Genomic DNA, 56,727 nt, shown 5'->3' on the forward strand with positions numbered 1-56,727 from the left:
GCCGCTGCGACGATGGTCGGGCTGGTAATCCTGCTGCTGCCGGCGCGCCACCCGCGCGACAACGCCGTCACCGATCCCCTGCCGGCGATCAGGCCGGCCGAGACCGCAGCCGTCCCGCGTGGCCTTGCCGCGACCTTCCTGCCCACCAGCCCGCACAACACCGGCGCCCGCACCGGACGAACCTGAGCGGCGACCCTGCGCCAGGCCCCATGGCCGCCCGCGTCCGCGCCGAAAGGCGAATGTCCCTTCCCCTCACCGGTCGTTAGGTTACCCTCCTGGAACGCCGTACCTGTCGTCAGGCGCGGCGGGGAGTTCGCGGAATCCGGTGCGGCGGCAGCGCACCAGCACGAGGCGCAACGGGGAGGAACGACCATGGCCAGCCGCTATCACGAGGTCTACGACGCCAGCCGAAGCGACCCGGAGAAATTCTGGCTCGACGCGGCCGGCAAGCTGGTCTGGACGAAGAAGCCGACCCGCGCCCTCGACCCCGATGCCGGCGTTTATGGCCGCTGGTTTCCCGACGGCGAATGCAACACCTGTTTCAACGCCATCGACCGTCATGTCGAGGCCGGACGCGGCGACCAGGTCGCGATCATCCACGATTCCCCCGTCACCGGCGGCAAGCGCAAGCTGACCTATGGCGAATTGCTGGTCGAGGTGAAGGCGCTGGCCGCCAATCTCACCGATCTCGGCGTCGGCCGGGGCGACCGGGTCATCATCTACATGCCGATGGTGCCGGAAACGATGATCGGCATGCTGGCCTGCGCCCGCATCGGCGCGATCCATTCGGTGGTGTTCGGCGGCTTTGCCGCCCGCGAGTTGGCCGCGCGCATCGACGACGCGGCGCCCAAGCTGATCCTCTCGGCCTCCTGCGGCATCGAGCCGACCCGCAAGGTCGAATACAAGCCGCTGCTCGACAAGGCGATCGAACTGGCCACCCACAAGCCGGCCGCCAGCATCGTGCTGCGCCGCCCCGAACTCGACTGCGAACTGATCGAGGGCCGCGACCACGACTGGGACGAACTGCGCCACAATGCGATGGCCGCCATTGCCGCCGGGCGCGAGGTGCCCTGCGCGTCCATGAAGGCCACCGACCCGCTCTACATCCTCTATACGTCGGGCACGACCGGCAAGCCGAAGGGCGTCGTGCGCGACACCGGCGGCCACATGGTGGTGCTGCACTGGTCGATGCAGGCGATCTTCGGCACCGACCAGGGCGAGGTGTTCTTCTGCGCCTCCGACGTCGGCTGGGTCGTCGGCCATTCCTACATCGTCTACGCGCCGCTGCTGCGCGGCTGCACCACGGTCCTGTTCGAGGGCAAGCCCATCGGCACGCCGGACGCCGGCACCTTCTGGCGCGTCGCCGCCGAACACGGGGTCAAGGTGCTCTTTACCGCCCCGACGGCGATCCGCGGCATTCGCAAGGAGGACCCCGACGGCAAGCTGCCGGGCGACTACGATCTGTCGCAGTTCGAGGCGCTGTTCCTGGCCGGCGAGCGTGCCGATCCGGAAACCCTGATCTGGGCCGAGAAGGCCCTGCAGCGGCCCGTCATCGACCATTGGTGGCAGACCGAATCCGGCTGGCCGATCGCCGCCAATCCGCTCGGGCTCGGCCTCCTGCCGATCAAGCGCGGCAGCCCCGGCGTCGCCATGCCCGGCTTCGACGTGCAGGTGCTGAATGCCATGGGCGAACAGGCGCCGCCCAACGAGATGGGCGCCATCGCCATCAAGCTGCCGCTGCCGCCGGGCGCCCTGCCGACCCTCTGGAACGCCGACGACCGTTTCAAGGACGCCTATCTGACGGCCTTCCCCGGCTATTACTCCACCTCCGATGCCGGCTTCATCGACGAGGAGGGTTATGTCTACGTCATGGGCCGCACCGACGACGTCATCAACGTCGCCGGCCACCGCCTGTCGACGGGCGAGATGGAGGAGGCCGTGGCCGGCCATCCGGCGGTGGCCGAATGCGCCGTCATCGGCATGCGCGATGCGCTGAAGGGCGAGTTGCCCTGCGGCTTCGTCGTCCTGAAGAACACCAGCCAGCTGGATCGCGGTCAGATCGAGGCGGAGCTGATCACGCTGGTGCGCGAACGCATCGGGCCGGTCGCCGCCTTCAAGCGCGTGCTCGTGGTCGACAAGCTGCCCAAGACCCGCTCCGGCAAGGTCCTGCGGCGCACCATGAAGGCGATCGTTGACCGGGACGATTACGAGACCCCCGCGACCATCGAGGACGCGACCGCCCTCGACGACATCCGCCGCGCCGTCTCCGGCGACTGAGCCGCGCCGGTCAGTCGGTGCGGATACGCCCCTCGATGGTGACGTCGCCGTCTTCGCCGAGGGCGATCACCACGATTTCTCCTGAGGCCGGGTAGATACCGGTCAGCGCGGTGATGTTGACCTGATGGCTGACCAGCGCCGCCTTCCGGCCGGCCGCATCGAGCTCCGCGAGCCGCGCTTTCAGCGCATCGGTCTGCGCCGCGCCCTTGCCGCGATCGGCGAAGAAGGAGTTCAGCTCCGGCGCGGCCATGACGGGACCGAAACCCAGGAGCTCGGCGGTTTCACTGGACCGGCACCATTGGCTTGCCAGAACCACGTCGATGGCGACGCCGGCCTCGCGCAGCCGGTCGCCGATGCGCCGCGCCTGCGCCCGCCCCTCCTCGGACAGATTGCGCTGGGTCGAACAGTCGCCGAGCCTGAAGGCGGCCGGATCGCCCGTGCCCGGCGCGATCGCATGGCGCATGAGGATGTGGCTGTCCGCGGCGCGCGCCGCATCGAGGGCATCCTGTGCCGACGTGCTCTGGGCGGCGCCCAGAAGCATCAGAGAGACAAGGCAGGCGGTCACGGCATTTCGCATGGCGGGCAGCGCTCCGGTCTGTTGGGGAACGCGCGGAATTTCGGGCATCGGGTCGGATCCGACAGGGCGCAGCGCCCCACGATCGCGTGAGGCGGACGACATGCCGCAGCGCCCAATGCACACGACCGGCCACCATTTCTGTGCCGCCCGGCAGTTTCTCTTGTCGCCAATTCCGGCTAGAAGCCGCCCGCGACGCATCAGCACGGGGTCCGGAGACCGCCCATGAACCATTCCGATCCGCAGCCGGACACCGGCGAGACCCAGGCCCGCCTCCTCGCCGAGGCGCTGCCGTTCATGCAGGCCTACGAGAACAAGACTGTCGTGGTGAAATATGGCGGCCACGCCATGGGCAATGCCGATCTCGGCCAGGCCTTCGCCCGCGACATCGCCCTGCTCAAGCAGTCCGGCGTTAATCCGATCGTCGTGCATGGCGGCGGCCCGCAGATCGGCCGCATGCTGTCCCAGATGGGCATCGAATCGCGCTTCGAGGGCGGGCTCAGGGTCACCGACGAGGAGACGGTGAAGATCGTCGAGATGGTCCTCGCCGGTTCGATCAACAAGGAAATCGTCGCGCTGATCAATGCCGAGGGCGAATGGGCCATCGGCCTGTGCGGCAAGGACGGCAACATGGTCTTCGCCGAGAAGGCCCGCAAGACGGTCGTCGATCCTGATTCCAACATCGAGCGGGTGCTCGATCTCGGTTTCGTCGGCGAACCGGTCGAGGTGGACCGCACTCTCCTCGACCTTCTCGCCCGCTCCGAGATGATCCCGGTGATCGCCCCGGTCGCGCCTGGCCGCGACGGCGCCACCTACAACATCAATGCCGATACCTTCGCCGGCGCCATCGCCGGCGCGCTGGAAGCCTCGCGCCTCCTGTTCCTGACCGACGTGCCGGGTGTCCTCGACAAGTCCGGCGAGCTGATCAAGGAGCTCTCCGTCGCCGAGGCCCGCACCCTGATCCGCGACGGCACGATCTCCGGCGGCATGATCCCCAAGGTCGAGACCTGCATCGAGGCGATCGAGAATGGCGTCGAGGGCGTCGTGATCCTCAACGGCAAGAAGCGCCACGCGGTGCTTCTGGAACTCCTGACCGAGCATGGCGCCGGCACGCTGATCGTCCCCTAGGCGCTGCGACGGCGCATGGCCCCGCCGCCAGCGCCCGCCTCGCGCGGCCAGCGTTCGCGGATCATCCGCGGCAGGATGCCCGCCGCCGTGACCGCGGCGATGCCGGCAGCGCCCAGGAACATCGCTTCCGGGCCGAAGGCGCTCGAGGCGAAACCGGCGACGAGCGGACCGACGACGCTGCCGACGGCCACCGCCAGCAGGGCCTCGGTGAAGCTCAGCGACGGCATGGAGGGAAACAGTTCCTCCGACCAGAAGGCCATCACCGCGCTCATCATCATCACATAGGCGCCCTGCAGCCCGGCCGAGACGACCACGCCGGTCCAGGAATTCGGAGCCAGGGCGATCAACGCCAGCGCGGCGGCCGCGGCGACATGCAGAAGCCGCAGGAGCCAGGGCAGCCCGATCAGCGTCTTGAGCCGCCCCGTCGTCAGGCCGACGAGCCCGAAGATGCCATAGGACAGGAAGACGATGGCCGGCGCCGCGCCTTCCGGAATGCCGGGCAGTCCGCCGGCCTGCTGGATCCGGTCGGCGGCGAAGGAGATGTAGATCGTCGTGGTGATGCCGAAGGACAGGGCGATCCACAGGAGCGGCCGCGCCGGCTCGGCGATCAGCGATTTCCAGCTTCCTTTCCCAGGAGGGCCGGGATCGCCGGCCAGCTCGCGCAGCGCCCCGATATTGCCGGCCAGTGCCAGGGCTGCGACCACCGCGAACCCAGCCCAGCCGTAGCGCCAGGACAATTCGCCATAGCTGACCATCAGGGCCGTCGCGCCGGCAGCCGCGACGCCGAGGCTGGTTCCGGTGCTGACCATGGAGAGCGTCGCCGGGCGCCGGGCCTCGTCGACCAGCCGATGCACCGCGTTGTTGAACGGCGCCCAGGAGAAACCGGCGCTGGAGGTGGCGAGGAACACGCCGGCGGCCAGTACCCAGGCATTCGGCGCCGCTGCCACGATCGCCATGCCGACCAATGCCGCGAACAGGCCGGACACCACCGGCATGCGCGGCCCGGATCGCGCGGTCATCGCGTAACTGATCAGGAGCCCCAGGAAGAAGCCGAAAAAGCCGATCCCCGAGATCACGCCGGCCATGCCGGTCGACAGGGAGAAGGTCGACTTGAACTCGGCCAGGAACAGGCCGAACCCCATGCGGGCGGGCCCGAAGGTGATGGCGGTCGCCGCGAAGCCTGCCGCGGACAGCTTGATGAATGGCGTCATGACCTCGCTCCGATCCGGCGAGGAAAAGATCGTGGCCCCGTCACGGTTCCCTTGCGGCCGCCCCGGTTTGCTTCGCTGCGACTTGAACTGCCGCGGCGCTGGCCCGGCGCGAACGCGCTGTCAGGTGGCGGTGCCCAGCAATGTCAGGATGCCGGCGACGATCAGCAGGCAACCGGCCAACTCGAGCCGGGCGATCTTCTCGCGGAACCAGAACACCGACGAGGCGAAGGTGAAGATCAGTTCGATCTGGCCGAGCGCGCGGACATAGGCGACCTTTTCCAGCGTCATGGCGGTGAACCAGCAGGCCGAGGCCGAGACGCCGACGAGGCCAACCAGCAGCGCCGGCCGCCAGGCCCTGGCGACGGCGACGAGTTCGGCCCGGTCCTTCAGCGCCATCCAGACGAGCATCACGGCGGTCTGGATGCCGGTCGCCCAGACGAGCGTTGTCGCCGCCCGCGCGAGTACGCCGCCCTCCTCCAGCGACAGCGACGCGCCGCGGAAGCAGACGGCCGAGATGCCGAAGAAGGCGCCCGAGGCGATGCCGATCCCCGCCTCGCGCGAGAAGAGCGCCCGGCGCAGGCTGGTGCCGCCCTTGCGCCCGGCGATCGAGATCAGCCCGACGCCGAAGGCGCCCGCCAGGATCGCGCCGAAGGCGAGCCAGGAGATCGTCTCGCCGAGGATGATCAGGCCGAAGATCGCCGCCTGCACCGGCTCGGTCTTGGAATAGGCCGTGCCGACCATGAAATTGCGGAAGCCGAACAGATAGACCAGCAGGAAGGTCGCGAGGATCTGGGCGATGCCGCCCGCCGCCACGGCGACGAGAAAGGTCGCGTTCACCCCCGGCAGGGTGGCGCCGCCGAGGATGTCGAGCGCCACGATGTAGAGCACGGCGAAGGGAAAGCCGAAGCCGAAGCGCGCGAAGGTCGCGCCGGTCGAGCCCATCCGGCCCTTCAGCTGTCGCTGCAGCGACGAGCGGAGGTTTTGCAGGAAGGCGGCGGTGATGGTAATCGGAATCCAGAGCGGCACGGGCGATCCGTCAGTTTGTCTTACCGCCCTCGCTCCCCTATTCGGCGACGCTTGGCAAGGCGCCCGACGCTCGAACCTTCCGGACCCCATGACCGCTCACTCGCCGATCCGCCAGACCGCCGATGCCCGCCCGCAGGATTTCGCCCATGTGACGGAGTGGGTCTTCGATCTCGACAACACTCTGTATCCGCGCCACACCAACCTGTTCTCGCAGATCGACCAGCGGATGACGGCCTTCGTCTCGGACTTCCTGACGCTGCCGAAGGACGAGGCGCGGGTGGTGCAGAAGGATTTCTACCGGCGCTACGGCACGACCCTGCGCGGGCTGATGCAGGAGCATGACGTCGATCCCGACGCCTTCCTGCAATATGTCCACGACATCGACTATTCCTGGCTCGCGCCCGACACCGCCCTGGGCGACGAGATCCGCGCCCTGCCGGGCCGCAAGTTCATCTTCACCAATGGCGATCGCGGCCATGCCGAACGCGCCGCGCGTCAGCTCGGCATTCTCGACCATTTCGAGGATATCTTCGACCTCGTCGCGGCCGGGCTGGTGCCCAAGCCCGCCTCCCAGACCTACGACAAGTTCCTTGGCCTGCACCGGGTCGATGCGGAGCGCGCCGTGATGTTCGAGGACCTGGCGCGCAATCTGGAAGTGCCCAAGGCGCTGGGCATGCGCACGGTGCTGATCGTGCCGCGCAACCTGGAAGAGAGCTTCGGCGACGTGTGGGAGCACGAAGGCCGCGACGGCGAGCATATCGACTTCGTCACCGACGACCTGACGACCTTCCTGCGCTCCATCCGCTAGGCGCGATGCAAAAGGGCGACCGGATGAGATCCGATCGCCCTGCCTGCTCGTCGCGTGTCATCGATGTCAGTCGCCGAGAAGCGACCGGTTCGGGCGCGCCAGCCCTGCCTGCCCGTCGGTCGCCGCATCGGCAATCAGGTCGGATTCGGCTTTCCCGCTCTTGGGGCCCTTCTGGTTGGCCTCGAAGATCGCTTCCATCTGTTCGGTGCCGTTGGGCGCCGTGCCGCCCTTCGCCTGCTCGCGCTCGGCCTTGCTCTGCGCATCGAGATCGCTGCGCTCCGCCGGGTGCTTCTCGCCGTCCTTGGCCATGTGCTGGGGCGTGTCGCGATCCTGCTGGTCGCGCATCATCTGAGAGTCGGTGTCGGTCTTCGTCATTGCGTTCTCCTGTCCCGGGTCACGGCGCATCGCGCCGGTGATCTTGCGGAAGCAACGCCGCGTCCGCGACGCGGGTTCCGGAACGGGCGATCAGCACGCCCCAACGCAAAATGCCGCCGCCGGCAGAGAACCGGCGACGGCATTCTTCATGGATTGCGCGGGAGATGCCGCGAATTCAGCGACCGACGCAGATGATCGGCAGAACCGAATCCTTCACCGCCGCGGTGGCGTCGGGGACGCTTTCCAGCGGCAGCGAGGCGTCGGCGGTCTCATAGGCGACGGCGTTGCGGTCGAGGAAGGCGACGGCCGCATCGGGGCGGACGGCGAAATTGATCGACTGCGGGATGTCGCCCGTCGCATCGGCGACCGCCACCGCGTTCAGCTTGGCGGTGACCACGCCGACGACACGTCCTGCCAGATCGACGAGGGGGCCGCCGGAATTGCCCGGCTGCACCGGCGCCGAGATCTGCAGATAGCGCTCATCATTGGCCAGACCCAGGAGCGACGAGACGTTGCCGCGGGTCACGTTGAGGGAATCGGCCAGGATCGAACGCAGCGGGTAGCCGAGCGCAAGGACGTCCTCGCCCAGACGCGGCTTCGACACGGACATCGCCAGCGGCTCGCCGACCACACCGTCGACCTTGACCAGCGCCAGGTCGTTGTCGGTGTCGAGGATCGTCTTCGTGGCGACCTGCTGCTCGCCGACGAGCACGCTGGTGCAGGCCCGCACGACATGGGCGTTGGTCAGGAGCCAGCCATCGCTCGAGACGACGAAGCCGCTGCCGGCCATGTCGAATTCCGGCTTCTGCGGAACCGGGGCCGGCGCGGCCTTGGCCGGGGCCGGGGACGGCATCTCGAAGAGATTCGGCTGCTTCGGGTCGACCGAGGCCATCGCATAGCGGGATTCGAAGGCGCCATTGGTGTGGCTGCGAGCTAGCAGCGCCGAGAAGGCGTTCGGCTCGCGCGAGGCGACCAGCGGCGCCTGCGGCTCGCCGGCGAAGGGCTCGAACAGATTGCCGGCCACAGCCACATAGGGCCGCATCACCTTGGCCCGGTCCTTGGCGTAAGACACCGAGAAGCCGCGCAGATCGCCACCCTTTGCCGAGAAGCGCATGACATAATGGTGGTCGCCGGCATTGCCGTCGAGGGTGAACCACTCGCCACCGAACTCGGCATTGGCAACGCTGCGGTCGGGGGTCGGCGTGCTGAGAACGTCGAACAGGCCGCGCAGGGTCTGGCCGGTGCCGGCGATGCGGACGGTCTCGATCTCGACTGTCTTGTCGGCGGCGCGCCACAGATGGCCGACATCCGTCGGACCCAGATCCTCGACGAGACGCATCGGCAGCGGCACGCGCTGGCCGGTGACCGCATCATCGATCAGCGCCATGCCGGTCGCCGCTTCGGCGCCGTCAGACTTCTGGATCAGGAGACGCAGCATCGCCTCGTCGATAACGCCGTCCGCGACCATGCCGTGCCGGGCCTGGAAATCGCGAATGGCGCGCAGCGAGGATGCCGCGATGTGGCCGTCGAAGGCACCGGCGTAGTCGCCGGTCCAGGACAGGCGGATCTGCAGGCCCTTGCGGAAATCGAGATCGGTCTGGTCGTTGTAGGCGACGGCCAGTTGCGAGCCCTGCGCGCCGAAAGACGGCGTCGCCATGGGCATGGTGCCCAGAGCCAGTACCGTCATCAAAACCCGCGCCGAGCGCCGCATGTCATCCCCCATCATCAACCGGTGACAGACAAGCAACGTAGGATGCGCGAAATCGATCCACGAGTCCTTTACTTTTTCTTAATATGGTTGCGAATGCAATTCTTCCTGCGACTGACGAAAGTTCCGCCAGTAGACATCCGGCCTGTTGCTGTCCGCTTCAGACCGCGGTCAGACGGTGCCCGGCGCCGTGCGTGTCACCGGCCCGGTGGCCGTTCCGTCATCGCCGAGTTCCGCCGCCTCGATCCGCTCGCCGCGCCGCATCAGCTTGTCGGTCGACACCAGGATCTGGTCGATGTCGCGGCCCGCCTGTCCGAAATGCGTACGCAGCGCCGACACCCGCGCGTCGAGCCGGACGAGGTCCTCGCCCAGAAGCCGGACCTCCTTCTGGATACGCCCAGCCTCGGCCCGCATCCGGGCATCCTTGAGGATCGCCTGCACCACCTGGATCGACAGGAGCAGCAGCGATGGCGAGACGATCACCACCCGCGCCCGGTAGGCCTTCTGGACGATATCCTCGAAACGCTCGTGCAGTTCGGCGAACACCGCCTCGGACGGCACGAACAGGAAGGCCGTGTCCTGGGTCTCGCCGGGGATCAGATATTTGTCGGCGATGGCCCGCACATGCACGTCCATGTCGCGGCGCATCCGGCTGGCGGCGAAGGTCCGCGCCTCGTCGCTCTCGGCCTCGCGCAGGGCGGTGAAGGCCTCCAGCGGAAACTTCGCGTCGATCGCCAGCGACGGCGCGCCGTTCGGCATGCGGATCAGACAGTCCGGCCGCTTGCCGTTCGACAGGGTCGCCTGGAAGGAATAGGCGGCCGAGGGCAGCGCGTCGGCGACGATCGCCTGCATCCGCCCCTCGCCGAAGGCGCCACGGCTCTGCTTGTTGGACAGGATGTCCTGCAGCCGGACGACCTCGCCGGCGAGCCCGCGGATCTCGCCCTGCGCCCGGTCGATCACCGCCAGCCGTTCGGTCAGGGCGGTCAGCGAGGCGCTGGTCGCCGTGCCGGTCTCGCGGATCGACTGACCGACGCGGGTGGACAGACCGTCGAGCCGCTCGGCCAGCGTCCGGGTCAGGTCCGCCTGCCGCGAACCGATGATCTCGGCCATGGTCTGCATGCGGCCGGTGATCTCGGCCTGGGAGCGCAGCACCGCGTCGAGCCGCTCCGATGCCTCGCTGTCGCTGCGGTCGGCATGGTCGCCCGCCTCCCGCGCGGCGCGGCTGGCCCGCCGCCACAAGATGAAGAACAGGGCTGCCAACCCCGCCAGCAACGCTTCGGCCAGCGTCAGCGGATGATCGCCGAGAAAGATGACGGGAGCCGAGAAGGCTGCGGCGAAGGCGGCGCTGTCCATGACCGAACTCTAGCGGGCGACCCTTAACGAATCGGGACCAAAACGCGAACATAGACCATCCCGCCCCGCCTGACGACGGCGGGGCCATCATCCGGACCGGCGGAAAGCCGGCCGCGGCCTTCATCCGAGATTGACCGGCTTCGTGCCAGCCATTACCTGAACGCCATGACGATCAAGCCCCTCATCATCCTGCCAGACCCGGTTCTGCGCCAGACCTCCAAGCCTGTCGAAACGGTCGACGACCAGGTGCGTCGCCTCGCCGACGACATGCTGGAGACGATGTACGATGCCCCCGGCATCGGCCTTGCCGCGATCCAGATCGGCGAGCCGCTGCGCATGATGGTGATCGACGTCTCCAAGGAAGAGGAGGAGAACGCGCCGCGCATCTTCCTCAATCCGGAGATCCTGACAACCTCCGACGCGGTCAGCGTCTACGAGGAAGGCTGCCTGTCGATCCCGGACTATTACGCCGAGGTCGAACGGCCGGCCGAGGTCACGGTGCGCTATCTCGGCCTCGACGGGAAGATGCACGAGGAAACCGCTGACGGCATTCTGGCGACCTGCGTGCAGCACGAGCTCGACCATTTGAACGGCGTCCTGTTCATCGATCACATCTCCAAGCTGAAGCGCGACATGGTGGTGAAGAAGTTCACCAAGGCCGCCCGCAGGACCGCCTGAGCGACGCGGAGGGGACCATGGCGCTGCGCGTCGTCTTCATGGGAACGCCGGCCTTCTCGGTGCCGACGCTCGCCGCCCTGGCGGCGGCTGGTCACGACATCGCCGCCGTCTACACCCAGCCGCCGCGCAAGGCCGGCCGCCGCGGCCTGACGCTGACGCCCTCGCCGGTTCAGCGCGAGGCCGAACGGCTCGGCCTGCCGGTGCGCGCGCCGCTGAACTTCAAGGATCCGGCCGATCGCGAAGCCTTCGCCGCCCTCGACTGCGACGTCGCGGTAGTGGTCGCCTACGGGCTGCTGCTGCCCCAGGCAGTGCTCGACATGCCCCGCCAGGGCTGTCTCAACGGCCACGGCTCGCTGCTGCCGCGCTGGCGCGGTGCCGCGCCGATCCAGCGCGCCATCGAGGCGGGCGATGCCGAAACCGGCATGATGGTCATGCGGATGGAAGCCGGCCTCGACACCGGCCCGGTTGCGCTGACCGCCGAAACCCCGATCGCCGCGACCGACACGACCGCCGAGCTGCACGACCGGCTGGCGGAGATCTGCGCGACGCTGATGGTCGAAGCGCTCGACAAGCTCGAAGCCGGCACCCTGACCTTCGAGGATCAGGACTCGATCGCCGCCCGCACCGGCCGCGCGCCGGTCTATGCCGCCAAGATCGACAAGGCCGAGGCGGCGCTCGACTTCGCCGGCGACGCGTCCGGCATTGCCCGCAGGATCAACGCCTTTTCGCCCTTCCCCGGCGCCTGGACGATGATGAACTTCGGCAGCGCGCCCGAACGGGTGAAGTTCCTGCGCGCTGCGGCCGAGACTGGCGACGGCGCGCCCGGCACGCTTCTCGACGACCGGCTGCTGATCGCCTGCGGCACGGGCGCGCTTCGCGTCCTCGAGTTGCAGCGGGCTGGCGGACGCCGCATGAGCGCCGAAGAGCTTCTCAAGGGAACGCCGGTTCCGGCGGGCGGCCGCGCCGGCGCGGCCTGATGCCCCGTTTCAAGCTGACCATCGAATATGACGGCACGCCCTATTGCGGCTGGCAGCGTCAGAAGACCGATTTGTCGGCGCAGGAGGTGATCGAGACGGCGGTGGCAGGCTTCACCGGCGAAGCCGCGACGCTGTTCGCGGCCGGACGCACCGATGCCGGCGTCCATGCGAGCGGCCAGGTCGCCCATGTCGATCTGCAGCGCGACTGGGAGCCAGACACGGTGCGCGACGCGCTCAACGCGCATCTGCGTGACGCGCCCATCGCGATCCTCTCGGCCGAGCGGGTGGCCGACGATTTCGACGCCCGCTTCTCGGCCCGCAAGCGCTTCTATCTCTACCGCATCTTCAACCGACGGGCGCCGACGGCACTGCTGATCGGCCGTGTCTGGTGGGTGTCGAAGCCGCTCGATGTCGATGCCATGCACGCGGCAGCCCAGCGCCTTGTCGGCACCCACGATTTCGATACCTTCCGCTCCGCCCATTGCCAGGCGAAGAACCCGATCCGCACGCTGGAGCAGCTGGATGTCGTCCGCGGCCCGGGCGAGGAGATCCACATCCACGCCATGGCGCAGTCCTTCCTGCACAACCAGATCCGCTCATTCGCCGGATCGCTGAAGCTGGTCGGCGAAGGCCGCTGGAGCGAGGCGGACCTCGTTGCCGCGCTGGAAGCCCGCGACCGCAAGCGCTGCGGCCCGGTGGCGCCGCCGGACGGGCTGTATCTGACCCGGGTGGAATACGGCACCGCGCCGAAGCGCACCCTGCCGCCCTATCCGGGCTGAACGCGCGTCAGATCAGCCGGATGCCGGTCAGGTCCATCACCGCGCCATAGCTGACCAGCGAGATGACGATCATGCCGATGGTGATGATCGCCGCCCCGGCCATGTCCTTGCCGGTGGCCATGTAGATCAGCCGCACGGTGAGCGCGATGGAGGCGATGGTCACCAGGAGGCCGAGCGCCGAGAGGCCGTTGCCGGGCCCGAAGGCGAGCATCAGCAGCCAGTAGGGTGCGAACACCCAGGCCAGCAGCGCCCCGCCCCAGTTCGTCGCCACCACCAAGGGCACGATCTTGCGCGAATAGCCGACCCGCTTGGCGACCAGCATCAGGATCAGGATCGGCAGCGTCCAGGCGAGGAAATCCGCCAGCGCATGGGCGCCATAGACCGGCACCGCGCCGTAGCCGGCCGCCGTGCCGGTGCGCGGCGCCGACGTCTCGAACTCGATCCAGGACAGGGCCACGGGCGGCAGCGCCACGAGCATGGCCGAAAACGACTGCCAGAAGCCGTCCGCCGACAGGTCGAGGCGCTTCAGCCCTTCGGCGCGCCCGGCCATCAGGAGGGCGACGCCGGAAAAGAAGTTCAGGACGTGGTCGAGACTCGGCACCAGATCAGGCGTGGGCGGCAAACCAGCGGGCGATGAAGGTTTCATAGATCCTCGTCAGCGTCTCGAGATCTTCGACGGGCACCCGTTCATTGGACATGTGCATCGTCTTGCCGACAAGCCCGAATTCCACAACCGGGCAAAAGTCCTTGATGAACCGGGCGTCCGACGTGCCGCCGGAGGTCGACAATTGCGGCTGGCGGCCGGTGACCGCCTCCACCGCGCCGGCCAGCGCCTGCGTCAACGCGTCGTCCCGCGTCAGGAAGGAGTCCGATGGCCGTGCCCGCCAGACGATCTCGACATTGGCGGCATCCCGGCCTTCCCGGAACCGCCCCGAAGCGGCCGCCGCCTCGACGCGCCGGGTCAGTTCGGCCTTGAGGCTGTCCGGCGTCCAGCGGTCGCTGAACCGCACGTTGAAGAACAGGCGCGCGCGTGCCGGAATGACATTGACCGACCCGTTGCCCGTGTCGATGGAGGTGATCTCCAGATTGGAGGCCGGAAATTCCGCCGATCCCGCGTCCAGCGGTTCGTCCATCAGCGCCTCGGCAATGGCCGTGAGGGAGCGCAGCGGATTGTCGGCGAGGTGCGGATAGGCGACATGGCCCTGAACGCCCGTGATGCGCACCTCGGCCGACAGCGACCCGCGCCGGCCGATCTTGATCATGTCGCCCATCGCCGCCGGATTGGTCGGCTCGCCGACGACGCAGGCGTCGAAGCGTTCACCGCGCGCCGTCGCCCAGTCGAGGAGCTTCACCGTGCCGTTGACTGCCGGGCCCTCCTCGTCGCCGGTGATCAGCAGCGAGACCTGCCCGGCCGGACGCGCGACCCGCTTCACATGGCGCGCATAGGCCGCGACGAAGGCGGCAATGCCGCCCTTCATGTCGACGGCGCCCCGGCCATAGAGCTCGCCACCGACGATCGCCGCCGAGAACGGCCCTTCGCGCCAGTCGCTCTCGTCGCCCGGCGGCACCACGTCCGTGTGTCCGGCAAAGACCAGATGCGGCCCGGCCGCTCCGGCGCGGGCGAACAGATTCTCGACGTCGGGCGTGTCGGTGTCGGAAAACACCGGGCGTTCGACGGCAAAGCCCAGCGGCGCCAGCATCTCTTCCAGCGCGGCAAGCGCCCCGCCTTCGGCGGGCGTCACGGAGGGGCAGCGGATCAGCCGCGTGAGGAGCGCGACCGGGTCGGTCGCATCATCGTTGCGGGCGGTGGAAACGGGCGAGGAAACAGTGTCGGTCATGGCCCACCGGGATAGATCAGATGATGCCGCAACGCCACCAGTGGCGGCCGTCTTCCCCGATCCGGCTCCGTGCCACGTTTCCGCCGCCTTCGGGACGGACAGGCAGCACAGGGGACATTGCGCGAGGGAACTTCCATGACACTGCCGAGGACCGCCATTGCCGGCTCTGCGTGCGTCACACGGGCCGCATTGTTCGGCATGATCGCGTCGCTGGCGGCCCTTGCCGGCTGCATCGCCGACGGCCCGGGCGGATCGCCCATGGGGATTGCCGTCGCCGGCAAGGAAACGGCGGACGCGGCCGACGATGCGGACGCACCGGCGGAAGCCGATGTCGCCGTCGCCGCCAGAGAGGCGAAGGCCGCGGCCGAGACCGGCACGATCTCCGGCAGCGCCTCCCTCGACAGGCTGATCGAACGCCATGCCGCCGAGGCCGGTGTTCCCGCCCCCCTCGCCTATGCGGTCGTGCGGGTGGAAAGCCGCTACAATCCCAAGGCGCGCGGCAACGGGGTCTACGGCCTCAGCCAGATCAAGCCGGCCACGGCCCGGTCGCTGGGCTTTTCCGGCCCGACCAGCGCCCTCTTCGACGCCGACACCAACCTCACCTACGGCATGAAATATCTGAAGGGCGCCTGGGAAAAGGGCGGCCACGACGTCTGCCAGGCGTCGATGAAGTACAAGGGCGGCCACCGCGCCACCCGCATGAGCGCCTCGGCCCAGCGCTATTGCTCCGCCGTCAAGGCGCACATGGCCGAAGTGTCGAAGCGCCGCCGGACACCCGGAACGGTCGCCGAGCCCGAATCCGAACCGGGCCTGATGGGCACGCTCGTCGCCGCCGTGACGCCGGCCCCCGAAAAGCCCGCTGCAACGCCGGCCAAGGCCGCACGGCCTGCCGCAGCCGCGCCGACAACGGCCACCGAGGTCGCGACCGCTGCGCCGGCCAGTGAACCGGCCGCAGCGCAACGCGGCGACACGCCCGTGGTCGCAGCCGCCTATGTCGCGGCACCGAAGCCTGCGGCGATCCCGCGGCCCGTTGCGCGTACCGAAGCAGGCGAGACGGCCGCATCAGCGCCCCAGCCTGCGGCGGCCCCGGCTCCTGAAAACGGCAAGGGCGGCCGCCTTGCCTCGCGCCCGGCCAGCGCACCCGCCGATGCCGATTCCCTCGCCGCCCGCATGGCCGGCACGGGCGATCCGGCGACGGAACTGCGCGGCAGCGCAGCGGACTGAGCGCCGGCTTCGCCTAGAGCCGGTCCGCGGGCCGCTAGTCCGTCTTGTCGGAAACCACCAGCATCGGCCCCAGCCGGTCGCGGCGATAGTCGATGCCGCCGTCAGGATAGGACAGGCTCGATACCTTGCCGTCCAAGAACAGCGCGTCGCGGCAGCCGAGCCGGTCGCGGAAGAAGACGGCGAAATCCCAGAAATTGACCGGGCTGCGCGACAGGACGAGACGCACGGTCCGCCCGTCCGCGCTGGCGCAGACGCCGTTGCGCACATGCCGGCTGTCGGAACCGTCGATGAAGCGCGGATGCAGCTTGCCGTCGATGAGCAGCATCGGTCCCGACTGCGTCGCGAGCGTCGGCTGGCGTGGCGCGGCGAGATAGGCGTCGGTGGTCAGGACCGCGGCGCGGCCATTCTCGACGAAGAATACGCCATTCGGCTGCATCGAGTAATTGCCGCTGCCGGTGCCGCGCACCAGCGGGCTGACCTCGACGCCGTCCTGCACCGCGAGGCCGACCGGACGGCGATCCTCGTGATACATGCCGGCATTCATGATCAGGCGGACGCGGCCATCGACGCTCGCCGCGGCGCGCTCGAAGGTCCGGTAGGGCGCATTGCTCGCGTCGACGGCGCGCAGTGCCAGATCGGTGCGATCCAGCGGCACGTCGCAGACCAGATACTCCACCCCCGCCGCAACTTCGCTGCGGCAAAGGCCGTCATGGCCGGCCGGCAGCGACGGCACACCCTGCAGCCAGCCGAACAGGCCGCTCGCCGCGATCAGCGAGAGAGGCCAGAAGGTTCGCAGTCGCGCCATCGCGGATCGGCCTTGGGAGCAAGGGTCGCGGCTTGGGGCCGCGACGCCGGGTCAGTTGCGCAGGAGCTCGTTGATCGAGGTCTTGGAGCGGGTGCGCTCGTCGACGCGCTTGACGATGACGGCGCAGTAGAGGCTCGGCCCCGGCTCGCCATTGCCCATCGGCTTGCCCGGCATCGAGCCCGCGACGACCACCGAATAGGGCGGCACTTCGCCATAGGAGATCGTGCCGGTGGTGCGGTCGACGATCTTGGTCGACTGGCCGAGGAAGACGCCCATGCCGAGCACCGAACCTTCGCGCACGATGCAGCCCTCGACGACCTCGGAACGGGCGCCGATGAAGCAGCCGTCCTCGATGATCGTCGGACCGGCCTGCATCGGCTCCAGCACGCCGCCGATGCCGACGCCGCCCGACAGATGCACGTTCTTGCCGATCTGCGCGCAGGAACCGACCGTCGCCCAGGTATCGACCATCGTGCCCTCGTCGACGAAGGCGCCGAGATTGACGAAGGACGGCATCAGGACGACGCCCTTGCCGATATGGGCCGAGCGGCGCACCACCGCGTTCGGCACGGCGCGGAAGCCCATCTCGCGGAAGCGGTCGGCGTTCCAGCCCTCGAACTTCGACGGGACCTTGTCCCACCAGGTCGCCCCGCCCGGGCCGCCTTCGATGACGGTCATGTCGTTAAGGCGGAAGGACAGGAGCACCGCCTTCTTCAGCCACTGGTGCACGGTCCAGCTGCCGTCGGCCTCGCGGCTGGCGACGCGCGCCTCGCCGCGGTCGAGCATGTCGAGCGACGCCTCGACGGCATCGCGGACTTCGCCGGTCGTCGATGCCGAGATCGAGTCCCGGTCCTCGAAGGCACGTTCAATGGTGGTTTCGAGGGCGGCGCGATCCGGCGCGGTCATCGGCGAACTCCTGCAGAATGGGGAAAATGCGGGCGCTGCGCACCCTGACCAAGTCGGCGCGGACCCTAGTTGAAGGCCCTGAGGCGGTCAATCGACGGCCCATGCAGGCGACGAGGCAGACACGATGAACGACACACCCCGCAACCAGAACGGCTGGGACCCCTTTCCGAGCTCGCGGCGGGACAAGGAAGAGACGGCAGTACAGGTCGATACCCCGCAGACCCGCTCCCCCACCTATGCGCTGGCCTATGCCGACGACGACTTCCTGACCCGGGAGGAGACCCGCGGCATCCGCCTTCAGCTGGAACTGATGAAACCCGAACTGGCGCTGAACGAGGCAGGCATCCTGTCCACCGTCGTGCTGTTCGGCGGCGCCCGCATTCCCGAGCCGGGCACCGAGGCCTGGGCGGCGCGCAACGAGACCCAGCGCCGCAATCTCGAGGCCAATTCGAAATTCTACGAGGAGGCCCGCCGCTTCGCCGCCATCGCCTCGCAGCATTCGGCCAACAGCCATGGCGGCAAGGAATATGTCATCGTCACCGGCGGCGGTCCCGGCGTCATGGAAGCCGGCAATCGCGGCGCGGCCGATGTCGACGCCCTGTCGATCTCGCTCAACATCACCCTGCCCCACGAACAGGCGCCGAACCGCTTCGCTACACCGGAACTGTGCTTCAATTTCCACTATTTCGCCGTCCGCAAGATGCACTTCCTGCTACGGGCGAAGGCGATGGCGATCTTCCCCGGCGGCTTCGGCACCATGGACGAATTGTTCGAGGCGCTGACGCTGATCCAGACCCGGCGAATGCAGCGCATTCCGGTGCTTCTGTTCGGAGAGAGCTTCTGGCGCCGCGTGATCAACCTGGAGGCGCTCGCGGAGGAAGGCACGATCGCGCCGGAAGACCTCGATCTCGTGACCTATGTCGACACGGCCGAGGACGGCTGGGCGGCGATCCGGAAATTCTACGATTTCTGAGGATGCATCGGCGGGACGTCCGAGATCACCGCACCGCCCCCTGACGCCCGTCGTCTTATGGGCTCTACCCGAGGATCCACGCCTCTGCGCTTAGCGACCATTCCGTCGGAGATCAGCGACGCGTCACCGGGTACGGCATGGGTCCTCGGGTCAAGCCCGAGGATGACGACCTTGTTGGAAGGAGTGGTCTTCCGCTGAGGTTGGGCTCGAAGCCCCGGCAGGCGGAACCTGCGGTGGGCGGACTTACTGGTCCGCCTGCCCCATCCGGGCGCGGAGCGCCTCGCAGGGGTCGGCAATGTCGTTGCGCGGCGTGAAGATCGTGTAGTCGTAGGGCGCCGGCGCATCGCTCGACAGGCCGTAATCGGCGGCCTCGGCCTCGCCATCGCTGACCTCGACCATCTGCACCGCGACCGTGGCCGCATCCGGATCGCGCTCCGCGAGGATGTTCGGTACACCGCGATCCTTGCGGACATGGCCGGAGCCGGCGATCAGCACGGCGCTGCCGCTCTCTTTCGCCGCATCGACCAGCGCGTCGGCCAGTGCGCCGTCGCGGGCCCGCTGGACCGTGGCCATGGCGCCGATGGCGCCCTCCGGCATCAGCCCGCAATGAGCGGTTCTGATGGTTTCGGCCAGCGCGTCCGCCTGTTCCGCCGGCACTTCGAGGCGCAGCGACAGGCGTTCGATCTCGGCTTCGCTCAGGGCATCGAGACCGTTTTCGCCGATCGCACGGATCGTCTGGCGGTCGAGATCGCCGGCACGAAGCGTCAGGTCCTCGGCGACGGCCGCCTCGAAGACCGGCTGGTAGATCGAAAAGGCCGGCCAGCCGCGGTCGGACCATTGCAGATGCTCGGAGAGCGACGCGACATCGCGGTCACCGGTCTCGGCAAACTCTTCCAGAACGTCGGCAAAGCTTTCCGGGATCATCTCGAAGACCACGGCCGGCTCGCTGCCCAGCTTGGCCAGCCCGCCGATAATGTCGGCCTGCAGCTGGTGATGATCGGGATTGTCGTGGATTTCGCCGAGAAGCAGATAGCGGGCGCCGCTGGCGGCCCCCATCAGCGTGTCGCGGCTGGAACGCGCACCGCGCGCATCGAAGACTTCGCCGACCAGCGGATTGTCGCGGAAATGCTCCGACTGCCAGGCGGTCGCCATCGTCGGTAGGTTGGCGGTCGAAGCACTTGTCGAACTGCCGGTCGTCGCCGCCACCTTCAGCGACAGCGTGCGCGAACTGCCGGCCTGCGCGAGTTCGGCGAGCTTGGCCGATGCGGATGTCGCGACGGGCTTCGACACGGCCGGCTGGGCCAGTTCCCGGACGTCCGGCGTGCCGTCACCATCGGCGTCGAACGGCTCGACGGTCGCGACCGCGATTTCGGAAAAGGCGTTGTCGGCCGGGCGGACGAGGGAAACGTCGAGGGACAGATCGGATTTCGGCGCGACGAACTCGGCGACATCGGTGCCGGCGTCCATCTGCGGCATGACGAGGTCGGCCGTCTTGCCGACGGCGTAACCGAGCCCCGCAAGGAGCATGATGCTGGAAGGTATCCAGATCCGTCGTTTCAATCGGTTTCCCCAAAAACGATTGCAAAGCCCGGAGCGCGAATCGTGCGAGCCGATCCGCAATCTATTGGCTCAGGATGTGGCGAAACTATTGCAGCGACGGACGAAGGTCACGCAAGCCCTGAAAGGGGTGCAGGTTCGGGCAAGGGCCAGTCACGGGCCGGATGGATAGGGCGGACGGTTCGAAGACCTGCTTCGAACCGTCCGCGTCGCCTCCCCAGGCAACTCCCGCCGCTTGGCAGGCGATCGTGCCGCCTGCTCTCCTCGGGTTCCGTCATCTTGGGTACAAGCCACGTCCCGCCGGCGAAAGGTCGTGGCCGCAACAGGGGAAAGGTTTTGGCAGGGATCGTGTACGAGAGGTTAAATCAACTGTGGATAGCATCACAGCGCGCCGGCGAGTGCCCTTGTCGGCCAGCACGTCTCGCCCATTCCGGCCTTGAGCTGGAACGCCCCGATCGAGCGCCGCGTCTTGAAGCCCGCAAGCCCGTCCGCCCCGCCGACATCGTAGCCGCGCGCCTCCAGCTTCTGCTGCATGCGTGCGACGTCGCCCCGCGTCAGCCGGTCGGTGGCCTTCCAGTCTCCCGCCAGCGGTCCCGCCCCGAGCATCCGGTCGGCGACATGACCGACGAACAGGGCGTAGAGGTCGGAGTTGTTATAGGCCTTGATGACGTAGAAATTCGGGGTGGCGATGAAGGCCGGGCCGAAGCGGCCGGCCGGCATCATCAGGTGGCCTCGTGCCGCCAGTTCGTGACCCGGAAACGGCCGGCCCGAGACGCGCGTCACGCCGGCGGCGACGAATTCCGAGATCGGACGACCGAGATCAGGTCCTTCATTGGCGCAGGAGACGGCGGCCGGCACCCGCGCTTCGAAGCCCCAGTCGCGGCCCGGCTGCCAGCCGGCCTGCTGCAGGTAATGGGCGATCGAGGCCAGCGTGTCGGGCACCGAGTTCCAGATGTCCTTTCGCCCGTCGCCGTCGAAATCCACGGCCAGCGCCAGGAACTTCGACGGCATGAATTGCGGCTGGCCGAGCGCGCCGGCCCAGGACGACTTCATCTCCGAGGTCTTCAGATGGCCGTCGGCGACGATCTGCAGGGCGGCGAGCAGTTCCTCGCGAAACATCGCCTTGCGGCGTGAGAGATAGGCCTTGGTCCCCAGCACCTCGAAGGCGTCATGGGGGATATTCGCCGCGCCGAAGGCCGATTCCCGCCCCCAGATGGCGACGATGATCGGGGCCGGCACGCCGTAGCGCGCCTCGATCCGGTCGAGAACGGCGCGGTATTTCGCGATCAGGGCGCGCCCCTGGCGGGCATTGCCGGCCACCGCGCCTTCCGACAGATAGGCCGCGCCGCTCTTAAACTCGGCCTGGAAGTTCGTCTCCGCGACGGTCGCCTTCGCGCCGGGAAGCTGCAGGTCGGGCAGCTTAAGATTGGGCGACACGCCCTTGAACGCCGCGTCGAACACCGGCCGCGGCACCCCGCGCGCTCTGGCGGCGGGCCAGATGTCGGCCTCGAGGAAATTGCGGAAACCGGCCGTCAGGTTCTGCGCGCTGGCCGGCGCGAACGTCGCGGCACACAGGAGAACGACGGCGATGAGGAAACGAAGCGATAGCTGCATCGCCTGAGGGTAGCCGGCTCTGCGGAGCGCGCCAAGACCGGCGATGGATGGACGGCGGGCGCGCGCCCGGCCTAGCCTTCGTGCCGCCAAACCGATGAAACCGACGCGGAGGATGCGGCATGGAGCAATATACCGGCGGCTGCCTGTGCGGCGACGTGCGCTTCGTGGCGACGGGCCGGCCCGATCGTGTCGGCCTTTGCCATTGCCTCGACTGCCGCAAGCATCACGGCGCCCTGTTCTACGCCGCCGCTGTTTTTCACCACGACGCCGTGACGGTCTCCGGCGAAACGCGTGCCTATGCGGGGCGGCATTTCTGCCCGCGCTGCGGCGCGTCCGTCTTCGCCTGCACCGGTGACGAGACCGAACTGCATCTCGGCGCGCTGGACGCCCCGGACCAGCTGACGCCCACCTATGAATGCTGGACGATCCGCCGCGAAGCCTGGCTGCCGCCCTTCCCGGTCGCGGCACGATACGCCCGCGATCGCGACGCCGCGGATGGCGACGAGCCATAGATTACCAGTGCGAGTATGAAGCCGCCCTCAGAGCCCGGTGCGCGAGCGCATGGCGGCCGAGAGCGTGCCTTCGTCGAGATAGTCGAGCTCGCCGCCGACGGGGACGCCATGGGCGAGACGCGTGACCCGCACCTCGAAGCCTTCGAGCTGGTCCATCAGGTAATGCGCCGTCGTCTGGCCCTCGACCGTGGCGTTCACGGCGAGGATCAACTCCTTCACCCCACCCTTGTGGACGCGCTCGACGAGTTGCCGGATGGTGAGGTCGTCGGGGCCGATCCCGTCGAGCGGCGACAGGACGCCGCCAAGCACGTGATAGGCCGCGTTCAGCGCCTTGGCCCGCTCCAGCGCCCAGAGGTCCGAGACGTCTTCCACGACGATCACGATCGACTGGTCGCGCGAACCGTCGGTGCAGATCGTGCAGGGATCGAAGGTGTCGATATTGCCGCAGACCGAGCAGATCGTCACCTTGTCCAGCGCCTCGCCCATGGCGGCCGACAGGGGCGCCAGAAGCTGCTCGCGCCGCTTGACGAGATGAAGCGCCGCGCGGCGCGCCGAACGGGGACCAAGGCCTGGGAGCTTGGCAAGCAGCTGGATCAGCCGCTCGATCTCCGGGCCTGCAATGGGTTTGGCCATGAGGGTCTAGATGCCGCCGGGACGCCTCAGAACGGCAGGCTCATGCCGGGGGGCAGCTGCAGGCCGGCGGTCAGTTCCTGGGTCTTTTCCTGGATGGCCGCATCGAGCTTGCCCTTGGCGTCGTTATGCGCCGCCATGACGAGATCCTCGACGATGTCCTTCTCGTCTTCCTTCAGCAGCGAGGGATCGATCGCGATGCCCTGCATCTCGCCCTTGCCGGTCAGCGTGACCGACACGACGCCGCCGCCGGCCTGGCCGGTCACGGTGATGGAAGCGATCTCTTCCTGGAGGCCGGCCATCTTGGCCTGCATCTCCTTGGCCTGCTTCATCATGCCCATCAGGTCTTTCATCGCGATCTCCTAGATGTCGTCGTCGTCGGACAGCTCCGACGGATCGACCAGAATGTCGTCCTCGACCACGTCCGAAACAAGCGCTGCCTCCTCGGCCGCCGCCTCGGCGTCGCCGCGCAGCCGCACATCGACGACCTTGGCGCCGGGAAACGAGGCGAGGATCGCCGCGACTTCCGGGTCGGATTCGGCGTCGAGCAACAGCGTGTTGCGGCGTGCGGTCGCGACCTCGTCGAGGGTCGGCTTCGCCTCGCCGTTGGAAATGGTCACCACCCAGCGGCGCCCGGTCCAGTCGTGCAGCTTGCGGGTGAGATCGGTAATCAGCGTGCGCGGCGCCTCCGGCGTCAGCGCGACCTCGAGCCGCCCCGGCACCAGCTTCACCAGCCGCAGATAGCGCTGGATCGACACGGTCATCAGCGAATCGCGCTTGGATTCGGCCAGCGCGACGAGCTGTTCCAGCGTGGCGATCTGGATCTCGGGCTGTCCCTCCTGCACGACCGGACGGGTCTGCGGCCGCGAGCTCTGCCCGCCGCTCATGCGGGCGCTCATCATCCCGGAGGATTGCGGGCCGCCCGCCTGTGCCGCGGCGCCTTGTGCCGACGGCGCGGCGATGGCCTGCGTCGGCGCAGGAGCCGAACCGCCGGAGCCGGACGCTGCCGCCCCGTTGCCGCTGCCCTGCCCGTGCCCGGCCGCGCCGTTGCCGCCGGCCGGTGTCGGGGCCGGGGCCGGCAGATTGCCGAGCTCGCCGCTGCGGATCAGCCGCACCAGATCGTCGGGCGACGGCAGGTCGGCGGCATGGGCGATGCGGATCAACGCCATTTCGGCAGCCTGGCGCGGCGCATTGGCGTTGCGCGTCTCCTCCAGCGCCTTCAGCAGCATCTGCCAGACCTGACCGAGAGTGCGGATCGACAGGCTCTTGGAAAATTCCAGGCCGCGCTCGGCCTCCATCGGCGACAGCGCCGCGTCCTCGGCCGCATCGGGCACGAAGCGCAGCGTCGTCACGAGATGGGTGAAATCGGCAAGGTCGGCGAGAACCACGGCCGGATCGGCGCCGACGACATACTGGTCGCGCAGTTCCTTCAGCGCCGCCGCGGCGTCGCCCTTCATCAGATATTCGAACAGATCGATGATCCGGACCCGGTCGGCGAGGCCCAGCATGTCGCGCACCGCCTGCGCGGTCACAGCGCCCGCCCCGTGGGCGATCGCCTGGTCGGTCAGGGACAGGGCGTCGCGCACCGAGCCTTCGGCGGCGCGGGCGATCAGCCGCAGCGCGTCCTCGTCGACCTCGACATGTTCGGCCGCCGCGATCTTCGTCAGATGCGCCATCAGCGTTGCCGATTCGACGCGCCGCAGGTCGAAGCGCTGGCAGCGCGACAGGACAGTGACCGGCACCTTGCGGATCTCGGTCGTCGCGAAGACGAACTTCACATGCTCCGGCGGCTCCTCAAGCGTCTTCAGCAGGCCGTTGAAGGCCTGCGTCGACAGCATGTGGACCTCGTCGATGATGTAGACCTTGTAGCGCGCCGAGACCGGGCGGTAGCGCACCTGCGCGATGATCTCGCGCACGTCGTCGATGCCGGTATGGGACGCCGCATCCATCTCGACCACGTCGACATGCCGGCCTTCCATGATCGCCTGGCAGTGGATGCCCGGCTCGCCCATGTGGATCGTCGGCTGGTCGATCTCGTCGGTCTGGTAGTTCAGCGCCCGCGCCAGGATGCGCGCCGTGGTGGTCTTGCCGACACCGCGCACGCCGGTCAGCATCCAGGCCTGGGCGATGCGGCCGGTCTCGAAGGCGTTGGTCAGGGTGCGGACCATCGGCTCCTGGCCGATCAGATCGTCGAAGGAGCGCGGGCGATACTTGCGCGCCAGCACCCGATAGGGCGCGGCGTCGCCGGCCTCGGATGAAATCGCAGTGCCGCTTTCGATATCGCTCATCGCGCCCTGGGTCCGGAAATTCGCGTCGCGGGATGGCGGTCGCCTGCCACCTGTCGGCCGGCGCGGCGGCCCCGTGACCGATGCCGCGCTCGCGTCCGGTTCTGAAGCGAATGGGCGGGGGACGCAAGTCCTGCGTGGCCGATGGACACCCGCCGTGATTTCGCCTTGCATGGCGCCGATAGGCCAAGGGAAGAGCGCGCAGGACGCGCCGGCTTCAGTCACGAACGGTCGCGCAAACGGAGCGGAACGATGGCACTGACGCAGTATCAGGAGCGGCGCAGGCTGGCGCTGTTCGTCCTGTTGATCGCCGCCTTCCTGGCGCTGCTCTTCGTCGGCTCGGCCTGGAGCGAGGAGGTCCACGAGACCATCGAGGTCGCCGGCCTTGCCCTCATCGTCGTCGGGATCGCCGGCCGGATCTGGTGCACGCTCTATATCGGCGGCCGCAAGGCTTCGGAAATCGTCGCCAGCGGGCCGTATTCGATCTCGCGCAATCCGCTCTACGTCTTTTCCAGCATCGCGGCGGGCGGCGCCGGCGCGGCCACCGGCAGCCTGCTGCTCGGCGCGATCTTCATGCTCGGCTGCGCCGTGGCCTTCCGGGTCGTGATCCTGCGCGAGGAGCGCTATCTGCGCGATGCCTTCGGGGCCGATTTCGACAGCTACGTCGCCCGCGTCCCGCGCTTCCTGCCCAATCCGGCGCTCTACCAGGACATTCGCCGCGTCACCGTCGACACGCGACTGGTCTATCGCACGCTCACGGACGGGCTGGTGTTCTTCCTCGCCCTGCCGTTCTTCGAGACGGTCGAGCTCCTGCAGGGCAGCGGCTATCTGCCGGTGCTCCTGCGTCTCTACTGAGAAACGCGACGCGTCACGGGCGCGGCCTGAAAGCGGCACGCTCGCGCGCGGTCATGTCCTGAAAAGGGGAATGGGTGGGAGGCTGGCACGATGACCCGTGCCGGAGCTCGTTGGGGCTGCTTCCTTCCGGACCTGACCCGGTTGGCGAGTGGCGCGTCCACCACCAACCTCCCGCGCTCCATATCTGCGATCGCTGCCCTAATTGCAACCCGGGCACCCCAGATCGAGGACAGGAATTGATGCCAGCCTTCCAACTCGACCCCTGCCTTGCCAGGGACACGACGTCGATCAGCCGGCTCGGCCTCTGCGACCTGCGCCTGATGAATGACAGCCGCTGGCCGTGGCTCATCCTCGTGCCGCAGCGCAATGCCATTACCGAGTTTCACGAGCTGACGCCGCTCGACCAGACCATGCTGACCTTCGAGATGGGCCTCGTCTCCAAGGCCCTGCAGACGGCGGTGAAGGCCGACAAGATGAATATCGGCGCCCTCGGCAATATCGTGCCGATGTTCCACCTGCATGTGGTGGCACGGCACAAGGGCGACCCCAACTGGCCCGGCCCGATTTGGGGACATGGCACCCCGGTGCCCTATGATGCCGGCGAGGCAGCGCGATTCGCCGACGAGATACGGCGCGCCATCCTGCCGGCCTGACCCTGCGGACAAGCGAAAGAACGACCCTTGAAGGATGACAACCAGCGCGCCGCGATCGCCGATCTGGCGGAGGTGAGCGCCCGCACCGGCTTTGCCGGCAACACGCTGTGGCGCGACGGCGAACGGCGCAGCGACGACAGCCTCGCCGAGGCGCTGAGCCATGACAGGGCGCGGATCTTCCTGGCGACGCCGGGCGGTCGATGGCTGTACCGCACCGGCGGCGCGGCCCTCGATGTCGGCTTCGCCCGCGCCGACGCCGAGGCGCTGGGAGCGGATTTTGCCACCTGCATCCTCCTCGGCTTCGAGCCGGACGGCCGCCCGGTGCTGGCCGCCAGCGCCCCGACGGTGACGCTGCCGGCCGAAGGGCTGGAGGACAACGATCTGCGCTCGCTCGCCATGCGGGCGAGTTTCGACCCCGACACCGAAGGCCAGCTCGGCCAGGCCGCCCATCTCCTCGGCTGGCATGCGCGCAACGGTTTCTGCGCCCGCTGCGGCGGGGAGACCCGGTCCGAAGCGGCCGGCTATCGCCGCCGCTGCACGCGCTGCGACGACGTGGTCTTTCCGCGCACCGATCCGGTGACCATCATGCTCGTCCATGACGGCAACGGCCGCTGCGTGCTGGGGCGCCAGCCGCATTTCCCGGAGAATTTCTGGTCCTGCCTCGCGGGCTTCGTGGAGGCCGGCGAGACGGTCGAAGCCGCGGTACGCCGCGAGACGCTGGAGGAATCGGGGCTCGCCGTCGCGTCCGTGCGCTATCTGGCGTCGCAGCCCTGGCCGTTCCCCGGCAGCCTGATGATCGGCTGCATCGCGCGAGCCAGCAGCTTCGAGATCGATTTCGACAGCGACGAACTGGAAGCCTGCCGCTGGTTCGACCGCGCGGAAGTGCAGGCGATGCTGGCCGAGGCCCATCCGGAGGGCCTCGCCCTGCCCCGGCGCTTCGCCATCGCCCATCACCTGATCAAGGCGTTCGCCGACGGCGAGGTCTGACGCGGCGCGGCGGGTCCCGGCGGGCTATTCGCCGGCCGGGCGGCCCATGCCGGCGTTCAGCCGATCGGGCGCGGCCTCGTAGACACCGAGGATTGTCACCTTGCGGGTGAAGAAGGCCAGTTCCTCCAGTGCCAGCCGGACAGAATCGTCGTTCGGATGGCCTTCGACATCGGCATAGAACTGCGTGGCGATGAACTGGCCGCCGAGCTGGTAGCTCTCCAGCTTGGTCATGTTGACGCCATTGGTCGCGAACCCGCCCATCGCCTTGTAGAGCGCGGCCGGCAGGTTGCGGACCTCGAAGACGAAGGTGGTGACCGTATTGCGGCCGACCGGGGCCCACAAATCGGTCGGCTGGGCGCCGGGTCGCGACAGGACGACGAAACGGGTGACGTTGTTGGCCGAATCCTCGACGTCGCGCTCGATGATGTCGAGCCCGTAATGCGAGGCCGCCAGCTCCGGCGCGAGTGCCGCGCGGCTGCGGTCTCCGGCCTGCGAGACCTCCCGCGCCGCGCCCGCCGTGTCGCCGGCCACCACCGGCTTCCAGCCATTGCCGCGAATGTAGCGGCGGCACTGGCCGAGCGCGTGGATGTGGCTCTGCACGGTGCGGATCTCGTCGCGGGCGACGCCCGGCAGCACCATCAGCTGGAAATGGATCGGCATGAAATATTCGCCGACGATCTGCAGCCCGGAATCGGGCATCAGATGGTGGATGTCGGCCACCCGGCCGGCCAGCGTGTTCTCGATCGGGATCATCGCCAGCGCCGCCTCGCCGGACCGCACCGCGTCGAAGGCGTCGTCGAAGGACGGGCACGGCATCGGCTCGTGGTCCGGCCGCACCGCCTGGCAGGCCATGTCGGAATTGGCACCGGGCTCGCCCTGGAAGGCGATCTTGGGTCGGATGTCGCTCATGGCTCGACCCCGTACATGATTCGCGCCCGTTCCAGGTCGGCGGGGCCGTCGACGCCGAGCGGCACGGTGTCGATGATCTCGGCGTCGATGCGCATGCCGTCTTCCAGTGCCCGCAGCTGCTCCAGCTTCTCGCGATTTTCCAGCGTCGAGGGCCCGAGCGTCACGAAACGTTCGAGGCTCGCCCGCCGATAGGCGTAGAGGCCGACATGATGAAACAGCGGCCCTTCGCCCCAGGGGGCCGTGGCGCGGGTGAAGTAGAGCGCCCGCAGTCGCGACGGGCCGTTGGGCGAGCCGACGATCTTCACCACGTTGGGGTTGGTCTTCTCCTCCGCGTCGGTGATCGCCACGCCGAGCGTCGCGATGTCGCAGCGCGGATCCTCGAAGGGGGCCAGCACCTGGCGGATCGCCTCCGGCTCGATGGTCGGCAGATCGCCCTGCACATTGACGATGGTCTCGACCGCACCGTCGGGATCAAGTCCTTGCAGCGCCTCGAAGATCCGGTCCGAGCCCGACTGGTGCTCGACCGAGGTCATCACCGCCTCGTAGCCCGCCGAGACCACCGCATCGAGGATCTCCTGCGAATCCGTGGCGATCACGACGCGGCCGATATCGGCCGCCGTGGCGCGCTCGGCGACGCGCACGATCATCGGCCGTCCGGCGATGTCGGCAAGGGCCTTCTGGGGCAGGCGCGTGGAGGCCAGCCGTGCGGGAATGAGAACGAGGATCGACATGAGCGGGCGAGGAACCGGAAATTGAAGCCGCAAAACGCTTGTCTGTAGCGGCGCGGGATGACAAAAGGCGCGGTGGAACCGCCTCTTACAGATATTGCCTTGAAACCGCAAAAGACCTAGGTTCCGCGCGTTTTTGTCAGACAGAAAGCGGCGGCGCCTGGTGCCCCTGCTTGCAGAGGGAGCCCTCCCGCCCATGAATTCGTTCGAGGCCAACAAGATCTTCGGAGCCGTGCTCGGGACCATCTTCGTCCTGTTCGGCGGCAGTCTGCTGGCGGAAGCGCTGTTCCATGCCGAAGCGCCGGAGCAGCCGGGCTACGTGATCGTGGCCGCCGAGCCGGGTGAAGGCGGAGACGCCGCCCCTGCAGCCGCGGAAGATCCGCCGGTCGCCGCGCTGCTGCAGACGGCCGACGTCGAGGCCGGCGCCTCGCAGTTCAAGAAGTGCGCCGCCTGCCACAGCATCGAGAAGGGCGGCCCGAACAAGGTCGGCCCGCATCTGTGGGACGCCGTCATGCGGCCGATCGCATCGGTCCCCGACTTCGGCTACTCGACCGCCATGCAGGAATTTTCCGAGGGCGGCGAGGTCAAGTGGGACTATGAGCACCTCTACGGCTTCCTGAAGAACCCCAAGGGCTACATCCCGGGCACCGCGATGGGCTTCGCCGGCCTGAAGAAGCCGGAAGACCGCGCAAACCTGATCGCCTATATGCGCGAGCAGGCCGACAGCCCGGCGCCCCTGCCGGAAGCCCCGGCCGAGGCACCGGCTGAAGAGGCCGCTGCCGAAGAGGCGACCGACGCGGCCACGACGACGCAGGGCGATCCGGCCGCAGGCGGCCAATCCGCTGCCCAGGCCGGCGGCACGGCCGATGCCGAGCCGGCACCCCAGCCGGGCGCCGAACAGGCTCCGACCATGAGCGAGGAAGAGCGCCCGACGCCGCCTGCCGCCGACGCGCCGCAGGATGCCGGCGCAGCGCAGGCCGAGGACCAGCAGCGCGCCGGGACCGGCACCGAGGCGGCTCCAGACGCCGAGGAGAACGTTCCGGGCGAAGAGAACGCCGCGGACGAGGAAGCTGCGGCAGCACCGGCCGAAGGTGCGGCTGGCGAGACCCAGGTCGCAGCTGCCGAGCCGGCCGCCGTGTCCGGCGATCCGGAAGCCGGCAAGAAGGTCTTCCGCAAGTGCCAGGCCTGCCACGCCGTCGGCGAAGGCGCGAAGAACAAGGTCGGCCCCGAGCTGAACGGCATCGTCGGCGAGGCCATCGCCGCGGTCGAGGGCTACAGCTTCTCGCCGGCGCTGGTCGCCTATGCCGAGGAGCACCCGACCTGGAACGTCGAGGAGCTGTCCGCTTGGCTGGCCGATCCGCGCGGTCTGGTGAAGGGCACCAAGATGGTTTTCCCCGGCCTGAAGAAGCCCGAGGATGTCGCCAACGTCATCGCCTATCTCGCCACCTTCGACGAGAACGGCGCGACCACCGGCAACTGAGCCGGCACGTCACCGACATCGAGAAACATCTGCAAAGCCCCGGCCCTTGCCGGGGCTTTGTTCGTTTCGGCCTGTCGTTGCTCACGTCAGCCGCTGCCCGAAGCCCTGTCCGGCCTCGATTACGCTTTCGTCACGTGACTTTACCCGCCCCCCTTCCCTAGATTGGGTCAAGACCCGATCGCGGGACCATCGCCCGCCTATTTGCATGGAGGCCGCCCTTGTCGTTGCCGAACCGTCTCGTCCGTCTTGCCGTCGCGAGCAGCCTCGCCTTCGGCGTCATCGGCGCTCCGGCCCTTGCGCAGGACAAAGCGACCAGCCAGCCGGACCAGCAGGTGGAAACCGGAACGGCAGAGGCCGAGAACGCGGCGGCCGCCGCCCCGAAGGCCGAGGGCGCCGGGGAATGGCATGAATCCTCGTCGCTGATCGAGGGCTCGAAATATCCGGACGACTTCGCCCATTACGACTACGTCAATCCCGATGCGCCCAAGGGCGGGACGCTGAACCAGATCGCCATCGGCTCCTTCGACAGCTTCAACCCCTTTATCGTGCGCGGTACGCCGGCGGCGGGCCTTGCCACCTTCGGCGGCGGCCTCCTCTACGACACGCTGATGGACCAGTCGCCGGACGAGCCGGGCACGGCCCATGCGCTGATCGCCGAAGCCGTCCGCTACCCGGCGGACTTCTCCTCGGTGACCTACCGCCTCAACCCGGAGGCGCGCTGGCACGACGGCGAGCCGGTGACGGTCGAGGACGTGATCTGGAGCTTCGAGACGCTGACCGAGCTGCACCCGCAATGGTCGGCCTATTACAAGAACATCGTCGCGGCGGAGCAGACCGGCGACGGCGAAGTGACCTTCACCTTCGACCAGACCGGCAACCGCGAACTGCCCAACATCGTCGGCGACCTGACGATCCTGCCGAAGCACTGGTGGGAGGGCACCGACGCCAGCGGCAACAAGCGCGACATCACCCAGCCCACCTCCGAGGTGCCGCTGGGCTCCGGCCCCTACCGCATCAAGTCCTACGATATCGGCCAGTCCATCACCTGGGAGCGCGTCGCCGACTATTGGGGCCTCGACAACCCGACCCGGGTCGGTCGCTACAATTACGGCGAGATCCGCTACGTTTATCTGCGCGACACCAACGCGGCCTGGGAGGCGTTCAAGAAGGGCGGCCTCGACGACTGGCGGCTGGAGAACATGTCGCGGCGCTGGGCCGAGGGCTACGACTTCCCCGCCGTGAAGGACGGCCGGGTCATCCGCAAGACCATCGACAGCGGTCAGGTCCAGTCGATGCAGGCCTATGTGCTCAACAACCGGCTGGAGAAGTTCCAGGACCGGCGGGTGCGCAAGGCGCTGACGCTCGCCTACAATTTCGAGGAGATGAACCGCACGCTGTTCTTCGGCCTCTACGAGCGCATGCACTCCTATTTCGAGAACAGCGAACTGGCCGCCAAGGGGCTGCCGGACGAGCGCGAGCTCGCCTATCTGGAGCCGCTGCGCGGCCAGATCCCCGACGAGGTCTTCACCGAGGAGTTCGCGCTGCCGGCCTATAACGATCCCGGCGCGGCCCGAAACTATCTGCGCGAGGCGCTCGGCCTCCTGAAGGAAGCCGGCTACGAGCTGCGCGGCACGACGCTCGTGAACGCGCAGACCGGCGAGCCCTTCACCATCGAGTTCCTCGGCAACGATCCGATGGACAACCGCACCCTCGAGCCCTTCGCCCGCCAGCTCCAGCGTCTCGGCATCCAGACCGAGGTGCGGATCGTCGACACCAACCAGTATATCGAGCGCATGAACGGCTTCGAGTTCGAGGTGGTCGGGCTGCGCTATCCGGGCCAGTCGCTCTCCCCCGGCAACGAGCAGCGCGACTTCTGGAGCACCACCGCCGCCGACGCCCCAGGCAGCCGCAACTATTCCGGCATCAAGAACCCAGCGATCGACCAGCTCATCGACGACATCGTCTATGCGCCGGACCGCGAGAGCCTCGTCGCCGCCACGCGGGCCCTCGATCGCGTGCTGCTGTGGGAGTATTACGTCGTCCCGCAATGGTACAAGTCGGAAGACTGGCTGGCCTATTGGGACAAGCTGCAGATGCCGGAAAAAGGCCCGGCCTATAACGGCATCGATCCCTTCTCCTGGTGGACGAAGTCTGCCGAGGCCGAGAAGGCTACAGCGAACTGATGGCGACGGCGCTCGGTCATTTCACCCGCCGCCATTTCGGTCAGATGATCCTGGGTGCCGGCATGGCGGCGATCCTGCCGGGGCGGCCCTTCGCACAGGTGGCGACGGATCAGCCGCTGCACGGCCTGTCGGCCTTCGGCGAACTGAAATATCCGCCGGATTTCGACCATTTCGACTATGCGACGCCCGACGCGCCGGCAGGCGGCCAGATGAACCTGGCCGTCGCCTACTGGGCCCTCAACCAGTCGCCCCTGACCTTCGACACGCTGAACAGCTTCGTCCTGCAGGGCAACGCCCCGCCGCGCATCGAGAAGCTCTACGATTCCCTCGTCGTCGCCGCGATGGACGAGCCCGACGCGATCTATTGCGCCCTCGCCGAAACCGTCACCCTTTCGGCCGACCGCAACAGCTTCACGTTCAAACTGCGGCCGCAGGCGCGGTTCTCCACCGGCGATCCGGTAACCGCCGACGACGTGGTCTTCTCCTACGAGACGTTGAAGGAGTTCGGCCATCCGAGCCTGCAGGTGGCGCTCCGCAACGTCGCCGAGGCCGTGGCCGAGGACGCGGCGACCGTCCGCATCACCTTCTCCGGCGCCCAGAGCTACCAGGACGCCCTCGACGCCCTCGGCATGCCGATCCTGCCGCGCGCATTCTTTGCGGACCGGGACTTTGCCACCGTCAGCACCGAAGCGATCCCCGGCAGCGGCGCCTATGCCATCGGGCGCTACGAGTTCGGCCGCTATATCGAATATATCAAGCGCCCTGATTATTGGGCGAAGGACGTGAACTTCGCCCGCGGTCTGGGTCATTTCGACACGCTGCGGATCGATTTCTTCCGCGATCGCCAGCCCGCGCTGGAAGCCTTCAAGAAGGGATTGATCACCTTTCGTGAGGAATTCACTACCAAGGACTGGGCGACCGAATACGACTTCCCCGCGGTCCAGCGCGGCGAGGTCATCAAGCGAGAATTTGCCGCCGAGAAGCGCCCCCGCTTCCAGTGCTGGGCGCTCAACCAGCGTCGCGAACGTTTCGCCGATGCGCGGGTCCGGCGCGCGATCAACATGTGCTTCGACTTCGAATGGACCAACGCCAACTTGCTGTTCGGCCAGCGCGTCCATTCCAACTCGCCGTTCCAGGGCTCCGAATTCGTCGCCACCGGCAAGCCGTCCGAAGCCGAGCTCGCTCTGCTGGAGCCCCTGCGCGGCACGATCCCCGACGAGGTGTTCGGCGAAGTCTGGGTCCAGCCGGTCAGCGACGGCTCGGGCCGCGACCGCCGGCTGCTGCGCGAAGCCTCGCAACTCTTCGCCGAGGCCGGCTGGCGCCGCGACGGCAACCGTCTGGTCAACGCCGCCGGCGAGCCGTTCCGGCTGGAATATCTGACCTATGGCCAGGAGCAGAAGCGGGTCTACGCCAAGTTCGTCGACACGCTGCGCACCCTGGGCGTCGACGCCACCATGCGGCTGGTCGATCCGGCCCAGTACCAGGAGCGGATCAACCGCTACGATTTCGACATGGTGCTGGCCGCCTTCAGCCTCGGCGCCACGCCGACGCGCGAGGGCCTGTCGCTGTTCTTCGGCAGCGATGCGGTCGACCGTCCGGGCGCCTACAATTATCCCGGCATGGCCAGCGAGGCCGTCGACACGCTGATCGGCCACGCCGCCCGCGCGACGAGCCGGGCGGAACTGGTGACGGCGCTCCTGGCCCTTGACCGGGTGTTGCGCTGGCGGCTCGACTGGCTGCCCAACATCACGGCCGACGGCCACCGCGCCGCCTTCTGGGATATTTTCGGCTTTCGCGAGGACAAGCCGGACTATTCGTGGCCCGTCGAGACTCTATGGTGGTACGAAGCGGAGAAGGCCAAGGCGCTGGGTCGCGGCTGATCCGCGGCCGGGCACCACGCTGAAAACGGGACGGGTCGCGGCCGCGCTTTTGCGATCGCGCCACGCCCGCGTTATCACCGCAATCGGCCGGTAATGCCGGCTGCCGGTTCGCCGGCGCAATCTGCATCTCGGAGACGATCACCCGCCCATGGGCTCCTATATCCTCCGCCGCATCCTGCTGATGATCCCGACCCTCGTCGGCATCATGGCGATCTCGTTCCTGGTGATTCAGTTCGCGCCCGGCGGGCCGATCGAACAGGTCATCGCCAGCCTGCAGGGCGAAGCCGGCGGCGCCATGGACCGGGTGTCCGGTGGCGGCGGCGATTTCGGCTCAGGCTCGAGCGGCGGCAGCGACAATTCCGGCTATCGCGGCGCGCAGGGGCTCGACCCGGCCTTCATCGAGCGGCTCGAAAAGCAGTTCGGCTTCGACAAGCCGCCGCTGGAGCGCTTCGGCATGATGCTGTGGAACTATGTCCGCTTCGATTTCGGCGACAGCTATTTCCGCTCGGTCTCCGTCTGGGACCTGATCCTCGAAAAGATGCCGGTGTCGATCTCGCTCGGCTTGTGGATTACGCTGCTGTCCTATCTGATCTCGATCCCGCTCGGCATCCGCAAGGCGCTGACCGACGGCTCGCGCTTTGACGTGTGGACCTCCGGCGTCGTCATCGTCGCCTATGCGATCCCCGGCTTCCTCTTCGCCATCATTCTCATCGTGCTGTTTGCCGGCGGATCCTTCTATGACTGGTTCCCGCTGCGCGGCCTCCTGTCGGACGGGGTGCGCGGCGACTGGTGCGCGGTCTGGTCGCCGGCCGGCGATCTCGGCCGCTGCGTGACGCAGACCATCCCGGACTATTTCTGGCACCTGACGCTGCCGCTGATCGCCCTGTCGCTGTCGGCCTTCGCCACGACGACGCTCCTGACCAAGAACTCCTTCCTCGACGAAATCCGCAAGCAATACGTCACGACGGCCCGCGCCAAGGGCCTGTCGGAGCGGCGTGTGCTCTACGGCCATGTCTTCCGCAACGCCATGCTGATCATCGTCGCCGGCTTCCCCGGCGCCTTCATCTCGGCCTTCTTCGCCGGCTCGCTGCTGATCGAGACGATCTTCTCGCTCGACGGACTCGGCCTGCTCGGCTTCGAATCCATCTACCAGCGGGACTATCCGGTCGTGTTCGGCACCCTCTACATCTTCTCCCTGCTCGGCCTCGTGACGACCCTTCTCTCCGACCTCACCTACACCTGGATCGATCCGCGGATCGACTTCGAGAAGCGGGAGGTGTGACGATGGACGACGCACAGAAGGACCGCCTCGCCGCTGAAAAACGTGATCCGACACTGCCGGACGAGCGCGCCGCCGACATTGCGCGCGAGCAGACCGCCGGCATCGCCCAGATGGCGCCGGAATCGGAGACGACGAAGCGGCCGCGCCTGTCGCCCCTGAACCGCCGCCGCTGGCAGAACTTCACCGCCAACCGGCGGGGCTTCTGGTCGCTGTGGATCTTCCTGGTCCTGTTCGTGATCACCGGGCTGGCCGAACTCGTCGCCAACGACCGACCGCTGCTGGTCGAGTACAAGGGCGAATTCTACTACCCGATCGTCGTCGACTATCCCGAGGAAGTGTTTGGCGGCTTCCTGCCGGTGACGAACTATCGCGACCCCTTCGTGCAGGACGAGATCGACGCCAATGGCTGGGCGATCTGGCCGCCGATCCGCTACTCCTACCAGACCGTCAACAACGCCATTCCGACGCCGGCGCCCTCCGCCCCCTCCTGGACCTTCACCAAGGAGGAGCGCTGCCAGCGCTATCCGCTCGGCGCCGAGGACCCGAACTGCACCTTCGGCAACATGAACTGGCTGGGCACCGACGACCAGGCCCGCGACGTCGCCGCGCGGCTGATCTACGGCTTCCGCATCTCGGTGATGTTCGGCCTGATCCTGACCGCGGCCTCGGCGGTGATCGGCGTCGCCGCCGGCGCGGTGCAGGGCTATTTCGGCGGCTGGCTCGATCTCCTGTTCCAGCGCTTCATCGAGATCTGGTCGTCGATCCCGGTCCTTTACCTGCTGCTGATCATCGCCGCGATCCTGCCCCCCGGCTTCTGGGTGCTGCTCGGCATTATGCTGCTGTTCTCCTGGGTCGCCTTCGTCGGCGTGGTGCGGGCCGAGTTCCTGCGCGCCCGCAATTTCGAATACGTCAACGCCGCCCGGGCCCTCGGCGTCGGCGACTGGACGATCATGACCCGTCACCTCCTGCCGAACGCAATGGTGGCGACGCTGACCTTCCTGCCCTTCATCCTGAACGGCTCGATCACCACCCTCACCTCGCTCGACTTCCTCGGCTTCGGCCTGCCGCCCGGCTCGCCGTCGCTCGGCGAGTTGCTGGCCCAGGGCAAGAACAATCTGCAGGCGCCCTGGCTGGGCTTCTCGGGCTTCTTCGTGATCTCGCTGATGCTGTCGCTGCTGGTCTTCGTCGGCGAGGCGGTGCGCGATGCCTTCGACCCCCGCAAGAGCTTCGGGTGATGCGGGGACCGCGGGGGGCGTCGCATTCCGTCGGTGGATGCCGCCGGGGCGGCTCCAGCCGCCGGCCGGAGCCTCTCGCATGAGCGATCATTCCCAACATCACCACGGCAACCACGACCATGCGCACGGCTTTGCCGGCCACGCCGGGGGCGCCAACGAGAGGCGGATCGCCATCGCGGCGGTGGCGACCGGCGCCTTCATGGTCGCCGAGGTGATCGGCGGTCTCGTCTCCGGCTCGCTCGCGCTCCTCGCCGATGCCGGGCACATGCTGACCGACTTCGCCGCCCTGGCGCTTGGCTGGTTCGCCTTCCGGCTGGCCCGCAAGCCCAGCGATGCGCGCCGCACCTTCGGCTATGACCGCTTCCAGGTGCTGGTCGCCTTCGTCAACGGCCTTGCCCTGTTCCTGATCGCCGCCTTCATCATCTACGAGGCCTGGCACCGGCTGCAGGCGCCGAGCCCGATCCTCGGCGGCACCATGATGGCGGTCGCGGTCGCCGGCCTTGCGGTCAATATCGGCGTCTTCCTCGTCCTGCACGGCGCCGACCGCGACAATCTCAACATCCGCGGCGCGGTGCTGCATGTCCTCGGCGATCTTCTCGGCTCGGTGGCGGCGATCCTCGCCGCGGTCGTCATCCTTTGGACCGGATGGACGCCGATCGACCCGATCCTGTCGGTGCTGGTTTCGGTGATCATCCTCGTTTCGGCCTGGCGGCTGGTGCGCGATGCCGGCCATGTGCTGCTCGAAGGCGCGCCCGGCGACGTCGACATCGCTGAGATCGCGCCGCATCTGGTCGCCGCGGTGCCGGACCTGCACGAGGTCCACCACGTTCACGCCTGGTCGATCACGCCGGAACGCACGATGGCCACTTTGCACGCCTGCATCCACGAAGAAGCCGACGGCACGGCCGTCGTGCGTACCATCAAGGCCGAACTACGCCAGCGCTTCGCCATCCACCATGCGACCGTCGAGATCGAGCGCGGCGTCTGCGCCGACGACGGCCGCGACCATCATGGCGGAGCACCGACCGCCGCCCCATGTCACATGCCCGCCCGAGGCGCGGCCGCCACGTCCCCGCGATGACGCCGGAACAAGGATTTCAACGCTTGAGCCCGACCGCCAATATCGCCCAGCCCCCCGCACCGCAGGACACACTGCTGTCCGTCGAGAATCTGTCGGTCGCCTTCACCCAGGGCGGCAAGACGCAGCTCGCCGTCGACAACGTCTCCTTCTCCATCGGCCGGGGCGAAACCGTCGCGCTGGTCGGTGAATCCGGCTCTGGCAAGTCGGTGTCGGCGCTGTCGATCCTGAAGCTGCTGCCCTATCCGGCGGCCAGCCATCCCGGCGAGGGCCGGGTGATGTTCGACGGCCAGAACCTGATCGACGACGACGAGCGCGACCTGCGCAAGGTCCGCGGCAACCGCATCTCGATGATCTTCCAGGAGCCGATGTCGTCGCTCAACCCGCTGCACACGATCGAGCGGCAGATCGGCGAGGTCCTGAAGCTGCATCGCGGCATGCGCGACAAGCAGGCGCAGGAACGTACACTCGAGCTAATGCGGCAGGTCGGCATCCGCGATCCGGAGAAGCGGCTCGACGCCTATCCGCACCAGCTCTCCGGCGGCCAGCGCCAGCGCGTGATGATCGCCATGGCACTCGCCAACGAGCCGGATCTGCTGATCGCCGATGAGCCCACCACCGCCCTCGACGTGACGGTGCAGGCGCAGATCCTCGAACTTCTGAAGGTCATGCAGACCCGCCAGAACATGGGGATGCTGTTCATCACCCACGATCTCGGCATCGTGCGCGCCATCGCCGACCGGGTCTGCGTGATGTACCGGGGCAAGATCGTCGAGGAAGGCCCCACCAAGCGCATCTTCGAGGCGCCCGAGCACCATTACACCAGGCATCTCCTCGCCGCCGAGCCCAAGGGCCAGCCGCCGGCGGCCAACGCCAATTCCCCGGCGGTCGTCGAAGCGAAAGACGTGAAGGTCTGGTTCCCGATCAAGACCGGCTTCTTCCGGCGCACCACCGACCATGTGAAGGCCGTGGACGGCATCGACCTCACCGTGCGCGCCGGCCAGACCGTCGGCGTCGTCGGCGAATCCGGCTCCGGCAAGACCACGCTGGGCCTGGCGCTCACCCGGATGATCGGCTCGACCGGCGAGATCCGCTTCGACGGCGAACGCATCGACGAACGCTCCTTCAAGGCGATGAAGCCGTTGCGCGAGCGCATGCAGATCGTCTTCCAGGACCCGTTCGGCTCGCTCTCGCCGCGCATGCCCATCGCCGACATCGTCGCCGAGGGGCTGGAGATCCATGAACGCAAACTGTCGGCCAGCGAGCGCGACGCCCGCGTCGTCACCGCGCTGAACGAGGTCGGCATCGACCCGGCGACCCGCTTCCGCTTCCCGCACGAATTTTCCGGCGGCCAGCGCCAGCGCGTGGCGATCGCAAGAGCCATGGTCCTCAATCCGCGCTTCGTCATGCTCGACGAGCCGACCTCGGCCCTCGACATGAGCGTGCAGGCCCAGGTGGTCGACCTGCTGCGCGACCTCCAGAAGAAGCACAATCTGGCCTATCTCTTCATCAGCCACGATCTGCGCGTCGTGCGGGCGCTGGCCAACGAGGTCATCGTCATGCGCAACGGCCGCGTGGTGGAGCGGGGACCGTCCGACGAGATCTTCGACAACCCGAAGACCGATTATACCAAGGCGCTGATGGCCGCCGCCTTCGACATCAAGGCCGCACCGACGGGAATTGTATCGCAATGAGTACAGGTCACTACCGCGACAGGCTCGACGACCAGCCGATCGAGACGGAGCTCGTCAGCGACGAGCTGCTGCATGGGGGCTTCCGCGACTTCAAGGTGGCGACCCTGCGCCATGCCCGCCTCGATGGCGAAGGGATGGTCGGCCCGGTGCGGCGCGAATATCTGCACACCGGCTCGGTGGTCGTCGTCATCCCCTACGATCCGGTGCTGGATTCCATCGTGGTCATCCGCCAGTTCCGCCTGGCTGCCGCGCTGAAGACCGAATGCGGCGCGGCGCTGGAGCTGCCGGCCGGCATGGTCGATGCGGGCGAAAGCATCGAGGCCGCCGCCCGGCGTGAGCTGACCGAGGAGACCGGCCTCGTCCCGCAGGCCGTCGAGGATTGTTTCCGGATGCTGGCCGCGCCCGGCCTCACCGACGAGCACGCGACGATCTTCCTGGCGCTGGTCGACGCGTCGAACCTTGCGACCTCGGCCGGCAATGCCGACGAGGACGAGGACATCCGGCCGATCCTCGCCAGGGTCGACGATCTCGTCGCCGCGGTCGACGACCGGCGGGTCGAGAACGGCTATCTGATCGCCTGCGCCCACTGGTTCGCGCGGCTCGGCCGCTCGCGGGCCCAGGCGCTGCTCGGCACGCTCGATGGCCCGGAGGACTGATCCATGACCATTCTCCTCTCCGTCACCGGCTTCGATCCGAAGCGCTGGCGCGCCGCCCTGGAAGCCGCCGATAGCGGCCGCGACATCGTTCTGGAGCCGGCCCATTCGGCTGACCCGGCCATCGAATACGCCGTCGTGTGGAAGCAGCCGCCGGGTCTTCTGGAAGGCCTGCCGAACCTGAAGGCGATCTTCTCGCTCGGTGCGGGCGTCGATCACATCTTCGCCGACAAGGCCCTGCCCGACGTGCCGGTGGTCCGCATCGTCGCCGACGATCTCACCGCGCGGATGAGCGAATATGTCGTCTGGCGGGTGCTCGATCATTTCCGCCGCGGGCGCGCCTATCGCACCCAGCAGGCCCAGACGATCTGGCACGAGCGCCTGCAGCCGGCCGCAAGAGAGATCACCGTCGGCATCATGGGCTTCGGCGAACTGGGGCGCGACGCGGCCGGAAAGCTGCAGGCCCTCGGCTTCAACATCGCCGGCTGGAGCCGCACCGCCAAATCGGCCGAAGGCGTCGAGACCTTCGCCGGCGAGGACGGGCTCGATGGCTTCCTGGCGGCCTCGGACATCGTCGTCGTACTGCTGCCGCTGACCGCCGAGACCCGCGGCATCATCGACGCCGGGTTCCTGTCGCGCCTGAAGCGCCGCACGCCGCTCGGCGGTCCGGTGCTGATCAATGCCGGTCGCGGCGGCCTGCAGAACGAGACCGCGATCCTCGAGGCGCTGGAGCAGGACACTTTGATGGAAGCCTCGCTCGACGTCTTCAATGTCGAGCCGCTGCCGGCCGATCATCCGCTCTGGCGCCATCCGCGGGTCTTCGTCACGCCCCATGCGGCGGCGGTCTCCGACCCGGATGCGCTGGCCCCCGCCGTCATGCGCCAGATCGCGGCCCATGAGCGCGGCGAGCCGCTGCGCGGCGTCGTCGACCGCACCGCCGGCTACTGACCGACCGCCAGGCGCAAACGGAAACGCCGGACAAGGGAAAACCCCTGCCCGGCGTTCGACTGCGCGTCGGGGCGGCCCGAGCCGCCCGGTGACAAGGCTCAGAACTCTTCCCAGCCCTCGCTCTGCGGCGCGGTGTTGCGTGCAGGCGCAGCACCGCCACGGCCGGTCTGGCGCATCTGAACGACGGGCGCCTTGGGGGCCGCCGGGCGCGATCGCGACGGGCGTGCCTGCCGGCCAGTCTCAGACCGGGTGCGGAAGCGGCCGGTGAGCTGATCCAGCGCATCGGCGTCCTTGGCCAGCGTCTGGCTGGCTGCCGTCGCCTCTTCCACCATGGCGGCGTTCTGCTGGGTGACCTTGTCCATCTGGTCGGCCGCACCCGAGACTTCGCGCAGGCTCGTCGCTTGTTCGCGAGCACTCGACGCAATGGTCGAAATGACCTCGGCCATGGCGCTGACTTCGGTGACGATCTCTTCCAGCGACTTGCCGGACGCCGTGACCAGCTCGACACCGGTGCCGACCTGCTCGCGGGACGTCGCGATCAGCGTCTTGATCTCCTTGGCGGCTTCCGCCGAGCGCTGGGCGAGCCCGCGCACTTCCTGGGCGACGACGGCAAAGCCCTTGCCCGCTTCGCCGGCCCGCGCTGCCTCGACGCCGGCATTCAGCGCCAGCAGGTTGGTCTGGAAGGCGATCTCGTCGATGACCGAGATGATCGAGTTGATCTTCTCGGACGACTGCTCGATCTGCCCCATGGCCGCGACCGCCTTGCCGACGACCTCGCCGCCCTTCTGGGCCTTGCCCCGGGCGTCCGAGGCGACGCGCTGTGCCTTGCCGGCGCTTTCTGCCGTATCGTTGACCGCCTGCGTCACCACGCTGAGCGCTGCGACCGTCTGTTCGAGGCTGGCCGCCTGCTGCTCGGTGCGATGCGCCAGGTCGTTCGAGGCGGTGGTGATCTCGCCCAGCCCCATGCGGATCGAGCCGACCGCATTGACGACGCCCCCGACGGTCTCCTCCAGCGTGGCAACGGACTGGTTGTAGAGATCGCAGATCTCCTCGAAGCCCGCCATGCGGGCCCGGTCGAGGCGGGCGGTGAGATCGCCCTCCGACAGCGCCCGGAAGGCCGGCGCGATGCCGGCGATGAACGCCTGGCGCGCCGTCTCCGCCGCATCGATCTCGGCGCTGCGCCGCTGTTCCAGGCCCAGACGCTCTGCTTCCTGGCGTTCGGCGATCATCGCACGCTTCTGCTCCTCCGAACGGCGGAACGACAGGAGGGCCTTCACCATGTCGCCGATCTCGTCCTTGCGGTCGCCGTCGGGTACGCGGGCGGTCATGTCGCCGGCGGCGAAGTCGCGCATGGCGACGGCGGTGACCGAGATTGGCGTGGCGATCGACCGGCCGACGACGAGGACCGTCGCCGCGATGATCAGCGTCAGCAAGGCCGCCAGAGCCAGAACGATCTTGAGGGCCAGCGACGAGGCCGCGGCACTGGCCGCCTCGGCGTCGACGCGCGTCGCCGCCACGCCCGACAGGATCGTCTGGAACAGCGGCTCGACCTCGGCGAAGACGGCGCTCAGCTCCTCGCGCAGGGCTGCTTCCGCCGCCATCGCCTCGGCATAGCCGGCAAAATTGCCGGTGTAGGTCGCAAGGTCGGCCAGCACCGCATCGCGCGTCTGCACCGAACCGAAGGCGGCCGGGCCGACGCTCGCCAGGTCGCTGGCCTGGGCGTTCAGCCGCTCGACATATTTGAGGTCGCCGCGAAGGATGAAATCCTTCTCGTGCCGGCGCAGCATCAGCATCATCACCTGCAGCGAGGGATTGCCCACTTCGCTCAGTTCGGCTTCGAGATCGTGGACCGCAGTGCGCAGCGCGCCCTGCAAGCCGGAATTCTCGTCGAGACCCAGCGAACGATTGACCGCCGCCGCCTGCTCGAACAGCTCGCCATAGCGGGTGAAACTGCGGCGCATGGCCTCCGCTTCGCCGGCCAGACGGCTCAGACCGCCCGCCTGTAACCGATCGGAGAGGTTCTGGAACGCGTCCGCGAGACGGGCGCGGACGGCGGCGTGCTTGGCGATATCGGCCTCGGTCCGGCGCAGGAAGAAGTCCTTCTCGGCGCGCCGCGCCTGCAGGAAGTCCACCTCGATGCGCTGCGTCACGCGTTCGGCGTCACGCGCGCTGTCGATCACCGCCGCATAGTCCGACCGGATGCTCTGGTCGGTGACGAAGATGGCAGCGAGAGCCAGCATGCCGGCGATACTGACCGCCGCGATCGCGGCGATACGGGTGGAAATCTTCAGGTCCGAGAGCTGCACGGCAGGGCATGTCCTATGGCATCAAAGACGTTCGGGGAGGGCGAACGCGGCAATCCATGCGTCTAGGCTGCGCTGCTTAACAACGCCTTAACCATCCAGGTTTTCAGCGCTTCGTAAGCCGGCCAAACCATTGCGATTCCTGACATACTGCGGCGGCGGCGCGCCATGCCTCGCCGCGGCCGCAGCCGGGCGCGGATCAGCCGTGGACCGCAGCGGCGGGCCGCAATCGCCTGACGCTGGTGACGGCAATGCCCCGCTCCTCGAAGCGCGACATGGTCTCCATCAGCGGCTCGATCGCCGTCAGCATGTGATGCGCGTTGGCGTGCAGAAGCCGGGCGCCGTCGAGCATGATCCCGACATGCCCCTTCCAGAAGACCAGATCGCCGCGCTGCAGCGCCTCGACGCCGGCAACCCGCGTGCCGAGGGCGCGCTCCTGCATGTCGGTGTCGCGCGGCGCGTCGACCCCGGCCATCTGGCAGGCGATCTGGACGAGGCCCGAACAGTCGATGCCCGACGCGCTCTTGCCGCCCCACAGATAGGGCACGCCGAGAAAGCGCTCGGCGATGGCGACATAGTCGTCAGCGGCGCTGGCGACCGGCTCCAGATGCTGGAGGACGACCGCGCCCGCCGGCTCGATCCGGGCATAGGCGGCGTTATGGTCCTGCCCGGCACCGACCACCGCGAGGGCCGCGCCCATCGGCAGGTCGTGCAGCGGCGGCAGCTTGATGTCGTAGCCGGGAAAGACCAGCGTGCGCGGAACGCAGACCCGATGCGTCGGAGCGGCCCCGGGCAGGCCCAGCGCCGCGCTCGGTACATAGCCGACATAGCCGTCATTCTGGAGCTGGACCCAGGCCCAGCCTTCGTCGTCCTCGTCGAAGACGCTGACCGCCTCGCCGAACAGTGCCTCGGTATCGAGCGGCGCATTGCCCGCCGGATGCCGCCGGACCGGCGCCAGCGCCGCGATGATCCGGCGCGGAACACCCTCGACAAAGCGGTCGGCCGTGACCTGCCCCTCGAGCCGGCGGTCGGCGAGATCGGGGCGCACGGCGTTGAGGCGGGGATCGAGGGAGCCGGTCATGAACGCGTCTGCCTTGCTGTGCGAAACGGAGACAATGCGACCGGCCCGCTCGGGCCGACCGCCTGTGGTGCCAAGCCGTCAGCGCCGCGGAAAGCGTGCCTTCAGCACCTGGAAGAGGGCACGGGTGGCATGGGCCTCGCCGCCGACGGGGCCGATCGGGCTGGCCTTGGCGCGCCAGCCATAGACATCGAAATGCGACCAGCTCTCTGCCTTCTCCACGAAGCCCTGCAGGAACAGGGCGGCCGTCACCGCACCGGCGAAGCCGTCGCTGGTGACATTGTTGATGTCGGCGACCCGTGAGGAAAGGTTAGCAGCATAGGGCGCCCAGAGCGGCATCCGCCAGACCGGGTCGGCCACCGCCATGCTCGCCGCGGCAAGATCCCCGGCGAAGCCGTCATCGTCGGTAAAGAAGGGCGGCAGGTCGGGCCCGAGCGCCACGCGGGCCGCACCTGTCAGGGTCGCCATGTCGATCAGGAGCTGCGGCGCCTCCTCGTCGGCCAGCGCCAGGGCGTCGGCGAGCACCAGGCGGCCCTCGGCATCGGTGTTGCCGATCTCCACCGTCTTGCCCTTGCGGCTGTGCAGGATGTCGCCGGGACGGAAGGCGTTGGCCGAGATCGCGTTCTCCACCGCCGGGATCAGCACCCGCAGATGCAGATCGAGCCCGCAGGCCATGATCATGTGGGCGAGGCCCAGCACGTTGGCCGCTCCGCCCATGTCCTTCTTCATCAGGAGCATGCCCGAGGCCGGCTTGATGTCGAGGCCGCCGGTGTCGAAGCAGACGCCCTTGCCGACGAGGGTCACCTTCGGCGCGTCCGCCCGCCCCCAGCGCAGGTCGATCAGGCGCGGCGCCGAGGCGCTGGCCCGGCCGACGGCGTGGATCATCGGGAAGTTCTCTTGAAGCAGCGCGTCACCCTCGATCGTCGTCACCGCCGCGCCGAACGCATCGGCCAGCGTCCGGGCCGCCGCTTCCAGTTCGGCCGGTCCCATGTCGCTGGTCGGGGTGTTGATGAGGTCGCGGGTCAGCGACACGCCGGCCGCCAGCGCCTGCGCCTCGGCGGCGTCGACGTCGCTGGGCGGCGCGAAGCGGATGACGGCCGCCGCGTCCTCGTCCTTGCGCCCGGTGCAGTAGCGATCGAAGCGATAGCCGCCGAGAAGCACCGCCAGTGTCGCCAGCGATCCGTCGAGATCGGCGCCCTCGGCAAGCTGCCACTCGCCCGCCGGCAGATGGGTCGCCAGCGCACCGGCGGCGAGTGTCCGGCGCGCGGCCGCCTCCTCCCCCGTTCCGGCGGCCTTGCCGAGGCCGAGAACGGCGCCGGCGGTCGCCCCGTCGGCATCCGGCACCAGCAGCACCTGGCCGGCGCCGGCGTCGAACCGCGTCGCCTTGGCCCAGCGCCGCGCCGCCTCCGGCAGGTCGTCGAGACCGTCGCTTGTCGCCGTCCAGACAGGCAGGGCGGTCGCGGTATTGTCGCTGGCAAGGGTGATCGGCATGGGGCGTGTCCTGAGGTTTGCGTCCTGAGACCGGCATTAACCGGTCATTAGGGTTAACGAAATACTCTTACCGTCGAAGGCCGTCCCGTTTTCGATGCGGCCGACATGCAGGCGGAACAGGAGCAGATCATGGTCGGGCGCGGAACTAGTTCGGGACGCCGTGCGAAACAGGGGCTACTCCTGGGCGCATGCCTCGCCCTGATGGTAACTCAGGGCTGCGGCTCCGTATCCAACGAGACCACCGGCTCGATCCAGCGCCCCGCGCAGCAGGGCCGCACGGTGGCCCAGATGAACACCACCGAATTGCAGTCGGCCGTGCGCACCTATGGCGCCGCCTATGACCGTGATCCCAAGAACAAGCCCACCGGCCTTTCCTATGCCGCCGCCCTGCAGATGGCCGGACGCAACGACCAGTCGCTGGCGGTGATGCAGCAGATGGCGATCGCTCATCCGGAAGATCGCGACGTCCTCGCGGCCTACGGCAAGGCGCTGGCCGCCGCTGGCGACCTGCCTAAGGCGCTGGAGACCATCCGCCGCGCCCAGACCCCGGACTATCCCGACTGGCGGCTCTATTCTGCCGAGGGTGCCATCCTCGACCAGATGGGCCAGCAGGTTCCGGCGCGCACGCTCTATCGCAAGGCGCTGGACATGCAGCCGAACGAGCCGACGATCCTGTCCAATCTCGGCATGTCCTACCTTCTCGGCAACGATCTGAAGTCGGCCGAATCCTATCTGCGCTCCGCCGCTTCCCAGCCCGGCAGCGACAGCCGCGTGCGCCAGAACCTGGCGCTGGTCGTCGGCCTGCAGGGCCGCTTCGACGAGGCCGAGAAGATCGCCAGCAGCGAACTGCCGCCGGCCGAGGCGGAAGCCAATGTCGCCTTCCTCAAGGCGATGCTCGCCCAGCAGAACACTTGGGCGATGCTGAAGGACAAGGACAAGGCCGAGAACTGATCGGCCCCACCGCCTCACGCTGACAGGTCGAAGACACGAGAAAGGGCGCATCCTCGGGGTGCGCCCTTTTTGCGTTGACGGCCGCTGCGGTCCACCCCGGCCTTGTCCGCCGCGAACAGGGAAGCCGGACAGGCGTGGCCGAGCTTCATGTGTCCGGCGTTGCGCCGTCCCTTCGCTGTAATGCTCCGGGATTGCCCCCCGCGCGGTCATGAAGGTCCGGTCGGCGCCCTGCGAGGCGGGCTCCACGGCGCGGCCCGACACGGTCCGGCTGGCGCCGGGCGCCCTGCTGGCGGTGCCGCTACTGGACGGCCATGACCTTGATGATCGCCGGGCCGATGATGACGGCGAACAGCACCGGCAGGAAGAACACGATCATCGGCACGGTGAGCTTCGGCGGCAGCGCGGCGGCCTTCTTCTCGGCGAGGTTCATCCGCTGGTCGCGGTTTTCCTGCGACAGCGTCCGCAGCGCGGTGCCCAGCGGCGTGCCGTAGCGCTCGGCCTGGACCAGCGCCGTACAGACCGTGCGCACGCCGTCGAGGCCGGTCCGGGTGGCCAGATTGTCATAGGCCACCTTGCGGTCCGGCAGATAGGACAGCTCGGCGCAGACCAGCACCAGCTCCTCGGCAAGCGGGATCGACTGGATGCCGATCTCCTCGGCGACCCGGCGGAAGGCCGCCTCGATCGAATTGCCCGATTCCACGCAGATCAGCAGCAGGTCCAGGGCATCCGGCCAGGCACGGCTGATCGACAGCCGGCGCTTGGTAGCACGGTTCTTCACAAAGAAGATCGGCGCAACGAAGCCGACATAGGCGACGCCGAGGCAGATCGCGATGCGCATCATCGTCGGGTGCGTGTCGAGGAGGCCGAGGCCGAAGACGTAGAACAGCGCCAGGGCGAACATCAGCAGCGGCAGGACGGCGCGTGCGAACAGAAACAGGGTCAGCGGTCGCTGGCCGCGATAGCCGGCATTGCGCAGGCTCGTCACGGTCTTGTCGTCGGCCAGCGCCGTGCGCAGGTTGAGACGCTCGACGACGAGGCTGGCGACGCCCTTGCTGTCCTGCTGGCGCAGGCCCGAGCGACCGCGCTCGTTCTCAGCCGCCATGCGCGCCCGCTCGCGCGCCCGCATCTCGTCGCGCTCCAGCGCCACCGCCTTCATCCGGCTCTTCAGCTGGTTGCCGGCGAGCATCGGCATGGCGATGGCGATGAAGGTGGTGAACACCGCGATCGCCATGACCACGCTGGCGGCGACCGCCGGGGACACTCCGATGAGCGCGAACATATCCATACTCGTCTGCACCTTCCGCTTCGGCTGCGCCTTCTGAGCGGCGCCGGTCGGCCCTTAGAAATCGAAGCTGATCATCTTCTTCATCACGAAGACGCCGGTCGCCATCCACAGCCCCGAGATCGCCAGGATCAGATGACCGGTGCCGGAGGTGAAGAGGACGGAGATGTAGTCGGGCGTCGTGATGTAGACGAGGCTGGCGACGACCACCGGCAGCGCGCCGATGATGCCGCCGGAGGCCTTGGCCTCCATCGACATCGCCTGCACCTTCGCCCGCATCTTCTTGCGGTCGCGCAGCACGTTGGACAGGTTGCCCAGCGCTTCCGACAGATTGCCGCCGGCCTGCGACTGGATGGCGATGACGATGGCGAAGAAGTTCGCCTCGGGCGTCGGAATGTTGCGATAGAGCTTCTCGACCGCCTCGGAGATCGGCACGCCCATCTGCTGGCTCTCGATAATCTTGCGGAACTCGCTGCGCACCGGCTCCAGCGTCTCGCCGGAGACGATCCTGAGCGTGTCGTTCAGCGGCAGGCCGGATTTCACGCCGCGCACGATCAGATCGATGGCGTTGGGAAACTCCTCGCCGAATTTCTGGAAGCGCTTCTTGCGCGCCCGCGACAGGAGAAAGCGCGGCAGGCCGAGCCCGCCGACGACGACCGCACCGATCAGCAGCAGCAACGGCGCGCCGAAGATCGCCGCCACGAACAGGCTGACGAAGCCCATGGCGATGCTGAGCAGCACGAACTGCTTGACGCTCATCGTCCAGCCGGCCTGTTCGAGCTGGCGCTGCAGGGTCAGCTTGCCGGTGTGCTTGTCGCGCTCCTTCTGGCGCGATTCCAGCTCCTTCAGCGACGACTGGATCGTCTTGCGGCGCTTGTCCTGCTCCTTCAGCCGGTCGCGGGCGACCTTCAGCGAACGCCGCTCGGTGTCGTCGCGCGTATATTGCGCACGCCGGTTCTCCACCTTGCGTTCCTTGGCGATCCGCGGCTGCAGAAAGGCGAAGGCGAGCGCGCCGGCGGCGATCGTCGAGAACAGAATGAACAGGATGACGCCGGCCGGGCTCATTACAGCATCCCCGCCGGCTCGTCGGCGCCCGACGCGTCAAGGGCGGCGGCAAGGCGCTGCTCCTCGTTGTAGTAGCGCGCCCGGTCCCAGAAGGCCGGCCGGCCGATGCCGGTGGAGCGGTGCCGGCCGATGATCCGGCCCTGGGCGTCCTCGCCGGTCATGTCGTAGACGAACAGATCCTGCGTGGTGATCACGTCGCCCTCCATGCCGAGCACTTCGGTGATGTGGGTGATGCGGCGCGACCCGTCGCGCAGGCGCGCGGCCTGGACGATCACGTCGATGGAGCCGACGATGATCTCCTTGACGGTGCGCGAGGGCAGCGAGAAGCCGCCCATGGCGATCATCGATTCCATGCGGTTCAGGCACTCGCGCGGCGAGTTGGCGTGGATCGTGCCCATCGAGCCGTCATGGCCGGTGTTCATCGCCTGCAGGAGGTCGAAGACCTCCGGTCCGCGCACTTCGCCGACGATGATGCGTTCGGGCCGCATGCGCAGGCAGTTCTTGACCAGATCGCGCATGGTGATCTCGCCCTCGCCCTCGATATTGGGCGGACGGGTTTCCAGGCGCACGACATGGGGCTGCTGGAGCTGCAGCTCGGCCGAATCCTCGCAGGTGATGATCCGCTCGTCGGTGTCGATATAGCGGGTCAGGCAGTTCAGAAGCGTCGTCTTGCCCGAGCCGGTACCGCCGGAGATGACCACGTTGCAGCGGACCCGGCCGATGATCTGCAGGATCTGCGCGCCCTCCGGCGAGATCGCGCCGAACTGGACGAGCTGGTCGAGGGTGAGCTTGTCCTTCTTGAACTTACGAATGGTCAGCGTGGTGCCGTCGATGGACAGCGGCGGCGCGATGACGTTGACGCGGCTGCCATCGGGCAGGCGTGCGTCGCAGATCGGCGAGGTCTCGTCGACGCGCCGGCCGACCTGGCTGACGATGCGCTGGCAGATGTTCAGGAGCTGCTGGTTGTCGCGGAAGCGGACATTGGTCTCCAGCACCTTGCCGGCGACTTCGATGAAGGTCTGGCGGGCGCCATTGACCATGATGTCGGCGATGTCGTCGCGCGCCAGCAACGGCTCCAGCGGTCCGTAACCGAGGACGTCGTTGCAGATGTCGCTGAGCATGTCCTCCTGTTCGGAGATCGACATGGCGAAGCTTTTGATCGCGACGATGTCGTTGACGATGTCGCGGATTTCCTCGCGCGCGCTCTCGGCATCGAGGCGGGCGAGCTGCGACAGGTCGATCGTGTCGATCAGCGCCGCGAAGACCTCGGCCTTGCGGGCGTAATAGCTGTCCGGCCGCACGGCCGCGGAATTGTCGCTCGCGGCGGCTTCCCGCGGCGCCGCTGCCGCCGGCGGCGGCGTGGCGGGCGCCCGCGATACGGGCTCGCGCGGCTTGGGCGCCGGGACCGGCGCGGCCGACGGCTTCGGCAGGGTCGAGGTCAGACCCATGCCGGGATTGCTGCGAGGCTCGCTTCCGCGTTTGCCGAACATGCTGCCGCTACTCCCTGGTTGCTTTGCCGCTGTGGCGCAGCCGCTGGAGAAGGCCCTGCTTCTTCGGCTTCTTGGCCGTGCCGCGTCCGGTCAGGACGTGGGCGACGTGCTCGAAGGCCTCCACGGCCGGATGCTTGCCATCGAGTTCGGCGAGCATCTGCCCGTTATTGGCCGCATTGCCGAAGGCCTGCGGGTCGAAATTGATCTGGGCGATCGGCTCGAGGCCGAGCGGATCGGCGAATTCCTCGGGCGAGATTTCCGGACGCCGCGGGATCGCCAGCTGGTTCAGGATCAGATGCGGCACCGGATCGTTGGGCCGCAGCTTGGCCAGCATGTCGACGAGGTTCTTGGCGTTGCGCAGATTGGCCAGATCCGGCGTCGCGGTGATGACGATCTGGTCGGCCGAGGCGAGAACGCTGCGGGTCCAGTCGTTCCACACATGCGGAATGTCGAGCGCCACCACCGGCGCGCCGCGCTGGGCGGTCTCGATCAGCGCCGAGAAGGCCTCGGTCGAGAAGTCGTAGGTGCGGTCGAGCAGCGACGGCGCGGCCAGCAGCGACAGATGCTCGGCGCATTTCGACAGCAGCCGGTCGAGCATGGTGTCGTCCATGCGCTCGGCCGAGAACACCGCCTCGGCGATGCCCTGGGCCGGGTCCTGGTCGAAATTGATGTTGGCGGTGCCGAAGGGCAGGTCGAGATCGGCGATCACCACGTCGCTGGAGAACAGCTTGGAGATCGACCAAGCCAGATTGTGGGCGATCGTCGAGGAGCCGACGCCGCCCTTGGCGCCGACAAAGGCGATCGAGCGGCCGAGCGGCTCGGAATCGGGTGCGGTGAACAGCGAGCCGATGATGGTCATGATGTCGGCGATCGAGACCGGCGCGACGAGATATTCCGACACGCCGCGATGCATCAGGTCGCGATAGAGCGCCACGTCGTTGTAGTGACCGATGATGATCACCTTGGAGCCCGGGTCGCAGACCTCCGACAGGGATTCCAGCTCGCCGATGAGCTCGAGCGGCGGCAGCTTGGATTCCAGGATGACGAGGTTGGGCGTCGGCGCGCCGGAGAAATGTTCCACCGCGGCGCGGATGCCGCCGAGATTGACCCGCATGTGGGCCTTAGCCATGCGCCGGTCCGCCCCGGCATTCTCGATCGGCCGGGCCACGGCCTCGCTCTCGCAGAAGGCCTGGATGGAGATGCGGGGGATCGGCCGGACGTTCTCCAGACCGGCCGGATCGTCGAAGCTGGTGTCCGGCGCAGCGCGCGAAGCGGTAGACATGGTTTCCGCGGCTCCCATCAGTATTCGATTTCGCTGGAACCGGCCGCCGTCGTCGTCGGCTCGCCGCGCCGGTAATTGTCGAGCACCGTGGTGCGTCGGCCGGCATCGATGGAATCGACGCCGCGCGGCGACAGCAGATCACGCGGATCGGCAATCTGGGCGGCAAGGTTCTGCTGACTGGCGCAGCCGAAATTGAAGTAGTTCTTGTTCTCGGACGTGTCCGTCATGTCGTCGGGCCAGCGCCCGCACGGACCGGTCTTGGCGACCAGCGTCGCATAGGTCAGCCGGATCGGCGTCGGCCCTTCGGCGCCCACCGCCGAATAGGGCTGCACGAAGATCCGGTCGCGCGAGATGTAGCGGCCACGCAGCGCCTCGACGATCTCGTGCGAGACCCGCTCGGCGGCATACTGGTTGGCGGAGCCGGTCGGCAGCATCACCTGGATGGAATCGGCGCCCGAGGCGCGGAACCGGTCGCCGAAATGCTCGACGCGGCCGCGATTGGCGTAGGACAGGCGGGCGTCGGACATCACGATCGGAATGTCGATGGCTTCCTGGTCCTCCGACACGACGATTGGATGCCGGGTGCGGTAGTCGTCGGGGATCGAGCCGACCTCGACATTGTGGACGTTGGCGCAACCGCCGGCGATCAGCATCGCGGCCAGCGGCAACAGGGCGGCCATGGACGTCCGGGGACGGCGGCGGCCGATGATCTGCGAACGGTCTTGCACCTGCGATCTCCCAGAACCGGTCATTTGTAGATGAAGCCGACGACGCCGTGATACCGGCCGGGTGGCAGCTTGGTTTCCATGTGGCCGTAGACGCGATTGACGCGGCCGAGGAAGTTGGCGGCACCGTCGCTGGAAAGGGCGAAGCCGTCGTCCGGGCGGGCCAGCGCCTGGCGCGGAACCGGGCGCACCAGATAGGGCGTGACGATGATCACCAGCTCGGTTTCGTAGCGCTGGAAGTCGCGCGAGCGGAACAGCGTGCCCAGCACCGGGATCTTCGACAGGCCGGGGAAACCCGACATGACCTGGCGGGATTCGTCGCGCACGAGACCGGCGATGACCAGCGAGCCGCCCGACGGCAGTTCCACCGTCGTATCGGCCAGACGCTTGCGGATGCCGATGACGGCCGAGCCTGCCGCGGTTGCGCCGCGGCCGAGATTGAACGGCGATTCGAAGGTCGGCTCGGAGACGCTGGTGCGCACCTTCAGGCTGATGCGGCCGGGCGACAGGACGACCGGCGTGAAGTCCAGGCCGATACCGTATTCGATCCGGCGGCTTTCCAGCGTGATGACCTCGCCTTCGACCTCGGTATCGACGATGCGGCCCGCGTCGTCGCGGATGTTGGTGCGCTTTTCGGGCGTGATGCTGCGGCCGTCCGGGATGGAGAATTCGCCGCCGACCTTGAAGCTCGCCTTCTCGCCGCTGATCGCCGTCAGGCTGGGCTCGGCGAGGGTCCGCATGACGCCCGCCTGGTTCAGCGCCCGCAGCTGCGACTGCACGGTGTCGCCGCCCGAACTGTTGGTGATGCGGCCGAAGGTGTTGGACAGCGGATTGCCGAGACCGAACAGATTGTCGGTGGCGGCCGAATAGGCGACGCCGTCGATCGAACCGCTGGCGATGGAATCGATGCCGAGCTGCTTGACCACCGAGCGTTGGACCTCGGCGACGGTGACCTTCAGCGTCACCTGGTCCTCGCCCTGGATCTGCAGGAGATTGACGATCTGGCTCTGGCGCCGGTCTTCCTGGGCAAAGCCGACGTCGCCATCGCCGCCACCGGCCCCGCCCGAGGCTGTCGCCTGCTGGATATACTGGCCCGTGGTGCCCTCGCCTCCGGTCACGAACAGCCGCGCCAGACGCTCGACCTTGGCGGCGTCCTGGGGCGTCTGCACGGTGCCGTTCAGGACGACGTTGTCGTTCAGCATCTCGACCTGGACCACCGAGGACGGGACGTATTTGCGGATCGTCGCCTCGAGCCCGTTGATGTCGCGCTCGATCTTCAGGTCGATGGACGCGATCTGGCGGTTCTGCCGGTCGAAGACGACGATGTTGGTCTGGCCGATCTGCTTGCCGAAGACATAGATGCGCCGGGCGTCACGCGTGACCGCGTCGGCCACCGCGGGGTTGGCGACGAGGATGTCGTGGGCATCGGCCTCGAGCACGATGACCTTGGTCTTGTTCAGACCGAGATTGATGGACTGGGAGCCCTGGCGGACATTGACGACGGTTTGCTCGGCCTGTGCCGGCAGGGTCGTTGCCAGCGGCGCGAGTGCCGTGGACGCCGCGGCCATGACGACCACCAGTTTGCGAAGCCGGGCGCGTAGCATGTCGGATCCTCTCCAATCGTTCATCGGGTTGCCCGTCATTCCTTGGTGGTGATTTCGGAGGACTGGCCGTAGCGCACGACCCGGATCTTGCCGTTCCGGGCGTTCTCCTGGGCGAGCAGGAAGGCCGCATAGCCGGGCGAACCGGGCACGGAATCGGCGAGCGAGCGCAGCGAGAGCACCAGACGGTCGGCGATCTGCTGGGCAGCGGTGAGGGCTTCGGCCTGATCGGGATCGACTTCCAGCGTCGCGGTCGATCCGACCACGACCTTCTCGCCGTCCTTCTCCTGGATGGTCTGGTCGATGGCCAGGACCCGCAGATTGCGCAGGACGGTCTCGGTCAGCACCTGGTCGCCGCGGTTCTCCGAGCTGGACACCCGGCGGGTCATGATGACGTCGACATGGTCGTTCGGCAGGACGAAGCCGCCAGCCGAGGTTTCGGCCGCGATCTGGACGGCGACCGCCCGTTTGCCGGCCGGCAGCACGGCGGACATGAAGCCCTGGTCCGAGCGGATCAGCTTGGCTTCGCGCACCGGTTCGCCGGCGAAGAAGGACTGGCGGGCCAGCGAGCCCTTGAGCGTCTCGATGGCGTCGGGCCGGTCGGATTTGCGGATCAGCGTCGGTCCGATGCCGTCCTCGGGCCAGCTCTGCCAGTCGAGCGCCTCGTCCACCGCCTCGCCCATCGACAGGTCGCGGGACGTGACCAGCACTTCGGCGAGCTTGATCGGCGGCTCGGCCGGCGCCGCGGTGATGATCACCGGTTCGGCCTTTTCGGGCTGCAGGTTCAAGGCGACGAATGCCGCACCCATGGCTGCGACCAATGCGACCGCCACAACTGCCATGCGGGCTAGATTCATCGGGCTACTCCTCGCAAACGAGGCCGCGACCATGCGGCTGTTCACGACGGTTATCGCCGACAAACCCTCAATGTATGGTTAACGAAACCTCTCCCGCCCGATCGGCAGGCCTCAGAACGGGGCGCTGCGGGCCGCGATATCGATCCAGACACTGCCGGAATAGACGGTCAGGCCGGCAAGGCCGAGGGCGATTCCATAGGGAATGCCGGTCTCGCGTTCGAGCAGGCGATCGATGAAGGCGACGCCGGTCACGGGCTGCAGAAAGGCCCGGATGGTCAGGAGCCCGATCGTCAGGAGCCCGCCATAGATGCTGGCGAAGAGGATGTATTCGAGGAGCATGGGGGTGGGCCCGAACCACACCGCGGTGGCGGCCAGGAGCTTGGCGTCGCCGCCGCCCATCCAGCCCGCGGCGAACATGCCGAAGCAGACGGTCAGGCAGACAAGGCCGATGCCGAGATGGGCACCGATCGCACCGGGCGCCATGCCGGCCGCATAGGCGACGACGGGAAAGGCCAGGGCGAGGAGGATGGAGACGCGGTTGGCGATGGTCATCGTCACCAGATCCGACGCGGCCGCATAGAGCATGGCGAAGGGGAAGATGACGAGGAGCGCAAGAGCCGTCACACGCCTACTCCAGTATCCAGGACCGGGCGAAGCATCTGCTCCGTCCCGGTCCTGATGATCTTGAAATCACGCGGCATCTCCACGCGATTCGTCGCAATTAGTTGATCGTGGAAGGCGTGGAGCCGAGCATCGTGCCGATGTTGGTGAAGGAGGTGGTCAGGCCGCCGGTCACGAA

The 56,727-nt window shown here is 67.9% G+C and carries 52 protein-coding genes and 1 other RNA gene (2 of these 53 running past the window's edge); 23 read left to right on the forward strand and 30 right to left on the reverse strand.

The annotated features are described in order from the left end of the window. Together ACEQX1_RS09540 and ACEQX1_RS09545 are read left to right on the forward strand one after the other, a co-directional pair. Nucleotides 1-186 carry the 3' portion of a DUF6064 family protein gene (locus tag ACEQX1_RS09540; RefSeq protein WP_370195683.1) on the forward strand. Its footprint begins 630 nt before the window's first position, so only the last 186 of its 816 coding nucleotides appear in the window; its start codon lies beyond the left edge, outside the window; its stop codon occupies nt 184-186. 186 nt (nt 187-372) lie between these two features. Further along, complete coding sequence (locus tag ACEQX1_RS09545) at nt 373-2,277, forward strand: propionyl-CoA synthetase (protein WP_370195682.1); 1,905 nt, start codon at nt 373-375, stop codon at nt 2,275-2,277. Nucleotides 2,278-2,287: 10 nt separating this feature from the next. Here ACEQX1_RS09545 and ACEQX1_RS09550 read toward each other — a convergent pair whose 3' ends face one another. Continuing rightward, a complete protein-coding gene (locus ACEQX1_RS09550) occupies nt 2,288-2,854 on the reverse strand; it encodes a histidine phosphatase family protein (RefSeq protein WP_370195681.1) in 567 nt (188 codons plus the stop codon). 222 nt (nt 2,855-3,076) lie between these two features. Between ACEQX1_RS09550 and argB the strand changes: the two genes are divergently transcribed. Beyond that, entirely contained in the window at nt 3,077-3,979 is a 903-nt protein-coding gene (gene argB, locus ACEQX1_RS09555) for an acetylglutamate kinase (RefSeq protein ID WP_024351641.1), read from the forward strand. Here the strand turns inward: argB and ACEQX1_RS09560 are convergent. Both ACEQX1_RS09560 and ACEQX1_RS09565 read right to left on the reverse strand, forming a co-directional pair. Next, complete coding sequence (locus ACEQX1_RS09560; protein WP_370195679.1) at nt 3,976-5,190, reverse strand: MFS transporter; 1,215 nt, start codon at nt 5,188-5,190, stop codon at nt 3,976-3,978. The two genes, argB and ACEQX1_RS09560, sit on opposite strands and share 4 nt — an antisense overlap. A 120-nt stretch (nt 5,191-5,310) precedes the next feature. Beyond that, nucleotides 5,311-6,216 carry an EamA family transporter gene (locus ACEQX1_RS09565; protein ID WP_370196771.1) on the reverse strand — a complete coding sequence of 302 codons (906 nt, stop codon included), beginning with the start codon at nt 6,214-6,216 and terminating at the stop codon, nt 5,311-5,313. Nucleotides 6,217-6,304: 88 nt separating this feature from the next. Here ACEQX1_RS09565 and ACEQX1_RS09570 point away from each other — a divergent pair, with 88 nt between their 5' ends. After that, nucleotides 6,305-7,024, forward strand: a complete 720-nt coding sequence (locus tag ACEQX1_RS09570) for a pyrimidine 5'-nucleotidase (protein WP_029703511.1) — start codon at nt 6,305-6,307, stop codon at nt 7,022-7,024. Between the two features lie 66 nt (nt 7,025-7,090). Here ACEQX1_RS09570 and ACEQX1_RS09575 read toward each other — a convergent pair whose 3' ends face one another. From ACEQX1_RS09575 to ACEQX1_RS09585, 3 genes are all read right to left on the reverse strand, one after another. Continuing rightward, nucleotides 7,091-7,399 carry a hypothetical protein gene (locus ACEQX1_RS09575; protein ID WP_370195677.1) on the reverse strand — a complete coding sequence of 103 codons (309 nt, stop codon included), beginning with the start codon at nt 7,397-7,399 and terminating at the stop codon, nt 7,091-7,093. A gap of 175 nt (nt 7,400-7,574) precedes the next feature. Further along, entirely contained in the window at nt 7,575-9,086 is a 1,512-nt protein-coding gene (locus ACEQX1_RS09580) for a trypsin-like peptidase domain-containing protein (RefSeq protein WP_370196772.1), read from the reverse strand. Nucleotides 9,087-9,278: 192 nt separating this feature from the next. Beyond that, complete coding sequence (locus tag ACEQX1_RS09585) at nt 9,279-10,460, reverse strand: DNA recombination protein RmuC (RefSeq protein ID WP_370196773.1); 1,182 nt, start codon at nt 10,458-10,460, stop codon at nt 9,279-9,281. A 165-nt stretch (nt 10,461-10,625) separates the two neighbouring features. Between ACEQX1_RS09585 and def the strand changes: the two genes are divergently transcribed. Genes def through truA form a run of 3 tightly spaced genes read left to right on the forward strand, consistent with a single transcriptional unit; the run spans nt 10,626 to nt 12,894 of the window. Then, on the forward strand, nt 10,626-11,138 hold the full coding sequence (def, locus tag ACEQX1_RS09590) for a peptide deformylase (protein WP_024351634.1): 513 nt from the start codon (nt 10,626-10,628) through the stop codon (nt 11,136-11,138). Between the two features lie 17 nt (nt 11,139-11,155). Then, complete coding sequence (gene fmt / locus ACEQX1_RS09595; RefSeq protein ID WP_370195090.1) at nt 11,156-12,115, forward strand: methionyl-tRNA formyltransferase; 960 nt, start codon at nt 11,156-11,158, stop codon at nt 12,113-12,115. Then, nucleotides 12,115-12,894 (forward strand): tRNA pseudouridine(38-40) synthase TruA, encoded by a 780-nt coding sequence (gene truA, locus ACEQX1_RS09600; protein ID WP_188076975.1) that lies wholly within the window; start codon nt 12,115-12,117, stop codon nt 12,892-12,894. The genes fmt and truA overlap by 1 nt, the downstream gene beginning before the upstream one ends. 7 nt (nt 12,895-12,901) lie before the next feature. On the opposite strand, the gene ACEQX1_RS09605 is transcribed toward truA, so the two are convergent. Both ACEQX1_RS09605 and dapE read right to left on the reverse strand, forming a co-directional pair. Beyond that, the gene (locus ACEQX1_RS09605; protein WP_277027287.1) at nt 12,902-13,495 is read right to left on the reverse strand and encodes a hypothetical protein; all 594 of its coding nucleotides are present in this window, start codon (nt 13,493-13,495) and stop codon (nt 12,902-12,904) included. A gap of 4 nt (nt 13,496-13,499) precedes the next feature. After that, complete coding sequence (gene dapE, locus ACEQX1_RS09610) at nt 13,500-14,732, reverse strand: succinyl-diaminopimelate desuccinylase (RefSeq protein ID WP_370195092.1); 1,233 nt, start codon at nt 14,730-14,732, stop codon at nt 13,500-13,502. Between the two features lie 135 nt (nt 14,733-14,867). Here dapE and ACEQX1_RS09615 point away from each other — a divergent pair, with 135 nt between their 5' ends. Continuing rightward, a complete protein-coding gene (locus tag ACEQX1_RS09615; RefSeq protein WP_370195093.1) occupies nt 14,868-15,956 on the forward strand; it encodes a transglycosylase SLT domain-containing protein in 1,089 nt (362 codons plus the stop codon). A 34-nt stretch (nt 15,957-15,990) separates the two neighbouring features. Here ACEQX1_RS09615 and ACEQX1_RS09620 read toward each other — a convergent pair whose 3' ends face one another. Then, nucleotides 15,991-16,761 carry a phosphodiester glycosidase family protein gene (locus tag ACEQX1_RS09620; RefSeq protein WP_370195094.1) on the reverse strand — a complete coding sequence of 257 codons (771 nt, stop codon included), beginning with the start codon at nt 16,759-16,761 and terminating at the stop codon, nt 15,991-15,993. A 51-nt stretch (nt 16,762-16,812) separates the two neighbouring features. Continuing rightward, the gene (gene dapD / locus ACEQX1_RS09625; RefSeq protein WP_187391937.1) at nt 16,813-17,667 is read right to left on the reverse strand and encodes a 2,3,4,5-tetrahydropyridine-2,6-dicarboxylate N-succinyltransferase; all 855 of its coding nucleotides are present in this window, start codon (nt 17,665-17,667) and stop codon (nt 16,813-16,815) included. 124 nt (nt 17,668-17,791) lie between these two features. Here dapD and ACEQX1_RS09630 point away from each other — a divergent pair, with 124 nt between their 5' ends. Then, complete coding sequence (locus ACEQX1_RS09630) at nt 17,792-18,640, forward strand: LOG family protein (protein ID WP_187391936.1); 849 nt, start codon at nt 17,792-17,794, stop codon at nt 18,638-18,640. A gap of 243 nt (nt 18,641-18,883) precedes the next feature. Here ACEQX1_RS09630 and ACEQX1_RS09635 read toward each other — a convergent pair whose 3' ends face one another. Next, nucleotides 18,884-20,200, reverse strand: a complete 1,317-nt coding sequence (locus tag ACEQX1_RS09635) for a ChaN family lipoprotein (protein ID WP_370195095.1) — start codon at nt 20,198-20,200, stop codon at nt 18,884-18,886. 378 nt (nt 20,201-20,578) lie between these two features. Then, nucleotides 20,579-21,811 (reverse strand): lytic murein transglycosylase, encoded by a 1,233-nt coding sequence (locus ACEQX1_RS09640; RefSeq protein ID WP_370195097.1) that lies wholly within the window; start codon nt 21,809-21,811, stop codon nt 20,579-20,581. A 119-nt stretch (nt 21,812-21,930) separates the two neighbouring features. On the opposite strand from ACEQX1_RS09640, the gene ACEQX1_RS09645 reads away from it, so the two are divergent. Beyond that, the gene (locus tag ACEQX1_RS09645; protein ID WP_370195098.1) at nt 21,931-22,323 is read left to right on the forward strand and encodes a GFA family protein; all 393 of its coding nucleotides are present in this window, start codon (nt 21,931-21,933) and stop codon (nt 22,321-22,323) included. Nucleotides 22,324-22,350: 27 nt separating this feature from the next. On the opposite strand, the gene recR is transcribed toward ACEQX1_RS09645, so the two are convergent. Genes recR through ACEQX1_RS09660 form a run of 3 tightly spaced genes read right to left on the reverse strand, consistent with a single transcriptional unit; the run spans nt 22,351 to nt 25,214 of the window. Next, nucleotides 22,351-22,956: a recombination mediator RecR gene (recR, locus tag ACEQX1_RS09650; RefSeq protein WP_009208116.1), complete on the reverse strand. Its 606-nt coding sequence runs from the start codon at nt 22,954-22,956 to the stop codon at nt 22,351-22,353. A 26-nt stretch (nt 22,957-22,982) separates the two neighbouring features. Further along, the gene (locus ACEQX1_RS09655; protein ID WP_009208115.1) at nt 22,983-23,306 is read right to left on the reverse strand and encodes a YbaB/EbfC family nucleoid-associated protein; all 324 of its coding nucleotides are present in this window, start codon (nt 23,304-23,306) and stop codon (nt 22,983-22,985) included. Between the two features lie 9 nt (nt 23,307-23,315). Next, complete coding sequence (locus tag ACEQX1_RS09660; RefSeq protein WP_370195118.1) at nt 23,316-25,214, reverse strand: DNA polymerase III subunit gamma/tau; 1,899 nt, start codon at nt 25,212-25,214, stop codon at nt 23,316-23,318. A 276-nt stretch (nt 25,215-25,490) separates the two neighbouring features. Here ACEQX1_RS09660 and ACEQX1_RS09665 point away from each other — a divergent pair, with 276 nt between their 5' ends. Then, nucleotides 25,491-26,093, forward strand: a complete 603-nt coding sequence (locus ACEQX1_RS09665) for an isoprenylcysteine carboxylmethyltransferase family protein (RefSeq protein WP_370195100.1) — start codon at nt 25,491-25,493, stop codon at nt 26,091-26,093. Nucleotides 26,094-26,167: 74 nt separating this feature from the next. On the opposite strand, the gene ffs is transcribed toward ACEQX1_RS09665, so the two are convergent. Then, nucleotides 26,168-26,265, reverse strand: an RNA gene (ffs, locus tag ACEQX1_RS09670) — signal recognition particle sRNA small type. 67 nt (nt 26,266-26,332) lie between these two features. Here ffs and ACEQX1_RS09675 point away from each other — a divergent pair. Both ACEQX1_RS09675 and nudC read left to right on the forward strand, forming a co-directional pair. Then, nucleotides 26,333-26,746, forward strand: coding sequence for an HIT domain-containing protein (locus ACEQX1_RS09675; RefSeq protein ID WP_370195101.1), 414 nt, complete (start codon nt 26,333-26,335; stop codon nt 26,744-26,746). A 27-nt stretch (nt 26,747-26,773) separates the two neighbouring features. Beyond that, nucleotides 26,774-27,733, forward strand: a complete 960-nt coding sequence (gene nudC, locus ACEQX1_RS09680; RefSeq protein ID WP_370196776.1) for an NAD(+) diphosphatase — start codon at nt 26,774-26,776, stop codon at nt 27,731-27,733. A gap of 24 nt (nt 27,734-27,757) precedes the next feature. On the opposite strand, the gene ACEQX1_RS09685 is transcribed toward nudC, so the two are convergent. Both ACEQX1_RS09685 and ACEQX1_RS09690 read right to left on the reverse strand, forming a co-directional pair. Further along, the gene (locus ACEQX1_RS09685; RefSeq protein WP_370195104.1) at nt 27,758-28,642 is read right to left on the reverse strand and encodes a prephenate dehydratase; all 885 of its coding nucleotides are present in this window, start codon (nt 28,640-28,642) and stop codon (nt 27,758-27,760) included. Then, complete coding sequence (locus ACEQX1_RS09690) at nt 28,639-29,373, reverse strand: 3-deoxy-manno-octulosonate cytidylyltransferase (protein WP_187391927.1); 735 nt, start codon at nt 29,371-29,373, stop codon at nt 28,639-28,641. The genes ACEQX1_RS09685 and ACEQX1_RS09690 overlap by 4 nt, the downstream gene beginning before the upstream one ends. Before the next feature lie 193 nt (nt 29,374-29,566). Between ACEQX1_RS09690 and ACEQX1_RS09695 the strand changes: the two genes are divergently transcribed. The 9 genes from ACEQX1_RS09695 to ACEQX1_RS09735 all read left to right on the forward strand — a co-directional run bounded on the left by ACEQX1_RS09695 (nt 29,567) and on the right by ACEQX1_RS09735 (nt 41,803). Beyond that, on the forward strand, nt 29,567-30,850 hold the full coding sequence (locus tag ACEQX1_RS09695) for a c-type cytochrome (protein WP_370196777.1): 1,284 nt from the start codon (nt 29,567-29,569) through the stop codon (nt 30,848-30,850). Nucleotides 30,851-31,182: 332 nt separating this feature from the next. Beyond that, nucleotides 31,183-33,033 (forward strand): extracellular solute-binding protein, encoded by a 1,851-nt coding sequence (locus tag ACEQX1_RS09700; protein WP_370195120.1) that lies wholly within the window; start codon nt 31,183-31,185, stop codon nt 33,031-33,033. Further along, nucleotides 33,033-34,913, forward strand: a complete 1,881-nt coding sequence (locus ACEQX1_RS09705) for an extracellular solute-binding protein (RefSeq protein ID WP_370195108.1) — start codon at nt 33,033-33,035, stop codon at nt 34,911-34,913. The genes ACEQX1_RS09700 and ACEQX1_RS09705 overlap by 1 nt, the downstream gene beginning before the upstream one ends. Before the next feature lie 148 nt (nt 34,914-35,061). After that, entirely contained in the window at nt 35,062-36,195 is a 1,134-nt protein-coding gene (locus ACEQX1_RS09710) for a microcin C ABC transporter permease YejB (RefSeq protein WP_024351614.1), read from the forward strand. Nucleotides 36,196-36,305: 110 nt separating this feature from the next. Further along, nucleotides 36,306-37,430: an ABC transporter permease gene (locus ACEQX1_RS09715; protein ID WP_188077088.1), complete on the forward strand. Its 1,125-nt coding sequence runs from the start codon at nt 36,306-36,308 to the stop codon at nt 37,428-37,430. A gap of 79 nt (nt 37,431-37,509) precedes the next feature. Then, nucleotides 37,510-38,511: a cation diffusion facilitator family transporter gene (locus ACEQX1_RS09720; RefSeq protein WP_370195110.1), complete on the forward strand. Its 1,002-nt coding sequence runs from the start codon at nt 37,510-37,512 to the stop codon at nt 38,509-38,511. Nucleotides 38,512-38,534: 23 nt separating this feature from the next. Further along, nucleotides 38,535-40,202: an ABC transporter ATP-binding protein gene (locus ACEQX1_RS09725; protein WP_228239944.1), complete on the forward strand. Its 1,668-nt coding sequence runs from the start codon at nt 38,535-38,537 to the stop codon at nt 40,200-40,202. Beyond that, nucleotides 40,199-40,858: an NUDIX domain-containing protein gene (locus ACEQX1_RS09730; protein WP_370195112.1), complete on the forward strand. Its 660-nt coding sequence runs from the start codon at nt 40,199-40,201 to the stop codon at nt 40,856-40,858. The genes ACEQX1_RS09725 and ACEQX1_RS09730 overlap by 4 nt, the downstream gene beginning before the upstream one ends. A 3-nt stretch (nt 40,859-40,861) precedes the next feature. Continuing rightward, on the forward strand, nt 40,862-41,803 hold the full coding sequence (locus tag ACEQX1_RS09735) for a 2-hydroxyacid dehydrogenase (RefSeq protein WP_370195114.1): 942 nt from the start codon (nt 40,862-40,864) through the stop codon (nt 41,801-41,803). Between the two features lie 98 nt (nt 41,804-41,901). On the opposite strand, the gene ACEQX1_RS09740 is transcribed toward ACEQX1_RS09735, so the two are convergent. From ACEQX1_RS09740 to ACEQX1_RS09750, 3 genes are all read right to left on the reverse strand, one after another. After that, nucleotides 41,902-44,109, reverse strand: a complete 2,208-nt coding sequence (locus ACEQX1_RS09740; protein ID WP_370196778.1) for a methyl-accepting chemotaxis protein — start codon at nt 44,107-44,109, stop codon at nt 41,902-41,904. Between the two features lie 196 nt (nt 44,110-44,305). After that, nucleotides 44,306-45,187 carry a C40 family peptidase gene (locus ACEQX1_RS09745; RefSeq protein WP_370194679.1) on the reverse strand — a complete coding sequence of 294 codons (882 nt, stop codon included), beginning with the start codon at nt 45,185-45,187 and terminating at the stop codon, nt 44,306-44,308. Nucleotides 45,188-45,265: 78 nt separating this feature from the next. Beyond that, nucleotides 45,266-46,675 carry a M17 family metallopeptidase gene (locus ACEQX1_RS09750; protein ID WP_370196779.1) on the reverse strand — a complete coding sequence of 470 codons (1,410 nt, stop codon included), beginning with the start codon at nt 46,673-46,675 and terminating at the stop codon, nt 45,266-45,268. 105 nt (nt 46,676-46,780) lie between these two features. Between ACEQX1_RS09750 and ACEQX1_RS09755 the strand changes: the two genes are divergently transcribed. Further along, nucleotides 46,781-47,626 carry a tetratricopeptide repeat protein gene (locus tag ACEQX1_RS09755; RefSeq protein ID WP_024351605.1) on the forward strand — a complete coding sequence of 282 codons (846 nt, stop codon included), beginning with the start codon at nt 46,781-46,783 and terminating at the stop codon, nt 47,624-47,626. Between the two features lie 298 nt (nt 47,627-47,924). On the opposite strand, the gene ACEQX1_RS09760 is transcribed toward ACEQX1_RS09755, so the two are convergent. The 9 genes from ACEQX1_RS09760 to ACEQX1_RS09800 form a co-directional block, all read right to left on the reverse strand. Then, nucleotides 47,925-48,911: a type II secretion system F family protein gene (locus ACEQX1_RS09760; RefSeq protein WP_370194676.1), complete on the reverse strand. Its 987-nt coding sequence runs from the start codon at nt 48,909-48,911 to the stop codon at nt 47,925-47,927. Between the two features lie 54 nt (nt 48,912-48,965). Beyond that, entirely contained in the window at nt 48,966-49,973 is a 1,008-nt protein-coding gene (locus tag ACEQX1_RS09765) for a type II secretion system F family protein (protein WP_024351603.1), read from the reverse strand. Continuing rightward, nucleotides 49,973-51,463, reverse strand: a complete 1,491-nt coding sequence (locus ACEQX1_RS09770) for a CpaF family protein (RefSeq protein WP_370196780.1) — start codon at nt 51,461-51,463, stop codon at nt 49,973-49,975. Before ACEQX1_RS09770 ends, ACEQX1_RS09765 begins: the two co-directional genes overlap by 1 nt. Before the next feature lie 7 nt (nt 51,464-51,470). Further along, complete coding sequence (locus ACEQX1_RS09775) at nt 51,471-52,745, reverse strand: AAA family ATPase (protein WP_370194674.1); 1,275 nt, start codon at nt 52,743-52,745, stop codon at nt 51,471-51,473. Nucleotides 52,746-52,762: 17 nt separating this feature from the next. Further along, nucleotides 52,763-53,473 (reverse strand): CpaD family pilus assembly lipoprotein, encoded by a 711-nt coding sequence (locus ACEQX1_RS09780; RefSeq protein WP_244491674.1) that lies wholly within the window; start codon nt 53,471-53,473, stop codon nt 52,763-52,765. A 20-nt stretch (nt 53,474-53,493) separates the two neighbouring features. Further along, nucleotides 53,494-55,074, reverse strand: coding sequence for a type II and III secretion system protein family protein (locus ACEQX1_RS09785; protein WP_370194672.1), 1,581 nt, complete (start codon nt 55,072-55,074; stop codon nt 53,494-53,496). A 35-nt stretch (nt 55,075-55,109) separates the two neighbouring features. Further along, the gene (cpaB, locus tag ACEQX1_RS09790; protein WP_370194671.1) at nt 55,110-55,928 is read right to left on the reverse strand and encodes a Flp pilus assembly protein CpaB; all 819 of its coding nucleotides are present in this window, start codon (nt 55,926-55,928) and stop codon (nt 55,110-55,112) included. Nucleotides 55,929-56,039: 111 nt separating this feature from the next. After that, nucleotides 56,040-56,552, reverse strand: coding sequence for a prepilin peptidase (locus ACEQX1_RS09795; protein WP_024351597.1), 513 nt, complete (start codon nt 56,550-56,552; stop codon nt 56,040-56,042). A 97-nt stretch (nt 56,553-56,649) separates the two neighbouring features. Continuing rightward, on the reverse strand, nt 56,650-56,727 hold the 3' portion of the coding sequence (locus tag ACEQX1_RS09800; protein ID WP_024351596.1) for a Flp family type IVb pilin. 108 nt of this gene lie beyond the right edge of the window; the window shows 78 of its 186 coding nt (coding positions 109-186); the start codon falls outside the window, past its right edge — the gene reads right to left on this strand; its stop codon occupies nt 56,650-56,652.

It is taken from the genome of Aurantimonas sp. (assembly GCF_964217435.1).
GTDB lineage: Bacteria > Pseudomonadota > Alphaproteobacteria > Rhizobiales > Rhizobiaceae > Aurantimonas > Aurantimonas coralicida.

Coding starts and splice junctions, on each gene's coding strand:
- ACEQX1_RS09685 (WP_370195104.1), bottom strand. CDS start 28,642: ATGAGCGACATCCGACCCAAGATCGCCTTCCAGGGCGAGCCCGGTGCC.
- ACEQX1_RS09545 (WP_370195682.1), top strand. CDS start 373: ATGGCCAGCCGCTATCACGAGGTCTACGACGCCAGCCGAAGCGACCCG.
- ACEQX1_RS09585 (WP_370196773.1), bottom strand. CDS start 10,460: ATGGACAGCGCCGCCTTCGCCGCAGCCTTCTCGGCTCCCGTCATCTTT.
- cpaB (WP_370194671.1), bottom strand. CDS start 55,928: ATGAATCTAGCCCGCATGGCAGTTGTGGCGGTCGCATTGGTCGCAGCC.
- argB (WP_024351641.1), top strand. CDS start 3,077: ATGAACCATTCCGATCCGCAGCCGGACACCGGCGAGACCCAGGCCCGC.
- recR (WP_009208116.1), bottom strand. CDS start 22,956: ATGGCCAAACCCATTGCAGGCCCGGAGATCGAGCGGCTGATCCAGCTG.
- ACEQX1_RS09550 (WP_370195681.1), bottom strand. CDS start 2,854: ATGCGAAATGCCGTGACCGCCTGCCTTGTCTCTCTGATGCTTCTGGGC.
- ACEQX1_RS09570 (WP_029703511.1), top strand. CDS start 6,305: ATGACCGCTCACTCGCCGATCCGCCAGACCGCCGATGCCCGCCCGCAG.
- ACEQX1_RS09645 (WP_370195098.1), top strand. CDS start 21,931: ATGGAGCAATATACCGGCGGCTGCCTGTGCGGCGACGTGCGCTTCGTG.
- ACEQX1_RS09750 (WP_370196779.1), bottom strand. CDS start 46,675: ATGCCGATCACCCTTGCCAGCGACAATACCGCGACCGCCCTGCCTGTC.
- ACEQX1_RS09775 (WP_370194674.1), bottom strand. CDS start 52,745: ATGTCTACCGCTTCGCGCGCTGCGCCGGACACCAGCTTCGACGATCCG.
- ACEQX1_RS09745 (WP_370194679.1), bottom strand. CDS start 45,187: ATGACCGGCTCCCTCGATCCCCGCCTCAACGCCGTGCGCCCCGATCTC.
- ACEQX1_RS09760 (WP_370194676.1), bottom strand. CDS start 48,911: ATGGATATGTTCGCGCTCATCGGAGTGTCCCCGGCGGTCGCCGCCAGC.
- ACEQX1_RS09640 (WP_370195097.1), bottom strand. CDS start 21,811: ATGCAGCTATCGCTTCGTTTCCTCATCGCCGTCGTTCTCCTGTGTGCC.
- ACEQX1_RS09710 (WP_024351614.1), top strand. CDS start 35,062: ATGGGCTCCTATATCCTCCGCCGCATCCTGCTGATGATCCCGACCCTC.
- ACEQX1_RS09690 (WP_187391927.1), bottom strand. CDS start 29,373: ATGTCGATCCTCGTTCTCATTCCCGCACGGCTGGCCTCCACGCGCCTG.
- ACEQX1_RS09765 (WP_024351603.1), bottom strand. CDS start 49,973: ATGAGCCCGGCCGGCGTCATCCTGTTCATTCTGTTCTCGACGATCGCC.
- ACEQX1_RS09655 (WP_009208115.1), bottom strand. CDS start 23,306: ATGAAAGACCTGATGGGCATGATGAAGCAGGCCAAGGAGATGCAGGCC.
- ACEQX1_RS09705 (WP_370195108.1), top strand. CDS start 33,033: ATGGCGACGGCGCTCGGTCATTTCACCCGCCGCCATTTCGGTCAGATG.
- ACEQX1_RS09770 (WP_370196780.1), bottom strand. CDS start 51,463: ATGTTCGGCAAACGCGGAAGCGAGCCTCGCAGCAATCCCGGCATGGGT.
- ACEQX1_RS09560 (WP_370195679.1), bottom strand. CDS start 5,190: ATGACGCCATTCATCAAGCTGTCCGCGGCAGGCTTCGCGGCGACCGCC.
- ACEQX1_RS09695 (WP_370196777.1), top strand. CDS start 29,567: ATGAATTCGTTCGAGGCCAACAAGATCTTCGGAGCCGTGCTCGGGACC.
- ACEQX1_RS09730 (WP_370195112.1), top strand. CDS start 40,199: ATGAGTACAGGTCACTACCGCGACAGGCTCGACGACCAGCCGATCGAG.
- ACEQX1_RS09755 (WP_024351605.1), top strand. CDS start 46,781: ATGCAGGCGGAACAGGAGCAGATCATGGTCGGGCGCGGAACTAGTTCG.
- ACEQX1_RS09735 (WP_370195114.1), top strand. CDS start 40,862: ATGACCATTCTCCTCTCCGTCACCGGCTTCGATCCGAAGCGCTGGCGC.
- ACEQX1_RS09615 (WP_370195093.1), top strand. CDS start 14,868: ATGACACTGCCGAGGACCGCCATTGCCGGCTCTGCGTGCGTCACACGG.
- truA (WP_188076975.1), top strand. CDS start 12,115: ATGCCCCGTTTCAAGCTGACCATCGAATATGACGGCACGCCCTATTGC.
- def (WP_024351634.1), top strand. CDS start 10,626: ATGACGATCAAGCCCCTCATCATCCTGCCAGACCCGGTTCTGCGCCAG.
- dapD (WP_187391937.1), bottom strand. CDS start 17,667: ATGACCGCGCCGGATCGCGCCGCCCTCGAAACCACCATTGAACGTGCC.
- ACEQX1_RS09785 (WP_370194672.1), bottom strand. CDS start 55,074: ATGCTACGCGCCCGGCTTCGCAAACTGGTGGTCGTCATGGCCGCGGCG.
- dapE (WP_370195092.1), bottom strand. CDS start 14,732: ATGACCGACACTGTTTCCTCGCCCGTTTCCACCGCCCGCAACGATGAT.
- fmt (WP_370195090.1), top strand. CDS start 11,156: ATGGCGCTGCGCGTCGTCTTCATGGGAACGCCGGCCTTCTCGGTGCCG.
- ACEQX1_RS09675 (WP_370195101.1), top strand. CDS start 26,333: ATGCCAGCCTTCCAACTCGACCCCTGCCTTGCCAGGGACACGACGTCG.
- ACEQX1_RS09665 (WP_370195100.1), top strand. CDS start 25,491: ATGGCACTGACGCAGTATCAGGAGCGGCGCAGGCTGGCGCTGTTCGTC.
- ACEQX1_RS09630 (WP_187391936.1), top strand. CDS start 17,792: ATGAACGACACACCCCGCAACCAGAACGGCTGGGACCCCTTTCCGAGC.
- ACEQX1_RS09580 (WP_370196772.1), bottom strand. CDS start 9,086: ATGACGGTACTGGCTCTGGGCACCATGCCCATGGCGACGCCGTCTTTC.
- ACEQX1_RS09620 (WP_370195094.1), bottom strand. CDS start 16,761: ATGGCGCGACTGCGAACCTTCTGGCCTCTCTCGCTGATCGCGGCGAGC.
- ACEQX1_RS09720 (WP_370195110.1), top strand. CDS start 37,510: ATGAGCGATCATTCCCAACATCACCACGGCAACCACGACCATGCGCAC.
- ACEQX1_RS09575 (WP_370195677.1), bottom strand. CDS start 7,399: ATGACGAAGACCGACACCGACTCTCAGATGATGCGCGACCAGCAGGAT.
- ACEQX1_RS09715 (WP_188077088.1), top strand. CDS start 36,306: ATGGCGCCGGAATCGGAGACGACGAAGCGGCCGCGCCTGTCGCCCCTG.